This window comes from Vibrio sp. 99-70-13A1, assembly GCF_013114625.1.
Lineage (GTDB): Bacteria > Pseudomonadota > Gammaproteobacteria > Enterobacterales > Vibrionaceae > Vibrio.
In genome coordinates, this window is sequence record NZ_VTXD01000039.1 from 1 (window position 1) to 43477 (window position 43477).

The following is a 43477-nucleotide window of genomic DNA, read 5'->3' on the forward strand; positions in this document are numbered from 1 at the left end:
GTTTATAATAATGTTGATTGGTTAATTTTAGACTACCTAGAAGACTTTGTAACGTTAACCGATTCTCAAGAAAATGAACTAGAGAGCCGAATCAATCTATTACAGGAGTGGCATAAACACTCCGAGTTGCCGCTTTATATTGACCAAATATCCGAAATCCAGTCTCAAAAACAATCTGAAATTGATGCTGATTTTATTTTGAAACAACGAAAACGACTTTCTCAACATTTCAAAACTATCGTCGAAAAACTCGCGCCAGATATTTACACTTTGTCTATGCAAATGACTGAGAAACAAGATAAAGAGTTTTTAGCGGGTTTACAGGAAAAACAAAAAGAGAGAGCAAAAGAGTTCTTATTACTTTCCGAAAGTGAAACAAGAGAACGATATGAAGATCGAATCAACAAAAGCGTAGAACGCTGGTTAGGGAATATTAGTGATTCACAAGAAGAAGTGATTCAGATGTGGGGCAGAGATTTAAAAAACACGAATTCAGGTTGGTTAGACTACCAAAGTGCGATTTATGATGAAGTGTTTACACTGATGAACAATAAGTCCGATAGACATAGCTTTCAACAGACGTTGATGTCTTTGTTACTTTCTCACGAGTCTTATTATTCAGCTCAGTTGAAGGCTGATATTGACTATAATGCTCAGGTTTCAGCCAATCATTTATCAGAAATTGTGTCGTTGTCATCAGAAAAGCAATGGCGTTACTTTCAATCAGAATTAACAGATTTGAAAGATCTTGTGGCAGAACTCAATTAATCCAAGAGCCATGAATATTTGGCTAAATCAATCATTGGCATTTAACTTCCGATATTTAACCTCATTGAGATCCGTTGTGTGACTGACAATTGACGACTGGCTTAACTCAATTTTTGCATTGAACAGGTTACGCATTACGAAGCAAACGTGGCACAGCTGCCTTGCTTGTTTTGCCAAGTGTTTGCATTAATTTAAAGCTTGGTTGGTGTACTTGGTAAGTTGTGCTCATTTCATGAAGCATCGCTAACCATAGCTTTGCAGTCATTTCTGAATCGGCTAACGCTCTGTGGAATACACCATCATTATCAATGTTTAAGAAACGTACGAGATCGCCTAATTTGTGGGTTGGGGATTCTTGTACTAGCCTTCGGGCAATCAGCATTGAACAAGCAAACTCACCGCTGTAACCTTTTCCAATCAAATCTAATTCAGCATCTAAAAAGCGCTTATCAAATGAAGCATTATGAGCCACTAAGCAACCGTCTTGGATGAAATCAGCAAACTCACTCATTACCTCCTCACAACTTGGCGCCGTTCTAAGCATATTATTCGTAATGCCTGTGTAGTTCTCAATAAACCCGCTCACTCTGAACCCAGGGTTCATTAACTGCTGGAAAGTGTCTGTTACTTTTCCATCCACTAGACGAACCGCACCAATTTCAATGGCTCTATCACCCATGTTTGGTGACAATCCAGTCGTTTCGAAATCGAGGACAATGACGGTGTTTGCTAAAGGTGTGGACACAAAATGCTCCTAAGCTTAGAGGTAAATATTCAGTTAAATGTGAGGCTGAGGTGATGTTAAGTAATAACAAGCTCAGTATACCCTGTGGAAGAGTCAGGTTCTCGGGAAAACGTCAGATTGTTATAGCGGTGGATGATTAACTCTGCGGTGTGAGAAACAGTGGTACCTTCCAGTAGGTGTCCACCAATAACATGACCGTGTTCGTCGGCTGCTGAAATATGAATATGTTGATGAGATGGCGTCAGCGTGCCCATCAATGAAACGATTTCAAAAGGGGCGACTAACGTCTTCGTGAATTCAGCGTTGGCGAGGCGAATATTGAGCTTTGATACGCAACCAACACAGGAAGCGATAGAGCCTGCTTGAAGCTGGTTATCCGTCACTAGGCGTTGGATCTCTGTTTTTAAATCTTGACCTTTGGTTAGGCGAACAGCAATGGGTGTGATCATATTACTACCTAAATTAAAGGCGAAGTGGTTAATCACTTCGCCTTTCTCTTTTAACTTAAGACTTATTTATTTTTAACTTAAGAGCCCTAGTCTTGTGAGCTCTGAGCATCTCTTTTGTGTTTTGGCACAAAGTTAAGTACCGAAATTGGTACCTCTTTGCGAGGTTCAAAACCTTCAATAACGCGACGTTCAATTAAGTGACCAAGGCGTTTTTCAATGATGCACAAGTTTTTGAAGTTATCTTTTGATAAGAATGAAATCGCTTCACCAGAGGCATCAGCACGGCCAGTACGACCAATTCGATGCACATAATCATCAGCAGGGAAGGGGATGTCATAGTTCACTACTCGCGTTAGGTTATCAATATCAATACCACGCGCGGCAACACCAGTTGCAACTAGGAATTTTAAACGACCTTTTTTGAAATCCGCCAGAATTTTTTCGCGAATGGCTTGGCTTCGTCCGCTGTGGAATGCTTCTGCTTGAATACCACGCTTTTCTAGCTGAGCAACAAGTTTTGCTGCGCCATGCTTGGTTTCAATGAAGATTAGCGCTTGATCCCATTCACCATCAGTGATCATGTGGCTTAACAGTGCCGATTTACGATCTTTATCGACAGTCACTAACCATTGCTCGATATTCGCTTTAGACGCGTCTGTTTTGGCAATCGAGATCTCTTCAGCTTCACTGATCGCACTTTTCGCAAGAGCGCGAACTGGTGTCGACAAGGTTGCAGAGAACAGCAGGTTTTGGATGTCTTGTGGTAAGCGAGCAATGATCTTGTTGATGTCTTCAATAAAGCCCATATCCAACATGCGGTCAGCTTCATCCAGTACTAGCACTTCCACTTCATCAAAATGCACAGCTCTTTGACCATACATGTCGATAAGACGACCTGGTGTAGCGACAAGAATATCGACACCTTCAATCAGGCGATCCTTTTGGTGCTGATAAGAAACGCCGCCATACATTGCAAGTGATGTTAGGTTTAGGAATTTCGAATACTTGTTGATGTTCTGTTCAACTTGAATCGCAAGTTCACGTGTTGGCGTTAAGATCACCGCGCGAATGCGTTTTTTACGTTGAGTTTCACCTTTGCTGAGCATTTCTAAAATAGGCAGAACAAAGCTCGCCGTTTTACCTGTACCCGTCTGCGCTGCCGCAATGAGGTTTTTACCAGATAGAACGATAGGAATGGCTTTTTCTTGAATTGAAGTCGGTTTTTCGTAGCCTTGTTTAGTAACGGCTTTAACAATAGGGGAGCTTAATCCAAGTTTGGAAAATGGCATAGGTATCTCAACGTGTTGAATAGATGGAACTGTCTTATACGATGATAAGAAGAATGGCTGCATTCTACCATGTTGCTTTGATACCGCTAGCAATACTCGGGCTGTTCAATCAAACAAATCGATTCAATGGCCATTATGCGTCTTCTTAGCTCCCTATAATCAGAAGCCTGTTACCAAGCCATTAGATTGACTAAATTTTCAGCTTAAATACTCTCTAACCCATGCAGCACGTGCTAACCTTTTGATAGGAAAGGAGTGTTATATAGAGGATTGTTCTATGGCTAAAAATAAACTGGATAAAAAGTTCTATGAAAAAGAGCTAGAACGTTTACAGGTCGAATTGGTTAAATTACAAGAATGGGTCAAGCAAGAAGGGCTCAAAGTTATCGTGATCTTTGAGGGGCGAGACGCGGCAGGCAAAGGTGGGGTAATTAAGCGAATTACAGAAAAGCTTAACCCTCGAATTTGCCGTATTTCAGCGTTACCAGCGCCAACAGAAAAAGAAAAAACGCAGTGGTACTTTCAACGCTATGTGTCTCACCTTCCTAGTGCCGGAGAAATGGTCTTATTTGATCGCAGTTGGTATAACCGAGCCGGCGTTGAAAAAGTCATGGAGTTTTGTACCCAAGAGCAATATGAAGAGTTTCTTCGTTCTTGCCCTGAGTTCGAACGTATGTTGCAGCGTTCAGGCATTATTTTATTGAAATACTGGTTTTCTGTTTCCGATGAAGAACAAGAGAAACGCTTTTTAGAGCGTATCAACACACCGATTAAACGCTGGAAGTTTAGCCCTATGGATTTAGAGTCGCGTAACCGTTGGGCGGAGTACTCTGAAGCAAAGGATAAAATGTTTGTTTATACTGATACTAAACAGTGCCCATGGTGGGTTGTGCCATCTGATGATAAGAAAAAGGCTCGTTTAAATTGTATCAGTCATCTTCTGGAGCAAATTGAGTATCAGGATATTGCTTACCCAGACATAGAGTTGCCTGAAATCAACAAAGATGGCTACATCCGAGCGCCACTTGAAGAGCAGACATTTGTTCCTGAAAAATATTAAGTATTAGGACTAAGGTTAGAGTTAGAGGTAAGTTAAAGCGTAGATAGAACTTCTCTATCTTTTAGTTTTATCAGCTAACACTTAACAAATTTCACCTAACAAAAAATCCAGAGCTTTTAGGCTCTGGATTTTGTTTTTTCTAGATACATCTTACTGAAACTGAAACTGAAACTGAAACTGAAACTGAAACTTAAGCGGTTTTTGTTTCTTCAGCTTGAGCTTGTTCAACCATTGAAATGGCTAACGCTTCCGCAGCTTTAATTCCGTCGATACCTGCAGAAAGAATTCCGCCTGCGTAACCTGCGCCTTCACCTGCTGGGTAGAAACCTTTTAGGTTGATGCTTTGGAAGTCTTTACCACGCTTGATGCAAACTGGAGATGAAGTTCGAGTCTCTACACCCGTCAGCAAACCATCTTCAGAAGAGAAACCTTTGATTTTCTTTTCAAATGCAGGGATAGCTTCACGAATAGCTTCAATCGCGAAATCAGGCAGTGCTTTAGAAATATCAGTCAGTTTGATGCCTGGAGTAAATGAAGGAGCAACACCATTTTCTTTAATATCACTCGGATCGCGACCTTTTAAGAAATCACCGATTTTCTGAGCAGGAGCGTCGTAGTTCTCACCACCAAGTACATAAGCACCCGCTTCTAATTCACGCTGTAAGCGAATACCTGCAAGTGCGTCACCTGGGTAATCACGCTCTGGGTCGATACCAACAACAATCGCACTGTTTGCATTACGCTCTGCACGAGAGTATTGGCTCATGCCATTAGTCACAACGCGTCCTTCTTCAGACGTTGCGGCTACTACCGTACCACCAGGACACATACAGAAGCTGTAAACCGTGCGACCATTCTTACAGTGGTGAACCAGCTTATAATCAGCAGCGCCAAGAATTGGGTTACCAGCATTTTTACCGAAACGAGCTTCATCAATCATGGCTTGTTTGTGCTCAATACGGAAACCTACCGAGAAAGGTTTTGCTTCCATGTAAACACCACGGTCATTCAGCATCTCAAAAGTATCACGAGCACTGTGACCAACAGCCAACACTACGTGACGAGTTTTGATTTCTTCACCGTTTGAAAGCGTTAAACCCGTAATTTGACCGTCTTCCATATGTAAGTCATCAACACGTGTGCTAAAGCGGATTTCACCGCCAAGTGCGATAATGTTTGCACGCATTTTTTCGATCATGGTCACTAGCTTAAAAGTACCAATATGCGGCTTACTTACGAATAAAATTTCTTCCGGAGCGCCAGCTGCAACGAATTCTTCAATTACTTTACGACCGTAATGTTTCGGATCTTTTACTTGGCTGTACAGTTTACCGTCTGAGAATGTACCCGCGCCACCTTCACCAAACTGAACATTAGATTCTGTGTTTAGTGTACGTTTACGCCAGAAACCAAACGTGTCTTTAGTACGTTCACGAACTTCTTTACCGCGCTCGACAATAATTGGGTTGAAACCCATTTGAGCTAAAATCAAACCTGCAAACAAACCACATGGACCGAAGCCAATAACCACTGGACGCTCTTGTTGAACGGCAGGTGCTTTAGCGACGAATTTGTACGCCATGTCTGGTGTGATTTTTACATGAGGATCGCTGATGAATTCTTCAAGTAATGCATCTTCATTCTCAATTTCCACATCAAGAGTGTAGATCAGAAGGATTTTAGACTTTTTACGAGCATCATAGCCACGTTTAAAGATGTTATAAGACAGAACTTGCTCATCGCTAATACCAAGTTTTTTGGTAATAATTGCTTGAATTGCTTCTTGTTCGTGGTCTAGAGGAAGTTTAATTTCGGTTAAACGTATCATGCAGATGTCTCGTATTAATAGGTGTCTTAGCTTTGTGATTTCTAGCGATAAACAATTCGTTCATGCTGAAAGCAGCAAGGCTCACAATGGCGCGCATTTTACGTTAAGTTGATTTGTCTGTCATACTAAATTGGGAGTCGAGGGCAATTTGAGTGGATATTCATGCCACATAATGTTGAATTTTGCTTTGGGATGAGTATTATCCCCATTCTTTAATTTCTGACTAACTTAAGAGCTTTTCATCATGGCGTTTGTCGTAGGCGATAATTGTATACAATGTAAATACACTGATTGTGTGGCGGTATGCCCTGCTGATGCGTTTCATGAAGGTCCGAATTTCATGGTTATTAATCCAATCGAATGTATTGATTGCGGTCTATGTGTACCTGAATGTGATGCGCAAGCTATTTTCCAAGAAGACGAGTTACCAGAAGATCAAAAGATTTTTATTGAGGTAAATGCCGAGCTTGCTGAAATTTGGCCAGTACAAACTGAAGTGAAGCCAGCGATGGACGATGCAGATAAATGGAATGGTGTTGCAGATAAGTTGGCAATGCTAGAGAAGTAACCGTAATAAACGGGTTTATCATCGATAAAAAAAGCGTAGTGACGAATAGTCAGTACGCTTTTTTAGTTTTTGGGACTTACCAAGCTAATATCTTAAGAAGCTAAGAAGCTAAGAAGCTAAGAAGCTAAGAAGTTAAGAAGTTAAGAAGCTAAGAAGCGACATAAGAGAAGCCAAGAAATTAAGCCATTAAGTTCTATCGGCTAGATAGGCTTCGTAGTCTGGAATTTCAATTGAGCTTTCTTCTTCAAGCAGAGTAGAGCTGAACAAAAAGTTGGCAGTAGCACGGTTCGTTGCCACTGGGATGTTCCAAACACTGGCGATTCTAAGTAGTGCTTTTACGTCTGGGTCATGAGGAACGGCATTTAGAGGATCCCAGAAGAAGATCATCATATCGATCTTACCTTCAGAAATAAGTGCACCAAGTTGTTGGTCGCCACCCATAGGTCCGCTGATCATGCTTTTAATTGCAAGCCCAGTATCTTTACTTAGCATAGAGCCTGTTGTGCCGGTTGCGTATAAGAAGTGGCGTTGCAGTTTTTCTTTATTCTCTTTTACCCATCTTAGTAATTCCGGCTTGCAGTTATCGTGTGCGACTAAGGCTATATGCTTGTGTGCCGGCAAGGTACGAGTCGTTTTTTGCATGAATGTTCCCTAAATTATTGGTGCGTTTCTTACAATTTCAAATTGTATTGTTTTTGTTTATTTCGTTTATCGATAATTGCCAAAATTATGGCTAAAAAGTAATAGCTTAGTTAGGCTGAAACGTATATCGATCTTCTATTGGTTTACACTAAATTCTGGTCTAAAGGCAGAAGGCGATAAAGAGTCTGCGATGGTTTCTTTGTTTAGCGTGTCTGGCGTTAAAGACTCAATTTTAGGTGTTTCTTTTAACTGGTAAGGCTCTGAACGCAAATACTTAACAGCTTGAATCACGGATAAGCGACCTTGTTTTACCATTTTGTCTGTTGGGGCAAATAACACCTTATTACGTAATAATCCACGATAAATCCCATGACTCAAGTAGCTGGATATTAATCCGATATCTTGCATTTTATCGGCAGCCCTCACTTCACTTATCGCGGCTTCAATCGCTACTGCGCTGCCTACAATATATTTAATATCCGGCGTATCGATGACTTGCTGTACTAAATTTCGTTGTAGCTCTTTATCATTATCAGCCCAATAGCTTACAGCAATATTAACGTCACTAAATTCGATTGCATCATAAAAACCGGCCGCGACTGGTTTTGTTCCGCCACTGGCTTTTGGCCCCAGAAGAAGCGCAATATTCGTTTGACCAGAACCTTTAGGGTGCTTTTGAGCAAGGTATTCACCGGCTTTGTAGCCCATGACATACCAGTCCACCCCCACGACACCTTTTAAAAGCTTATTTTGTTCTTTATTTAGAGAAAGCTCGTTCACGGTGGCAAAAATAGGTGTTGTGCCTACCCAAGTATTCAAGTTGTCATAAAATACGTCTGGGGATACGGTTCCAAGTATGATGGCGTCCGCTCCCCACCGGGTACATAATTCAAGTTGCTTGGCTTGTTTCGCTTTATTTGGGTAACCACCAGCTTCTAATACTCTTAATTCAATATCCAGCTTTTCAGCTTCTGAAACCATGCCATAGTTAACGGATAGCCAGTAAGAATCTTTTAAGTGTGGATAAATCGCACAGACTTTTTCTTTGTTTGTTTCTGTTGTCGTCAGTAAAGGCGCTGCAAGTTCGGGAGATGTGGTTGAGCTAACAGCCAACACTGCCGATGGGTAAAGTATGCAAAGTAGAATAGGTAGAGCAAAACGTTTGATTAGCATGAAAAGGCCGTTTATTGGCATTGAATAAGTAAACACTGCAAAATATAGCGTATTCTGCATGGGTAAAGAAGAACGATTTAAGGTTTAAGTGATATGTTGTTAGCCTCCGCGAGTATCGGGCGAAAATTGCTCGCTTCATTTTTAGTGATGGCAATGTTGGTTCTCCTTTCTGCATTGATTGGGGTTTCCGGATTCAGTTTTGTAGCAAAAACTGAGCGTAACGTTGTGGATTCCGCTTTACCCGCCATGATAGAAGCTCGTCAGGTTTCAGAGCTGAGTACCCGTATCATTTCCTCGGTACAAACGCTTTCTAATGCGAAAAATGAGCAGCAGCGTAAAGCCGCAGGTATTGAACTATTCGGACAATTGGAGCTGCTGTTAACTCACATTAAAGAATTAGGCTCTGACTCGTTTGATTCTGAATTGCTGAGTACTTTGGAAACCAATGTTCAAAATGTAATAGATACACTTGCTCAGCTTGGGCTGTCGGTAGAGCGTAAACTCTGGCTTGTAAAAGACTTGTCTGAACGCGTTTCTGAGATGCGTTTGCTGGGAGAAGAGTTAGAACAACTTACCCGCACACAAGTATTGAACACCAGTACGATAGCGGTCGCAAACGTCACTCATATTTATGCGCTTTTAGAGTCACAGAAAATTGATAAAGCTTACCAAGCGTTAGATGCCTTAGTGGAAGTAGACCTAGACCTTTCAGAACGCTTGCACGAGTTGCATTTATTGGCGTTCAAAATGCTGAATCAAATCGAAGAAACGCAAACTGTTACGAATGTGGAACGAATTCATCAAATCCAAGCCGAATTTGAATCTAACCTCAAAATTATGATGCGCCGAGTGAGAGCCGTAGAAGACCCAACTCGCTCTGCTCAAATGTCAGAATTACTTATTAAGCTTGAGAAGCGCCAAGTCGTTTTTAATATCCTGTTAGAGCAGTATGAAAATACTCAAAAATCTGAGTTTCTCATGCGCAATACTTTAGATCTTTTTTCACAGTTGAATACAACGGTGAACAAATTGGTGGACGACTCAAACTTAAGCACCACTAAAGCAGTGGAAGAGCTCACTACAACATTGAATTATGCGCAGTGGTCTCTATCGCTGATTTCTGTTGTGGGTCTGATTATTGTCGCTTTTATCGTTTGGCGAGTGGTATATATCTCCGTGGTAAAACGCTTAACCGAATATTCTTCCGCGTTGCTCTCTATTGCCCAGGGGCGTTTGAATATCGATATTACCGTGAAAGGGAATGATGAGTTGGCTCATATGGGGGAAGCCATTATTACCGCTAGAAATACTGCACAAGCATTACAGGTCGTTGCGGTAGGGGAAGCGAAAGCTAAACGTGAATTAGAAGAGCATAAAGAGCACTTAGAAGAGTTGATCACTGAGCGAACAGTACAACTGCAAGAAACCAATAAGAAGCTCAATGTCGAAGTGATTAACCATGCTAAAGCGCGATCTTCTGCAGAGCAAGCCAGCCGCGCTAAATCAGCATTTTTAGCGACCATGAGCCATGAAATTCGAACGCCTATGAATGGGGTGCTGGGTACGGCACGTTTACTTAAAGATACGGGGCTAGACAAGTTACAGTCGGGATATGCCGATATTATCAACCGCAGCGGTAAAAACTTATTAGCGATTTTGAATGATGTGTTGGATTACTCAAAGATTGAAGCGGGTCACCTTGAAGTGCGTGTGGCGTCGTTTGATTTACACCAAATGGTTCAAGATACTTATCAATTAATGGAAGGTCGAGCGGATGAAAAAGGGCTAGATTTTAGTTACTTCATAGAAAGTGATGTTCAACAATACTGGCGAGGTGATGTCACCCGAATCAGCCAAATACTCAACAACCTTGTGGGTAACGCCATTAAGTTTACTGAATCAGGGTCGGTAGATATTTTTATCAGCTTAGATTTAGATGATGACAAAAAAGTGGTCTTTGAAGTATCTGATTCTGGCGTTGGAATTAAACCAAGCGAGCAGAAATGCTTATTTGATGCATTCTCACAAACGCAAAGTGGGCGAAATACCACTGGCGGTACTGGTTTGGGTTTAGCCATCAGCCAACGGATAATGCACGCCATGCAAGGTGAAATAGGTGTGCATTCCGAAGAAGGCGAAGGGAGTCAGTTCTGGTTTACACTTCCAATGGAGCATGGAGAAGCCATAAAAACACCGAAGACGATCATTAAGGATTCCGTGCGAGCTAAAGTACTTTTGGTCGAAGATAACCCCGTAAACCTCATTGTGGCAGAGGGCTTTTTGAAAAACTTAGGTCACGAAGTTGTGGTCGCAACAACGGGCAGCGAAGCCGAGTCAATTTTTGAAGAACAGTTATTTGATATTGCATTGGTCGATATTAATTTACCGGATTGCGATGGTACGCAGTTAATTAACAAACTGAAAGCCATTAAAGGACGTGTATTGGAAGGTGGCAATACACCACCGTCTTCAGAGCAAATATCTGATCGCATAAATTCTAGCGCATTAGAGCCGATGATGACTCCTATGATTGCTGTCTCCGCACATGTTTTTAATGAAGAAGTCGAAGAGTATTTAGCGAGTGGTTTTGATGGATTCCTTCCTAAGCCCCTAGAAAAAGAAGCGTTGGAGAATCTTATTATCGCTCAGTTAGGTGGCAAAGCTTTATTGCTTCCACAAACTATTCAAGATGTTGACTCAGCACCTGGAGAAATCGATACGGCAGGAGATAACGTGACGTATTCAAAGGATTCTATGGCGATTATTAATCCAGAAGTCATTCAAGGTGATCTGGCAGTATTAGGGCAAGATCAGATCTCTCATATTATTCAGCTATTTGATCAAAGTAGCGAAGAGGTGTTAGAGAGTCTACGAACTGCCGCTCAAGGTAAAGATTCGGCAGAAATTAAATCACTGGCACATAAACTTAAAGGTTCAGCAGGCAGCTTAGGCTTACTCAGGTTGTTTTCTATTTGCCGAGATATAGAGGCAGGTGATTCGCCTTTGGAGGAATATGAGAAACAGTATAAGGAACTTGAGGCGGTAGTGGATGCTTCATCTCGTGAATTGAAAAATCACATTTAGTTTTGCTAATCCGTTATGGACCATTAACACGAGGAACCATAAACGCGAGGAATTTTTAACTCGATGAATTTATAATATGATAAATCAATAGCTCAATGAGCCAGTAACGCTATGAATTAATAAAACAATGAGCCTATAAAAAGCCCCAGCACGTATTGCTCTGGGGCTTTTTGTATATAACGACGGTGAGCTTATAGTGAGGCTGCAATATCTAAAATCACCATAACCTCTATCACTACGTATCAAACGAGTAGCAAGTATCCAGACTAGTACCACTTATCAGAAGTGAACATGGACGAGTCCGCCCCATTCGGGTCGTCATCAAAAGGGTGTTCAGCTTTTCCTCTTAATAACTCTATCTGATTTTCTAGTAAGTTAACGGTGTCGTAATCGCCTTCAGAAAAAGCGATATAAATTTGCTGTTCTAGAGCTTCGATGTGTTCTCTACTTCTCATAGGATCCTCCCGTGAGTCTATCGATTCTCAAAACGATTGTAGTCCAATAATCCGAACTCGATCGGCTGATCGTCTTGATACCAGCGATGAACACGGTCACTGAATGGCCAGAATGCTTCTGAGCTGCGGCGAATTGCAAATTTATCCAATAACTTAACGTAATCTTCTTCTGTAGAAATATTTTTTAATGAATTCACCAATATTGGTATATCCGCTTCTACAAGTGATAAGTAAGCGGCAGGGTAACTGCCCACCACACCTCGAACTAAGGTTAAGTCATCGTTCGCGTAATCTCGGTTCCCTTCTTCATCGAATAAGCTTGAGATATTACTGTGCGCGTTATTGTGTATCAGGGTGAACAGTTGATCACCGCCTTGTTTACCTTCGATCATTATCATCATGAGTTGAGGGACTTGGCGAAGGCCTTCCCCTTTGATCTCGTTGATTGACTGTAATTGCTTTTCCATTTCAGCGCTAAACCCAGTATTCACTATGTCATAACGATCAGACAGTACAGGTTCTAGTTTTTCCCTTATCATGCCGTATAGCTCTGATTTGTGATCATCTGTCGAGTACTTAACACTGGTCGGTTGATCGAAAGGAGCGATATTGCGTTGTAAGAAATGACTCAACTGAGGGCTTTGATCTTTGTACCAACTTGAATGTTCGATATGTCTAACGTCTTTAGGCAATAGGGTTAAGAAGTTACTTTCACCTTCTAATCGAAGAAAGTCCATAAACATGCGGGTGATCAGTTGGTGACCAAAGTTGCCATAAACGTCAAAGCCTGCAACCAATAAATAATGAATACGTTCCAGAAGTGCATAGTCTAGTACCCAAGCGGTTTTGGGTTGACTACCCACTAATCCTTGGACGACCGATGCACTATCGAAGTGTCGAAATACCGTTAATGCAGCATTGGCATTCGTGCCGTTACCTGTCCAAATGATATCGGTGTTTAGGCCATCTCCATCTTTAAACCATTTGTTTGAAAATTCTGATTTAGCGTCTAAATAGCGGGCTTGTTGAGCGGCGTACTTCACCCAATTGGTGGCAGGAACGGTATTACTTTCTAGCTCGCTTGGTAGCTTTAGATTCTCTATTTGATTGGCATAAAATTCATTGATTTCAGGTAAATCGGCTTTTTCAGGATCAACAAATACTACCCAGAATCGGTCATTAATGACGTTCAACGCAAGTTGCCCACGACATACTGGCCCTTTAATGAATGCCATTATTGTGTTTTGCGCATTATCCAGCATAAAGTTGAAGCGAGATTTAACTGGAATAGCTTCAAAGGATGTCATCGGGTTTGCGGATACATCAATGTTGTAGCTAGGTAATTGATCGACGCTGTAGGAAGCATCAATAAACCATTTTTTCCAGTTGTCTATACGTAATGAATTAAGGGCGAAAGGCATATGGGTTTTATCAACAATCGTGCCTTGCTCTGGAATTATTCGGTAATAGACACGCTCAACTTTCGGGTCATCATAAGGACGTCGTGTTGAGATTCGTTCTACTGGTTCACCCGGTGGAGTCGCTGATCTCACTAGGCTAAAGAAACGGGTTGGTGTATTAAGCTCAGAGAAGTACAGGTGTGAAAGAAACAGGTGTTCGTAGATGTAGCGAGCAGCCAGTTGGTTTTTATTGTCGTTGTGGTTAAGCCATTGCTCGTATTTGGCAATGCCTTGCAGCTCACTTGTATTTAATGGCATTGGATCATTCATGGTTGCACCATTTTCCAACCAAGCCATTAAGGTATCGTATTCAGAATGTTCTAAGTTAGGCATACCGTAAGGCATGCCCCAGGTTGGGTAGTTCTTCTCGTATTGGGCAAACTCTTCAATGGTTGGGCACTGCTGCTGCCTATCTGTTGCGAAATCAAATCCTTCAAGTTGTGTTTCATCTGGCAGTGGGTGATTTTCTTTTTGAACCAACATACGCGCAACTAATCCTGCATCTAAGTTAGCAGAGGCAATTTGTGCGCGTTCATTCAAAATTGGGTGGAAATCGGCATCGCGCCATTCTTGTGTTGAAGTTGCATCTTCAAACAATCGTGATGGTGTCGACGCGCTTAAACGTGTCCCTTGATAAACCAGTGTTTTGCTTGCTCCACGGTCAATTCCTTCAACAGATGACATTTTTAACTGACAAGGCGCGTCATAGCAGGCGTGGCAAACCACACATCGTTTATCAATAATAGGTTTCACTTCATTGATAAAGTGCTGTGCTTGTACTGAAACGAAAGGCGCGGTGCGCTCGCGGACTTCTGGCTTACCGAAAAGCTCATTAAAATTAAGCCCAGTGTAAACAGCACAACCAGAGAAAAGGCTGATAACCGTAAGTAAGAGGATTTTTTGTAGATTCATACGAGATATTTATAGATTTAATTTTATCTAAGTATATCTCAAATCACTGATAATTCTCGAATCGTAAATATGAGTGGGTAACAAAGTGACGTGATTTTGTTTTTTAGTGTAGTAGTCAGCCTACTTTAAATCAGACCTTGTATTGGTTAGTGATGGGATTTTGCTTTGCCAGTCTATTAGGGTTTGGTCTGATAGTAATAGGGCGCTGGCTGGTTTGAAATGAAAAAGAACAGCTTAACTGTTAGAAAAGCTGTTCTTTATTTTTAGACTCACACAGACGTTAAACTAGAATGCGTAGCTAACGTTGAAGCGGAAATCTCGACCTGCGTTTGCGTATCCTTTCGCGACTTCACTGCCGATAAATTGGCTGTATGATGCGTGATCATAGTAGTACTTATCGAATACGTTTTTGACTGTTAGTGTAAGAATCAGCTCTTCATCACTGATTGGTAGCCACTGTGCGTATAGATCATGTACGCCATAACCTGGTTTTTCAGGGTTGACTGCTGGGTCAGCAACATCCGTTAAACGTTCAACAAATTTAGCATTCCAACCAAACTCTAGGTCATGCGTTGGTGTATAGGCTATGTCCGCTACCCAAGTGTCTCCGACAGACGTACCAATATTCATATCATTATCTGAAAGTGGAACATCATTTAACTCTGGACGAGACTGGCTGTAGCTTAAGCGTGCGGATATATCTTCAAGTGAATAGCCTAGATAAGCTGTTGCACCTTTGTTTTCTAAGTCACCGATATTGGTGATGGTGCTCCCTTCATTTCCGACTACATCTTCAATTTTGCTGTAGAAGAATGTTACGCCAGCGACGAAGTTCTGGTACTGGTATTTTGCCCCTAGCTCGGTGTTGTGAGCCGTTTCTTCTTTACGGTTTGGATCATTGACTTTGTAGTCTACAACGTACAGTTCTTTGATTTGTGGACCTCGAATCGCCTGTGCGTAGCTAGCAAAAAGACTTAGGTCATTTGTGGCTTTGAAATCAAGACCAACGTTCGGGCTGAAACCGCTAGCATCTAGTTCTAGAGCATGGCTGTCTTTCAGTTCATACCAGTCATAGCGGGCACCTGCAGTAAGCGTTAGAGCTTGAGTTAAATGCCAATCATCTTGAATGAATAGTCCAAACACTGTGCCTTTATCTTCTGCTTTGCCTGTACCAGAGCCAGTTGAGAGCTCCGCTACGTCTTGTTTGTAGTCAGCACCGAAGATAAGTGTGTTGCTTGAAAAGTTAGCCGTATTGCTGATTTTAGCTCCATAAGTATTTATTGAGCCATCTGTCGTGCCCCAGCGAGGGTGATCTTTATGAGCCAGTCGGTTATCAGTTTTGTAAAGCGTTGAATCGATATTGATTTTTTCTCCACCGCGGTAACTGTGGTTGAGCGTAATGGTTTGACGGTCAGCTTCTTGGTTTAACGATTCATTTTTAAAGCTCGGTTGGAAGTGAGGTCTGTTTAGGCGGCGACCATTGTCTTCGCGGTAGTCATAGCTGATTGAAGCGTATTGGGTATCTGTTAACTGACCAGACAGTTTCAACAATGCAATTTTTTGTTCAAGTGCCGTGTAGGGCTGCTCGTATCCTTTACCGTCTTCAATATCTTCGCCGTCAACGTAACTGAATGAAGCAAGTAAACCAATGTCTTCCGCTACTTCACCAAATAGGCTGGCTGTGCCTTTATAGCCGTTGTTGTTTGTGTAGTAACCTGCTTTAACTTGTGCTCCGAATTTGTCACCAGGGTGAAGTAAATCATGTGCATCTTTTGTTTCAAAGCGTATCGCACCACCTAACGCTCCCGGTCCATTGGTTGCTCTGCCTGCACCTGCGGCAACTTCTACTTGTTTAAGAAGTTCAGGTTCAATAGAAAGTCGACCTTGGTGGTGGAATAAGCTACCTGATTGTTCTGCACCATCAATGGAAATATTCAGCATGGTGTCTTCAAGACCACGCACATAAATCTTTTGAGAAACACCAGAAGAACCACCCACGCTGATCTCAGATTCTTGGCGGAAAATGTCATTGAGATCTTGAGCTTGTCGCTTATCTAAATCATCAATCGAAATATTGATTTCAGAAGAACGGGAGCGTTGTCCTAGGACTTCGACTACTTCAACGTCTTGCGAGTTAGCTGTTTGTTCATAGCTTGATGCATGTTCATGACCAGCAGTTTGTTCGTTCGCTGTAGATTGGGCAGCAACACTGAATTGAGGGGCAAGTAATAAAGCACTTGCGATAGGGCTTAGTTTAAATACGGTTTGAAAATTCACCGCAACCTCCGATGTTAATGAGAATTATTATCGGTGGATTTTGGTGATTTATAGGTATCGAGTAAATCAATTTTACAAATGTTACATATGCGCGAAGCTTATGATTGAAAAAGGCTCAGCAAGAGCGAGCTGAGCCTTATATTATGAGATATGAGATATGAGATATGAGATATGAGATATGAGATATGAGATATGAGATAGCCAGTAGTGACCTTTGGTTATTTCTATTATCGGTTAGCCGTTTTATTAACTTGGAAGTACTACGGTGATACACAGCCCTTTATTTGGGGCATTTTTAGCGGTGACAGTGCCATGTACCGCTTCTATGTGCCGTTTAGCAAGCGCTAAGCCTACACCAAACCCTTTTCTGGTTCCTACTTGGGTAGGCGTTTTAAAGAAAGGCGTAAAGATCTTTTCATAGAAAATAGGCTCAATACCAGGTCCACTGTCAGTGAAAGTAACTTGTGCTTTTTTCCCTACTTTTTGGATGTTGACAGTCAATACTTCACCTTCAGGAGTATAACGTAAGCCATTACGCAGGATGTTTTCAAATGCTTGCCCTAATGCTCTCTGATTTGAATAGGAAAGGTGGAGGTGGTCTGCAGACTGAACATCAATGGTTCTATCTGGGTATTCAAATGAAGCATCATCAATAATTGCATCGATGAGCTCAGTTAGGTCAAATGAGTCTTGCCTTAAGTCGGGTCGCTCGTTTTCAATCCACGCTAAAGTGAGCGTATCTTCAGCAAGCATTCGCATATTTTGAGTTTCGTTTTTTATACGCTCAAGCATAAGATCGGGCTTGATGCTTTGATCGATGCAATCCAGTGCCATTTCAACTCTTGCGATTGGCGTTCGAATCTCATGAGACATATCCGATAGCAGGTTTCGATTATGTTCAATGATATTAGAAGTTCGCTCTGCCATATGATCAAATGTCTTTGCAACTAGGCTGATCTCATCTGATCCTAAAACGAGGTGATCACTAATTCGTGCATTAAAGTTACCTTTACTGAACTCCTGTGTTGCACGGTGGAAGTGCTGCAAAGGGCGCATAACATAGCGATATAAATAGATGGTTAATGCAAGAAGGGCTGTAAAGGGAATAATGATGCGAAACAGCCAGAAAGCGTGTGACATATAAGTGCCAGGGCGCATTCTGTCAGGTAGTAGGATGAGGAAGTGGTGATCTCGAGGGGTGAGGGCGATTTCCATTATGGGGTTATTGGGGAAGTTTAAGTGTATTTTCCATTCCACATTACGGCCAATGCCATAGCCTTCCCAAAACCGTTCGCTGAGAGGGTTCCCAGCAAGAACTTGAATATCCGATTGAACAACCGTGACCCAGGTATTCTCGGTTTCAGAGAGTTGGTTGACCCAAGTATCTAGTTCCCCTAATTGTCTCTTTTCAATATATTGCTGAGCGGTGTCTCCCCAACTTAGTAGTTCTTGCTGGTGGGATTCCTTTAGGTAGCTCATTTTCTCATTTGAGAGAATAGCAGCGCTATGCAGTAAAGAAAAAAAGATCACTACTCCAAAAGATAAAACGATAAACAAACGCCAAAACAGTAGCTTCTTCATTTCAGGATGTACCCTTTACCGTGAACGGTTTGAATGCGATCTGTTGCCATCCCCTCTGCGATTAGACGCTTGCGAACACGGCTTAAATGCATATCTAGGCTACGGTCGTATTGGCTGAAATTTCTTTCGAGTACCGCTTGATATAAATAGGGTTTGGTTTGAACCGAGCCAGCATTTTGCATAAGTACCCATAACAATTTGAATTGTATAGGGGTAAATTGAATCGGCTTGTCAGGTGCATTAACTTGAGCACTATTGATTTCGACAGTTTGCTCTAGCCTGTTTAATTCCAGTTCTTGGTAACGCAAAATATTTAGGGAACTTGGTTGAGGTGTTGGTTGGGTTCTTCTCAATACCGCTTCAATTCTTAAGCTGATTTCAGTAAAGCTACAAGGTTTAGAAATATAATCATCAGCTCCGGATTGAAAGCCTCTTATACGATGTTCTTCAGCACCATGTGCAGTCAGGATAATGACCGGGGTTTTAGCATTTGCATTGATAAAATTTAATAAACTGAAACCATCAATATTAGGCACATCCACATCAAGTAAAACTAAATCGTACTGGGAGTGCTGCAGATGTTCTAGGGCTTGTGAACCACAGGTAACGCTCGTCACTTTGTATTGTTTTGCCCTAAGTAAATCTGTGAGTTGCTCATTTAGTGTGATGTCATCTTCAACCACAAGTAATGATAGGGGATTGGCAGTAGAAGCGATTTGAGCAGAAATTTCGGATGAGGCAAAACCATTAGTGAGGAACATGTATTCTTTGAATTTATTGATAATGGTTTTCATTATCAATAAAAGTGATGAAAAATGCAATCAAGGATAAAATAGAAACAACAAGAAAGGTGACCGTATCACTTTTGGTTGGCTAACTTGTATATCAGATAAAAATTGATGAAAGCGATTGAGTTAGCTCTCATTAAGAGAAAGTATTGTAAGGAATGTTCGGTGAATAGTTCTTTATGAATAAAGGATTAGATAAGTTGTCTAGCTTATTAAGTACATTAATAGGCTAGACAAATGTGGTAAATCGTCGATTTATTCAATAGCCGGCAATCAACTAATTAACGATATGACGAATTATTAGCTATTCAACTATGAGTTATGCTGGCGACGAATATTATCTAAGATGATGCCAGTTGCCATTGCTACATTTAAAGACTCAGCGCCACCAAATGCAGGTATCGTAATTTTGTCGGTGACAAATTTAGCGGCTTCTTCACGAATGCCATGGGACTCACTGCCCATTAGTAAAATACCTTCAGCAGAGAACTCCGTTTGGTGGGTGCTCACACCCTCAAGAAACGCGCCGTAAATAGGTAAGTTAGCTTGGCTTAAGTAGTTTGGTAAATCCGTTTGGCTAACATGAACACGCCCAAAACTGCCCATCGTCGCGCTGATCGTTTTAGGATTATAAGGATCAGCACAGTCACTACTTGCGACAATGTGCTTAATGCCATACCAATCGGCGACACGGATAATCGTCCCTAGGTTGCCTGGGTCTGAAACGCCATCTAAAGCAATCATTAAGTCTTGCGCCTTAGGAAGATCAAATGATGGGATTTCAACCACTGCGATAGCTGCATTGTTGCTGACTAACGTGCTTGCTTTCGTCAGGTCATCTAAAGATGCTTCGACACAATTAAAACCTTGTAATGCTATAGGGTTATCAGTCAAAAATTCGCTTGTAGCAAAGACATTTTGTACCGATAGGTTGCTATTCGTTAGCTCAAGAACATTTTTTTCCCCTTGAACGAGAAATAGACCATGAGCTTTACGCTGTTTCTTTTGACCGAGAGCACGAAGGAGTTTTAATTGGTTTTTTGAGATCATCTTTTTATCCTAAATATAAGCTCGCGCATTATAGAGTATGGGTTGTGAGACTCAAAGCTCTCCTTTGAAAAAGATCAGAAGTCGTTATTGTTTAAACGAGTATTTAGAATGGTTGCGGGATACTTAACTTGCATTGAAGAAGACCTTAGCTTTAACGGGCTAAGGTCTGTTGGTTTTGGTGTTAAATAAGCTTGAAGTAGTTTATATGAACGTTCTGAAAAAAATTAATAAGGAACAGGATAGCGCTTAAAAACGGTATTGATGTCTGATAGAACGCCTTCTGATAAAGGCTTACTGAAAGCTGCGATATTTTCACGTAGTTGATCCATCGTTGTAGCCCCGATGATTGTAGAAGTGACGCCATCAACTTGATCACACCAAGCAAGAGCTAACTGGCTTGGTGTAAAACCATGGGCATTCGCCACTTCAACATAGCCTTTTACTGCTTCATTTGCCGCTTTAGTATCTCTGAAAATTCCTTTTCGCTGCATGTAGGTCCATCGGCTTCCTTCTGGTCGTGCGCCATCAATATATTTACCGCTTAGCATGCCAGCAGCTAAAGGAGACCAAGGAAGGTAGGCAATATCTTCATGGACACAGTTCTCAATTAGGTAAGGCCAATCTTTAGTGTGTAATAGGCTGAACTCATTTTGTATTGAAACCATGCGTGGTAAGTCGTGTTTATCACTGAGTTTCAAATACGTATTAATGCCCCACGTTGAATCATCTGATAAACCACAGTGACGAATTTTCCCAGCTTTCATGCAAACTGAAAGTGCCTGAAGGATCTCTAGCATTTGAGCTTCATGTACGTGTCGGTCGATGTCAGAAAATGAGATTTGGTTTGGAGCATGCTTACCAAAATGCGCAGTGGTTCGATTTGGCCAGTGGAGTTGATATAAATCGATGTAGTCGGTCTGTAATCGTTTTAAAGAAGCATCCACAGCTGCGATCACGGCTTCGCCTGTAATAGGGCCACCATTTCTTACCCAAGGAAGGCCAGGGCCTGCAATCTTAGACGCAATGATCACTTCACTTCTGCGCTGTGGGTTTCTTGAAAGCCAGTCACCAATAATGGCTTCCGTTTTACCATAAGTATCGGGTGAGGGCGGGACAGCATACATTTCGGCAGTATCAATAAAGTTGATACCTTGGCTTAAAGCAAATTCGATCTGTTGATCAGCTTCTTGCTGAGTATTTTGAAGACCCCACGTCATGCTGCCTAGACAAATTCGAGAGACAGAAAGCTGACTACTTCCTAAAGGTGAATAATCCATTTTATTTGATTCCCATAAACGATATACATCCAGTATTTTCTAATTCATCACTTGAGAGTGGAACTGGCGTGTAAAAATGCAGATACAAATAATTAACACAAAACGAGGAGGTAGGGTATGGAATTTTGGGGCAGGCGTTATATTTTTGGATAAGCGCAATAGTTTGGGTGGGCTCTATAACTTGGAGTCAGCGCTATAAAAGTAACCCTCTCATCGCGTCATGCAATGAGAGGGTTTAAGAAGTATTTACGCGTGCATGCTTAAAACATTAAGCATCGCTTGAAGAGTCAAATCCACCTTGGATTTGTGCCTGCTTCAAAGCTTCTTGGCGTTGGATCTCTTTATCTGTATCAGTACCGGTTAGTTGAACCGAATCCTCAGAATGTTGAGGAACTAAAACATAGTATTTATTGATAGTCATAACGAACCCTCATGTAACGGTATACGAATCATGCAGGAGTTAAAAAATGTGATCATCATCCACTTTGTATTTTTTTTAGGCTGAGATAGAGGGCGTAGATACTTTCATGATCATCCTGAATTATTCATATGTTGTTGTATTACTGACGTTCACCTCTTTATTGATTATAGGTATAGCGAGAGAATCAGCAAAAAACTGATTTAGAGCAAAAACTTAAGGCTTTAGGGGCGTAAGATAAATTTTCTTTTTCGCTGGTAGTACATAAATAAAATTAATAACCAGTGAATGTTATTTCTATATTCCAAAGTGAGATTAATCATGGAAAAGCTTGTTGAACGTTTCCTTCGCTACGTTACTTTTGATACTCAATCGGATCCCGCTAATCAACATTGTCCGAGTTCATCTGGACAATTGGTCTTCGCAGATGCACTTAAATTAGAGCTAGAAACGCTAGGTTTATCGAATGTATCTCTAGATGCTAACGGTTATTTAATGGCAAGTTTGCCTTCTAATGTCGAGCATCCCGTACCGGCAATCGGTTTTATTGCTCACATGGATACTGCGCCTGATGCATCGGGTAAAAATGTTTCACCGCAAGTGATTAAAGATTACCAAGGTGGCGAAATTACACTCGGTACTAGTGGTGAGAAACTGACTCCTGAGCAGTACCCTGATCTTAACGCATTGCATGGTCATGACTTAATCACAACAGACGGCACTACGTTGCTTGGGGCTGATAATAAAGCGGGTATTGCTGAAATCCTTTCTGCTGTTGCCTACTTGATTGCTCATCCTGAACTTAAGCACGGCGAGATCTGTATTGGCTTTACTCCAGATGAAGAAATCGGCCGTGGTGCAAACTTCTTCGATGTTGAAAAATTTGGCGCGAAATGGGCTTACACGATTGATGGTGGACCGGTTGGCGAGTTGGAATTTGAAAACTTTAATGCAACCAGCGCTGATGTTATCTGCCATGGTGTGAATGTTCACCCAGGTACTGCAAAAGATAAAATGGTTAACGCCATGAATATTGCGGCTCAATTTCAATTGATGATGCCAGTGGAAGAAACGCCTGAATGTACCGAGGGCTACGAAGGCTTTTATCACCTGAAATCCGCTGAAATGGGCGTTGCACGATCTGAACTAGGTTATATTATTCGTGATTTTGAACGTGAAGGTGTAGAAGCGCGTAAAGTATTTATGCAAAGCAAAGTGGATGAGTTAAATACTCGCTTGGAAAAAGGTCGAGTTGAGCTGGTGTTATCCGATAGCTACTTCAACATGAAAGAGATGGTTGAACCTCACCAACATATTATCTACCTTGCTAAACAAGCAATGATTGAATGCGATGTTGAACCTATGATTAAGCCAATTCGTGGTGGTACAGACGGAGCAAGATTGTCTTTCATGGGGTTACCTTGCCCAAATATCTTCACTGGCGGGTATAACTTCCACGGCATACATGAATTCATTACTATTCAAGGCATGGAGCAAGCGGTAAAAGTCATCGTTGCTTTATCGCAAAAAACGGCTTTGAGCTATAAAGCATAAAATTGAAAGACGGTATTTAGGTATGAGTATTTAGGCATAAATAGTTTAAGTGCTGATAATCAATTGATATAAAACGCTTTCCCTTTTGAATTTTATTCAGTAATCAATAATACTGAATAAAAGCATTAAGGGAGTAAGCGATGAAAAAGTTATTTTTACTTTGCACCCACTTAGCTGTGGGTGCTTTTGGTTTTGGGCTAGGTGTTTATGCTTTGCCAATATTGATAGAGCCAGACTCTCCGTCTTCGGATTCCGTTCAAAGTATAAGTCAGCATGCCATCTATACTGGAGAGTTCAGTAAAAACAGGCAAGACAGCGATTTTCTACACTGGGGAGAGGGGATAGTCTCTATCAGTGACAGTGCGATTGCCTTTGAAGGTGAGTTGGCACCTGGTCCTGATTATAGGCTGTACCTATCACCCGTATTCATAGAAACAGAACAAGCTTTCAATGCCAGTAAAAAAGAAATGCTCCAAGTTGGAGAGGTGAAAACCTTTGATCGCTTTATGGTTGGGTTACCTGAAGACTTAGATCTTAATGCGTACAACACGGTTGTGATTTGGTGTGAAACTTTTGGGCAATTTATTACTTCCGCAAAGATAAAATGATAGCCTTGGCATAGCTATTTTTGTCATTAAAAATCGGTGTCATTAAAAACTGTGTCATTAAAAAATAGGCGCTTATTTCTTGAGCGCTTTTTTATTGTGCCACTGTGTTGTAGAGCCAAACGGAGTTAATAATGGAAAAGTTGTGGCAAGTGATTGATTTCTTACTCGCTCATAAGTTTATTTTTAGTGCGCTTATTATTGTTTTAATTTTGATAGTGCGAAGAGTGACCTTGTCTAAAATTCGAGGTGACGTTGCTTTTTTATCTGAAGATCAACGTAACTGGATGTCACGTACTAAAAACGGTACGTTTGCGATCATTGTGGTGACGCTTTTCGTTTTATGGAAGTCAGAAATCAGTGAGTTTGCGTTATCTGTTACTGCGATTGCTGTTGCGATTGTTGTGGCTTCTAAAGAAATTATCCTGTGCTTTACTGGTTCAATTCAACGAGCAAGCTCACGTTCTTTTCGCATTGGCGATTGGATTGAAGTAGGGAAAATTAGTGGTGAGGTGATTGAACATAACTTGATGGCAACGGTCATTCAGGAAATTGATCTTTACCATGGGCAATATCATTTCACGGGTAAAACCGCGACCTTGCCTAACAGCATGTTCTTTACCTACCCAGTAAAAAACCTCAATTTCATGAAGCGTTATGTTTACCATGACTTTTCTATTGTGGTGAATAAGTTTGTAAACCTTTACCCGATGATCCCAAATCTGATTGAAAAAATTGAAGTACACAGTGAAGAGTTTATTGAGGTTGCACGACGTTATAATAGCGTTATTGAAAGGCACGCCGGCGTTGATTTACCGGGCTCAGAGCCGCATATTCATATTACCAGCGGTGCAACGGGTGAGCAGGTAATACACTTTATGATTTTCTGTCCAACGGAACAGGCTTCCCACTTAGAGCAAGATATTCGGAAAGACTTCATGGAAGCATATTCTTTGGCATTCCCTGAAAAAGATAGCTGATTAAAACGTACAAAAAAGCCGAGTATTGATATTTCAATGCTCGGCTTTTTTAATGAGTCTATTTTCGTAAATCGTCGCTTTATATCAAAACGCTTAATCTAGAAACGCGTTATCTAAACAAAATCTAAATTGAATCAATCTAGTTCATTTAGAGGCAGCCAATCGACAGTTACACCTGCTTGCTCAAACATATCTTGGCTGACTTTGATTTTATCTCCCCAACGAGATAAGAAATCTTCACTCTGTTCTGGGCAATGTACAGCAGATATGCCCGTTTGAATGATTTTTGCGGCGCAGTTTGGACAAGGGAAATGAGTCACCCAAATTTCACAGCTGTCCAAATCTCTTTTAGCAAATAGGATCGCATTTTCTTCAGCGTGAAGTGTTTTTAAATACTTCATTTCACGATCATCAGTATCAGCACTGTCTGATACACCATGTGGGTAGCCATTGAAGCCGACTGAAACAATACGGTTATGCTTAGTGATGACAGCACCAACCTGAGTGGATGGGTCTTTACTCCATGAGCCTACAAGCTCGGCCATCTGGTAAAATCGCTTAGCCCATTTAGAAATCATTGGTGTTCCCTCAATACTGAATTTAAATTATTTATTAGCTGCATGTTCAATCATACCTTAAGGAAAATGATTACGTTAGTTAATTGGCGGTAACCACCTTGTTATTATTCATCTTTGTTAATAGTTAGAAACACTTTTAAGAACGACTTCTGATATTACTCGGACATTTATACGCAATACGTTAATTAAATTAAGTGATTATTCCTGTTCCTTATTTTTATCGGTATTCATATGCGTAAAAAGATCCTACTCACCGTCATTGCAAGCTCGTTAATCCTTGCTGGTTGTGGAGATAACTCCGCACAAAATATGCAAGCGCCTTTACCTCTGGTGGTCACGCAAGATGTTAACGTTATTTCTCATCAACAAAGTAAGTCATATGTTGGGCGTATTGAAGCAGTTGAAGATACCGCAATTACCGCCCAAGTTTCTGGATATCTGAAAGGTCGCCATTTCCAAGAAGGTCAAATGGTCGAGAAAGGACAGTTACTTTATACGATTGAGCCGTCTTCATTTGAAGCTCAAGTAGCCAGTGCGAAAGCCTCTGTAGCACAAGCGAAAGCTTCATTAAAAAAAGCCGAGTTAGATTACAAACGCGGGGAAAACTTGCTGCCGAAAGGAAGTATTTCCCAGTCTGAATTTGATTCTCTAACTGCCGGACTGCTTGGTGCTCAAGCTCAATTAGAATCAGGTCAAGCCCAGTTAAATTTAGCTAATGTTAACCTTTCACATACTAAAATCACGGCTCCATTCTCAGGCCGAATTAGTGACACTAAAGTGAGCCAAGGTGATTTACTTTCTCCTTCTTCTGGCACATTAACGACATTAGTTAGCTTAGACCCTATTCATGCGTCTTTTAGCATCAGTGAGAGAGAACGTCTTAATCTTGGGCTTGATCAGATAGAAGGGAATGGCTCATCAGAATCTAGTGGCGTTGAGGTTGAGATCATTCTAGAAAATGGCACCGCTTATAAAAATCTAGGTCAATTAGATTTCTTAGGTAACCGAATTGATTTGAATACAGGCACATTGGCAATGCGTGCTATTACTCAAAACCCGAATCAACAGCTATTACCTGGTCAACACGTTCGCGTGAACTTACGTGATAAGCAGCCAATTGAAGCGATGACTGTACCGCGCAGAGCCGTTCAAACTGACCTTGAGGGGGATTTTGTGATGGTGATTATTGAAGGCGAGTCTGGGTTAATCGCTGAACGCCGCAATATTGAAATGGGTCATCAAGTTGAAAGTGGCGTCATTGCTTCTGGTTTAACTCCAGACGATGTTGTGATCACACAAGGCCTTCAACGAGTGCGTAATGGTATGCCTGTTCGAGAGCAACAGCCAGTTTCAGACAAATAAGAGTAGGCTGAATTATGTTAAGTCGTTTCTTTATCCAAAGACCTAAATTTGCTCTAGTTATTTCAATTATATTGACTTTAGCGGGTGCAATTTCGTTGGCAATTTTACCGGTTGCCGAATATCCCAAGATTAGCCCACCTTCGGTTAGTGTGTCAGCGTACTATACGGGAGCCAGTGCTGAAGTTGTTGAGCAAGCCATCGCGGACCCCATAGAAACATCAGTAAATGGCGTGGAAGATATGATCTATATGTCTTCTAAAAGTGCTAATGATGGTTCTTATAATTTGAACGTAACGTTTGATGTGGGTACCGACCCAGATATGGCACAGGTGAACGTTCAAAACCGGGTTGCTCAGATCGAATCCAAGCTACCGCAAGAAGTGCGTATGGTTGGTGTGACAGTGAAAAAGCGCTCGCCCGACTTATTGATGGTTCTAAACTTCTATTCACCTAACGGTGAGTACGATGACCAGTTCTTGATCAACTACGTTAACTTGAATATTAAAGACCAACTTGCTCGTGTCACCGGCATCAGCGAAGTGAATGTTTTGGGTGGCGGTGAATACGCAATGCGTGTTTGGCTAGATCCTGAAAAAATGGCAAATCTTAAGCTCACGACTTCAGATGTCTATGCAGCTTTAGCTGAGCAAAACGTACAGGTTGCGGCAGGTCGAATTGGTGCTGCTCCTTATAGCAACCCACAAGAAGTGCAATTTAACCTTGTAACTAAAGGTCGATTAGAAAGTGCGAGTGAGTTTGAAAACGTAGTACTTCGTGCCGATCATGGTGGTTCTACCGTTTACCTAAAAGATGTTGCTAGAGTAGAGTTGGGCAAGAAGTTTTATGATGGTAATGGTAAATACCGTGGACAAGATGCGTCAATCGTAACCTTATCACTTCAATCAGATGCAAATGCGCTGGAAAGTGGTAAAGCGGTAATGGAGACCCTGGAAAGGTTAGGGCAAAACTTCCCTGAAGGTGTGGCTTATGAATCGAGCTACGATACAACTTTGTTCGTTGCGGAGTCGATTAAAGGGGTTGTTAAGACTCTTATAGAAGCGATTTTACTGGTAATTGCGGTCACTTACCTTTTCTTAGGCAGTGCTCGCGCTACTCTCATTCCGGTTGTTGCGATACCTGTATCCTTAATTGGTACATTTGCCATTATGCAAATGACAGGCTTCACCATAAATACCGTTACTCTATTCGGTTTAATCTTAGCGATCGGTATTGTGGTTGATGATGCTATTTTGGTTATTGAGAACGTTGATACCACAATGGCGAAAGATCCGACTATTTCACCACGCAAAGCAACTCTGATTGCGATGAAAGAAGTAACGGGTCCGATTGTTACATCAACCCTAGTACTATTGGCTGTCTTCATACCGGTTGCCATGCTTCCTGGCATTACCGGCATTATGTACCGACAATTCGCATTAACGATTTGTATCGCGGTTGTGATTTCTTCGATTAACGCATTGACGCTATCTCCAGCGCTATGTTCGCTAGTATTAAAACAAGGTGGTGGAAACACCTCAAGATGGTACGCCATATTCAACCGCGGGCTAGATAAAGTCACGACTAAGTATGGACAAGTCGCGGGTTTCTTGGTTAAGAAGAGTGTCCTACTTGTGACTTTCTTCTTCGTTGCTCTGTTCGCGGTAACTTACTTTGCGGAGACCACTTCTACAGCATTTGTACCGCAAGAAGACAAAGGTATCTTACTGGTTAACGTTCAGTTGCCTGATGCCGCTTCTTTATCTCGTACCGAGGAAGTGACAGAGCAATTGCTTGAAATGGTGGAAGATGAGCCAGGCGTTGATGGTGTAACGCTTGTTAATGGTTATGCTTTCATGACAGGCGCTTCAGCGTCTAACGGTGCGTCACTATTCATTAAGTTACATGATTGGGAAACGAGAAACGGTTTAGATGGCGAGCATGCCGCTCAAGCTATCTCGTCAAGAATCAATAGACGAGCTGCAACAGAACTTCCAGAAGCTATTGTCTTTGCCATGGGGCCTCCAGCTGTTCCTGGTATGGGCGCAGCCTCGGGATTTGAGTTTGTATTAGAAGATACGCTTGGAAGAAGCCGCAGCGATTTGGCGATGGTGATGGGCGATGTGATTCAGGAAGCGAACAAGCAGCCTGAAATCGCCCAAACATTTAGTACATTCCGTGCCAATGTACCTCATTACTATGTTGATATTGACCGAGAGAAAGCACAGCAGTTAGGCATTCCGTTGTCGTCTATCTTCCAAACACTTCAAGGAAACTTAGGTTCATTGTATGTGAATGACTTTACCATGTTCGGTAAAAACTTCCGTGTGACAATGCAAGCCGACAGTGATCACCGAAGCAGCATGGATGATTTACAACGTTTCCATGTACGTTCTTCAGGTGGTGAGATGATCCCACTGAGCACATTGGTTACTTATGACCAAATCTTTGAACCTGATGTCGCATGGCGATATAACATGTATCGCAGTACTGTCATCCAAGGGCAACCAGCAGAAGGTTACTCCAGTGGTGATGCCATTGCTGCAATGGAACGAGTAGCAGCAGAAGTGCTCCCACAAGGTTACCAGTATGAGTGGACTGGTATGGCTTATCAGGAAGTACTAGCGGGTAACCAAGCGATTTTTGCTTTTGCTTTGGCGCTAATATTTATCTACTTGTTTATGGTTGCTCAATATGAAAGTTGGACGATTCCACTTGCGATAATATTAGTGGTGCCTGTAGCGACGCTTGGTTCATTCCTGGCGCTTAACTTAACAGGAACACCTCTAAACCTTTATGCTCAAATCGGTCTCGTCTTGTTGATAGCCTTGGCGGCGAAAAACGCGATTCTTATTGTTGAGTTTGCAAAAGTTGAACGTGAAGAAAAAGACATTCCGATTGATGACGCTGCCGTAAAAGGAGGCACATTGCGTTTCCGAGCTGTGAACATGACGTCGTGGTCGTTTATTCTAGGTATCTTCCCGCTGATTTTTGCATCTGGTGCCGGTCATGTGAGTCAAAACTCCCTGGGTATTTCACTTATCGGTGGTTTACTTTGTGTGTTGCTTGCCGGGACATGTTTAATTCCAGGCTTCTACGCTTTTGTGCAACGTAAGCGAGAAAAAGCACATGGCGGCAATACTAAGTTAGTTGCTCTAGACGATGAGTAATCATTTGTAGGGAAATAAATAAAAGGCTTAACGTAATGTTAAGCCTTTATTATTCGTTTAAAGAATAAAAAGCCTTGAATAAATAATTTATTGCTCTTAAAAAGTAGAGCTAAAACTTTAATGATAGCATTGTAATAAAATGGTGTTTTATTGTTATCTTATTGATTTTTATTTATTAAATAGGTTTGAGCTAACAAGTGTAGGCTCGAAAGTGTTTGCAGATTAGTGTGAAGTGCTTCAAAATTACAGCGTTATATTAGAGTATATTTTTCTACTGAGGTTCTTATGAAGGTCATTGATTTATTTAAACATAGAGGCGACAGTTTTTCTGCACAGCACTCAGAGTTTATGCAATGGATGTCTCCAGCTCTAAAAGAGTATTGGGGTGACTTCATGAACCGCACGCAAAATAGTCACTTCTTTGCTTGGGTACGTGATCATCATAAGCCAGCAGTGAATGAACCTGATATTCAAATTGAAGTACCAGTAGAAAAACCGATCGTACTCAAACCAGAAGCGCAGGCTGTGTTTAACGAGTTAAGCGAGCAAATTGGTGAAGTTATCCATACTGGTGACTGGATGAACGTTAGCCAAGAGCGCATCGATCAGTTTGGACAAGTAACAGAAGATATGCAGTGGATCCACACTGATCCAAGCAAAGCTGAAACTGATTCCCCTTTTAAGACGACTATCGCACACGGTTTTTTAACGTTATCTTTGCTTCCAAAATTGACAGATAGCGTTGACCCTGAGAACTCTCAATTCCCGACAGCTAAAATGGTGGTAAATCTTGGTTTGAACCAAGTTCGTTTTCCTTACCCTGTGAAATCAGGTAATAACGTACGCGCAAAGAGTACGTTATTGAAAGTGACACCAGTTAAGAAAGGTTTAGAGATTGAACGTGAGATTAAGGTGGAAATTGAAGGTATTCGACGTCCTGGTTGTGTTGTCGTTTCAGTGATTCAATTGCACTTTTAAATTTATGCTGTAACACATGATGAAAATGAAAATGAAAAGGGAAAGCAAATTGCTCTCCCTTTTTTATTCACTCAAAGTTTACCGTTCGAACTGATAAGAATTTACAGCGAGTGTCATTTAACTTTCGTATAGCCATATTCTTCAATCAAACTTTGACCTTCAGCTGAAGTTACATAGTTAATAAAACTTAAACTCTCTTTTGATAACGCTTCTTTACGATGCAACATTAAAAACGGGCGTGCGAGTTCGTAAGTGTGATTGGCTATGTTTTTAGAACTTGGAGTGACACCTTCAAAAGTGATGGCTTTAATTGAATGGTCTAGTGAACCAACAGAAACGAAGCCAATGGCGTGAGGGTTATGGTTAACAATGGTTTTCACCATGCTGTTACCGTTAACGACAAGGTTATTTGGGTTGATGTCTGATACTAAACGATCGTTAATAATCCTTGTGAGCCCCAATAAGCTTTCAAAACTGTAACGAGATCCTGAAGATGCTTCACGTGTCACCACTGCAATAGCTTGGTCTGCACCACCAACTTGCTTCCAGTTCGTTATATTACCTTTGTATATATCGAACAGCTGCTTTCTTGAAATGTTGCTTACGCTGTTTGAACGGTTAACTACCACCGCTAGTCCATCAAAAGCAATTGGAAAAACATCAAGTTTCTCACCTTGTTCTCGCTCAGTTAAATAACGCGAGCTCATCCCTAAATCTGATACACCCTTTGTCACCATAGTAATACCAGCGGTCGAGCCGATACCTTGCACTGCGATGTAATTATCTGGGTGAGTTTTATTGTACTCTTCCGCTAGCACGTCCATAACTCTAGCAACAGAGGTTGAACCTGAGATATTGGTTTCTTGAGCAAGAACGACCTGAGAAGACAGGGCAAGGGTTAAGAGAGAAGCAATTGCAACTCGTAACATAAACAACTCCTAGTAATAGTATTTTCGACTATCATAGGGGGCTTATATGACACTTTTGTGAAGCAGTAAAACTGCCATTGTTGATGGATTGCTGCGAGGGAAGTCGTAGTAATAATGTAAGGATGGTTCTAAACTGAACAAAGTTGCCTTGCTCGTTTTCGTTACGGGAACAAGCCATCTCTATAGGTTAGCTATAGTAAAATCATAGGTGCGAGGTCTTTATGTCTGTAGTTAAAATGGAAATAGGTCGGTTACTCGCTGGTGCTGAGCGAGTTTGCCACGCGAGGAATACTAGCTTACCCGTTGCGCTCGGGAAGTCTCTTTTTGAGCCTTGTTTGAATGGTGCAATTTTTTTAAAAGCACATTATTTATTAGATTCTTCACACAGCGATTACACCGACGAAGTGGTTAAAGTCGTTTTTGAAGAAGCTAACCAGATATGGCTACTCTTCATGCCTATGGAGCAGGGGCAAATGGAATCAAAGTGGGGACCTTATCCATTCCTACCTCAATGCCAAGACATAGAAGTTATTCTCCAAGAAATAGAAAAAGATCCTCATGCCTACTTTTGGGGTTGATCATTCCTACCTTCTGGCTGCATAACTTTTGACTACGTGAACTTATAGCTATGTGAAGTTATAGCAGCGTTAAGTCGATAGCTACGGTTATACTCACAGCAACGTTAAATTCATGGTTAAGTTAAACTGATCGCAACATTAAACTGATCGCTAAATAAACAACTGTGTTCACCATCCTAGTTGTCTCATTCTGACAAAGGCTTTTTGTTAGGTATTAAAGTTATTCTCTACTTTAACCCGAAAATCTTTTGGGGTTTGTCCGTGGAAGTTTTTAAATGCTGTACTAAAGTGAGCCGCACTTTTGAAGCCGGATTCATAAGCAATCTGAGTAATGGACTTATTTGTAGTTCTCAAATGAGTGGCAGCATGACTGATTCTTTTTACTTTTAATAAACTCGAAAATGATAAGTTCTCTGCTGCTAAACGTCGCTTAAGGGTGGCAGGTGACATGCCCATGTAGCCGGCTAATGAGTCGAGAGTAATGTCGTTATCTATATTTTGTTCGATGTAACGAATGACTTTTTGTGTAACAGTTAATTGAGCAGCGCTTGCTATGATGGCAAGTGATGCTGGTTGTTCTTCAACGATTAACGAAAGTAAGGCTTTTGCGAGTTTCGCTAAGGCAAAATCATTGGGCTGTTCCAATTCTGCTAGCGTTAGCATCAGTTCTTTCAGCTGGTGAATGTTGACGTTGTTTTTATTAAATTTGATGTATTCTTTTGAGGGTCTTGGTATTTCAATGCCGGAATATTGATTAAGGAAGCTTTGAAATATCGCTAAATCAAAATCTAAGCACATTCCTGAGAACTCACCTCGTTCAGTATTAATAACGATATCTTGAATCTCACCTGAAGTGTATAGAGCAAAATCACCCGAGTTAAGGTTTCCTTTTACTCCATGTGCAAGAGAAAAAGAGATACTGCCTTTAGTGACAAGGAATAGTCCATTCTTAGATGCGGGATAGCGCTCTTTCCTTCGGTGAATGAAATTGGTAAATCGACTGATTGTGATAGATGGCATATAGGTACTTCTTTTACAGTTGAAAGCGACAATATGACGATTTATTTTTTATAATAAAAAAGGCGCTAAAAAGCGCCTTTTTAAAGTGTTTCTCAGTTAGCTCTCGCTGGATTCTTGACTTGGCTTTTCAGCAAAAACTTGCGTTGGTTTTGCTACCAAGTTGCGATTCTCTAGGTTCACATCTGAGAGAACAATTTCTAATACGTCTCCCAGTCTGTATACCATCTCTTTATCAATAGATACAGTACCCATGTCACTATTGCATTCAATTCTTTCTTTATTATCAATAATGAGAGAACCAGGAATAAATGCAGCCGCACCATTCTCTAGCAAACGCACACGCATACCCGCACGATTAATATCGAAGATTTCAGCTTGGAAACGAGTTTCTTCTTTTGGTGCATTAACCAAAGTTCGTGCGTATAACCAATCACCGACGTTACGCTCTGCCATTCCGTGGTAACGGCGATGAAGTGCAAGTTCGTCACCAATCGTTTCGTCTGGTGTTTGAATTGGGTCTTTACCTAAGATGTGCGCTTTAAGCATACGGTGGTTGATCATGTCGCCATATTTACGAATTGGTGATGTCCAAGTTGCGTAGATATCTAAGCCCATAGCAAAGTGCGGTAAAGGCTCATTGCTGATTTCACTGTACGCTTGGAATTTGCGAATACGATTATCGTAGTAGTTAGTGTCTAGAGTGCCTAACCATCGGCGAAGTGAAGCAAAGCCTTCAAGAGAGACAATTTCTTCAGCAGTAAATGGAGTTTCTGCTTCTGGGTTAACCAGTTCTAGTACATCCGCAACTTTTTCTGATTTAAAACCAGAGTGGCAGTTAAACACGCCTTGTCCGAAGCTTTCTTTTAGTACACGACCAGCACAGATGTTCGCGCTGATCATTGCTTCTTCTACTAACTTATTCGCACTACGGCGCATATCCGCGTGAATAGCGATAACGTCATTGTCTTCGCTCAATTCAAAACGGTAATCTGGGCGGTCTGGGAAAACAACGGCATTGGCTTGTCGCCATGCTGAACGAGCTTGGGCGAACTCATGCAAATCCTTAACGATTACTGCAATCTCTTCACCTGGCTGCCATTTTTCAGAAGTCCCACTCTCTAACCAATCTGATACATGGCTGTATGCGAGGCGGGCATGAGATTTGATATTTGCAGCAAAGAAATTAATGTCGTCGCCAATCACGCCGTCTTTTGAAACGGTAACAGTACAGCAAAGAGCAGGGCGCTCTTCGTTTTCAATCAGTGAGCACAAGTTATCGGCAAGATCACGAGGCAGCATCGGTATGTTTCGACCTGGAAGGTAAATAGTAAAACCACGCTTGCGGGCGACCTTATCCATTTCATCATCAGGAGAGATGTAAGCCGTAGGATCGGCAATCGCGATGGTTAATTCAAAGTCGCCGTTATCTTTCTTCTTCGCATATAAGGCGTCATCCATATCTTTGGTGCTTTCACCATCAATGGTCACAAACGGAATATGAGTCATGTCTACGCGTTGTAGGTCGACATCGTCGTTGACTTGCCAGTTATCAATACCTTCAGGTTCACTGTTAGGCAGATCGTTTTGCGCAAGTGTTACCCACCATGGAGCAATCTTGTCATCGGCGTCGGTAATTTTCTCAGAAATCTGCGCTAAGAAGCCATCATCACCTTTTAATGGGTGGTTTACGATATGAGCTACAACCCAATCGCCTTCTTTAAGAAGTTCAGGGTTTAAGCCTTTTTTAGCTTTAGCCTTTAATTGAAGTTTTTTCAGTTGCGGGTGATCCGGAACTACATTTAAACGACCTTTAAATAGCTTTACTCGAGCGATGAAGCGAGTCAAACCTTGCTCAATCAAAACTTCTGGCTCAGCAATCTCACGTTCCTTTTCCGTACGTATGATCGCGACTACTTTATCGCCGTGTACACACTTCTTCATATACGGTGGTGGGATGAAGTAGCTAGTTTTGCTGTCGACTTCTAGAAAACCAAAGCCTTTTTCAGTAGCTTTAATTGTGCCTTCCTTTTTAGGAAGTGTTTCTTGGATTTGCTGTTTAAGTTGAGCGAGTAGAGGATTATCTTGAAACATTTGACTTTTATCTTACGAGAATAATTCTGCACACTATAATCATTGCGAGAGCCGATTACTACTTAAAGCCAATAAAGGTCTTTGAATAAAATGCATGCTGAATCATATAGTCGAGTATTTGTAAAATTGACGTTTCAAATCTTTAAATAGAGGAGGTGACGCGATATTCATCAAAATTTGACGATATGATAGACAGTTTATCGAGGAAACAGAAAAATATGTGATGTATTTCAATTTTTTCTGGATTTTTTTATGCATTTAGGGAATAATCCGCCTCCCTTAGACGTCCCTAATGGCTTGAAGTGTTTTATTACTGCTTCGTAACTCTGAATGGAATCAGTATCTGATTGGATCAGTATTGGAATTGATAGAGCTCCCGGGACCTTTTGTTTACTTATATATAGTGGGATCCCAATGTCCGAATCTGTAATTCAATTTAATGAATTAGCCCTTAACGAAAACATCCTTTCAGCTCTTGATAGCATGGGTTTCGTCTCTCCAACTCCAATCCAAGCGGCAGCTATTCCTCTTCTTCTAGAAGGCCGTGATGCTTTAGGTAAAGCACAAACAGGTACTGGTAAAACAGCAGCGTTCTCTCTACCGCTACTGAACAAAATCAACCTAAACCAACACAAACCACAAGCAATCATCATGGCTCCTACTCGTGAGCTAGCGATTCAAGTTGCTGCAGAAATCAAAAACTTAGGTCGTGATATTAAAGGCCTTAAAGTTCTTGAAATCTACGGTGGCGCTTCAATTGTTGACCAAATGCGTGCTCTAAGCCGCGGTGCTCACATTGTTGTTGGTACTCCAGGTCGTGTTAAAGACTTACTAACTCGTGACCGTCTACACCTAGATGAAGCACACACATTTGTTCTTGATGAAGCAGATGAAATGCTAAAAATGGGTTTCGTAGATGACGTTACTTGGATCCTTGAGCAAGCCCCAGAATCTGCACAACGTGTACTTTTCTCTGCAACTATGCCTCCAATGGTTAAGACTATTGTTGACCGTTACCTACGTAACCCTGCACGAGTTGACGTTGCTGGTACTAACCACACAGTTGACAAAGTAGCGCAGAACTTCTGGGTTGTTAAAGGCGTAGAAAAAGACGAAGCAATGTCTCGTCTTCTAGAAACTGAAGAAACTGACGCGTCAATCGTATTCGTACGTACTCGTCAAGACACTGAGCGCCTAGCTGATTGGCTATCTGCACGTGGCTTTAAAGCTGCTGCACTTCACGGTGATATTCCTCAGTCCCTACGTGAGCGTACTGTTGATCACATCAAACAAGGTGTTATCGACATCCTAGTTGCAACTGACGTTGTAGCTCGTGGTCTTGATGTTCCACGTATTACTCACGTATTCAACTACGACATCCCATTCGATGTTGAATCTTACATCCACCGTATTGGTCGTACTGGCCGTGCTGGACGTAAAGGTAAAGCGATCCTACTAGTTCGCACTAACCAAATTCGTATGCTTCGCACTATCGAGCGCGTAACTAAGTCTCAAATGGAAGAAATTCAACTTCCTCTACGTGATCAAGTTGCTGCAGCACGTGTTGCTAAGCTTGGCGCTGAACTTGAAACTGAGAAAGAAAGCAAAGCTCTAGAAAACTTTGCAGGTCTTATCTCTACTCTTCAAGAGTCTCTAGAAGTAGACGCTGCTACTCTTGCTGCAATGCTTCTTAAGCGTCAGCAAGGTAAGAGCCCACTATTCTACGTTGGCGAAGACCCAATGATCGCTGCTATTGAGCGTGATAAGAACCGTCGCAAAGAGCGTCGTGAAGATCGTGACAATGGCCGTGACGGTGGTGGTCGTAACTTCAATACTCAAGATTGGGATACGTACCAACTACAAGTTGGCCGTGAGCAAGGCGTTCAGGTTAAAGATATCGTTGGCGCACTAGCAAACGAATTAGGCCTAACTAAAGGTTCTATCGGTGCTATCAAGCTAGACCAAGGTTCTACTTACGTTCAACTGCCAAAAGCAATGAACTCTGAAACTGCTGGTAAGCTAAGCAAACTTCGCATTCGTCAAAAAGAAGCTGGCGCTGTAGTTGTTGATTTCAACGACTTCCGTGAGCCTCGTCGTGGCGGCGGCGGTCGTGATGGCAACCGTGGTGGTCGTGATGGCGGTCGTGGCGGTCGTGATGGCGGCGGCTACCGTGGTAACCGTGAAGGCGGTAATCGCGAAGGTGGTAACCGTGAAGGTGGCAATGGCGGTCGTGGTGGCTACCGTGGCAACCGTGATGGCGCACGTGATGGAAACTCTGCTGGTGGTCGTGATGGCGAACGTCGCTTTGACCGTAACCGTGGTGGCGATCACCGTGGTAACCACCGTGGCGAACGTGGCCATGGCAACGCAGCAGGCAATGGCGGCAACCGCGGTCGTCGTCCAGAGCGCAGCGAAGGTTAATCAACCTGTAGTTTTAAGTTGAAGCTTCCAAGCCAAGTATTTATAAACTAAGTGTTTGTAAGCGAATAGCTTAAACAGTGAATTTAAAAGCCGAGCGATTGCTCGGCTTTTTTGTATCTGTAGGTAATTGATCGGCAATCACACCGGTACAAGCTATTCTTTTCAAGAGTAATACTGAGTTGGTTTATTGGTTGTACTAATGGGTGCCTCTTCTAAAATAAATTTTAAAAGTGATATCCCTTTTTAAAAACTCTAATAAATTATTCAACTATTTTTTAATTCTCGGCTCGAATAAATGCAATTTATGACTTAGATCAAGTAAATTGCGGGATAAATGGATTTTAAGTAAAACAAAAGTTGAAACATTCAAAAATTATTGAATAATGAACATAACTAAAATTGAAGTGAAAACTTCATTAAATTCGTACTGAAACAGGATCCATATCCAATGTCTAATTCGTTCGTTCTGGTTATCAACTCTGGTAGTTCTTCTCTTAAATTTGCAGTTATCGATTCTGTTAGTGGCGATGCAATTGTCAGTGGTCTTGGGGAGTGTTTTGGCTTACCAGAAGCGGTAATTAGCTGGAAGCATAACGGTGAAAAAGTTGAGGAGTCGATTGACCAACCTGACAACCACCACCAGCATGCAATTAATCGAATTGTAGCGTTAATGGATTCACTAGGCTTTACTGCCGACCTAGTGGCTATTGGTCACCGAATTGTTCACGGTGGCGAGAAATTCACTTCAACTGTTCGTATTACTGAAACAGTAACGGCTGAAATTGAAAAGTTAGCCGATCTTGCGCCACTGCATAACCCTGCAGGAGCGATTGGCATTCGTGCTGCTATGGCGGCTTTCCCGTCTTTACCTCAGTTTGCTGTATTTGATACTGCTTTCCACCAAACAATGCCAGAAAAAGCATTTACAGGTGCAATCTCTAATGAGCTTTACACTGAGTACGGTATTCGTCGTTACGGTTTCCATGGTACAAGTCACTACTTTGTAAGCCGTGAAGCTGCAAAAATGCTTAATAAGCCAATTGAAGAATCGAGCTTCATTTCTGTTCACTTAGGTAACGGTGCTTCAGTATGTGCTATTAGCAACGGTGAAAGTGTCGATACCTCTATGGGCTTCACGCCTTTATCTGGTTTGATGATGGGAACTCGATGCGGTGACTTAGATCCAGGCATCATCGAATTTTTGATGAAGAAAGGCTGGAGCCAAGAGAAAGTATTTGATGCTTTGAATAAGAAGTCGGGCTTCCTGGGTGTGTCTGGTATCACTTCTGACGCTCGTGGCGTGCTAGAAGCGATGGAAGAAGGTCATGAAGGTGCTAAGCTTGCTTTTGAAGTCTTCACCTACCGTGTGGCTAAATACATCGGCTCTTACATGATTCCATTAGATCACCTTGATGCGGTTATCTTTACTGGTGGTATCGGAGAAAACTCTTTACCGATTCGTAGTGAAATTCTGCGTAACCTTAAGTTACTTGGCTTTGTTGAAGATGAAAAAGCCAATGCAGACGCACGATTTGGCGCATCTGGCATTGTAGCTAAATCAGGGCTTCTAGGTGCTGTGGCAATGGTTATTCCAACCAATGAAGAGTTAGTTATCGTACGTCAGTCGATTGAAGTGATGAATCGCACTAAATAGTTTTAACTACACTAGATATTAAGCCGCTGATTTACAGCGGCTTTTTTTTGGTTTTAACAAAAGAGGAAGGTGGAGAATTAAGAAGATGAAACCTATTTACTGAGTTAGAAATACAAGATTAATTTGCATGAATATTCAAGTTTTGTATATTAAAAATCTGGTTTTCAATATATATAACTTTTGTATATTATTGTTTTTTATGGGTTTTTTTCTGAATTTATCGTATTTGCTCGTTGACTCGTCATGTGTTATTTGTTGAAATGTATTCAAATTGACAGAGAAACAATATGAAGAATGAAAGTAAAATTACAAATCAGAACACTGCTCGACTAGCGTATATCTACTCAAGAGTAAGTAAATCGATACAAGCTCAGAATGGACAAGGTATTAGTAGACAAATTGAACGTGGAAAGAAGTTTGTTGAAGATTTGAATGCGAGAGCAGGTAATTCTGGACAAAAGTATACGTACGAAGTTGCGAACGAGATGATAGTTGATGAGGGGTTATCAGCGTATTTGGGAAGAAACACTGACGAAAATGCTGGTTTAGGGGCATTTTTGCAAGCAGCCAAAGAAGGTGAAATTCCACCTCATTCTTTACTCGTAGTTGAAGCTGTTGACCGAATCAGTCGCTTAGACCCTAACCAATCAAGAATGATCTTCCTTGAACTTGCAAAACATAAAATTGATGTCGCAATTCAACGGTTCAATTTAGTCGTTTATCACGACCGAAAAGCGGATTTAGGTAGTGATTTGCTTCTAACTGTAGGTTTTCATCTTGCATACATGGAAAGTCAGCAAAAATCAGAGCGTATAAGGGCTACATTTGATAAAAAGAGAGAGAAAGAGAGAGCAGGGGGAGCAAGGCGAACTTCAATTTGCCCTCCTTGGATGAAGCTTTCCACGTGTAAAACAAGGTTTGAACTGATACCAGCAAGAGCTGAATTACTAAAACGTATTTTTAAAATGCGCATTAATGAGAAACGAGGTTCAACTTCTGTTGCAAAGCAACTTAATAGAGAAGGATTATTAAACTTCAATGGTCGACCATGGAGTTCTAAACTTGTCGAAAAATATTGGAAAATGCAGCAATGCTTAGGTGTTTTTCAACCGCAAACAGATGATTATAGTACAGGTAAACGCCGTAAAATCCCCTTAGGTAACCCAATAGCTGATTATTATCCGTGTGTGATTAGCAAAAGTGAATTCTCGCAAGTTCAGGCAAGTTTCGCTATGTATGAAAAAGGGGCTAAATCGCACAATTGCAAAAATTTGTTTGCTGGAATCTTAAAGTGCTCGGTATGCGGTGGAACATTGAGCTTTGCGCAGTCGAACAGAGGTCAACCTAAATTACGTTGTCGAAACTACTTAGACGAAAGAGGATGCACACAAGGGCAAAAAGGATCATTGAATTACCGTCCTGTAGAGTTGTTGCTAATAGATAGTTTTGAGTGTATCGACTATACAAAGCTTTATGGTAGCAGAAGTACAAATAGTGACGCTAAAACGCTAGCAGGCATAGAGTTTGAAATTAATGAACGCACGAAAAAAATTGGCGAGTTGAGAAAACAACTAAAGAAAATGAATAATACTGATGCCATCGCTATGATAGCAACAGGACTCGATAGCACTTGTATTGAAGTTGAAAGCTTAAAACAACAACAAGCTATATTGTTAAAAGCACAGTCAACACCAGACATGTCGCAAGTTACAGGATTAGATTTCAGTAAAGAAGTCGACAGACGTAAATACAACAGTTTTATTAGTAGCTTTGTAGAGTACGTGGTTGTGTCAGAGAATGACTGTATTGTGACATTCAAAGGAAACCTAGGTTCTGTTCAATTGTATCTTGATGATCGCTTAGAGAGACTAAGAGAGCGCGGGTATAAGTTTGGGAAGGATATTATTGAATCAAAGTTCCAAAAACATCAGGAACATGACATGAAAAAAGTGATTCAAGTTGATTTAAAAGAGCTTGCTGATAAAACAAATCAGTTGTTTTCACAACTCACAAGGGCAGCAATTCCAACTGATTCAGATTACTTATCTAGTGTGAAGTTTTCGTTTAATGCACAGTTAAATGCAGGTCTTTGTCCCAGTAAAAAGAATATTACAAGTATTATGCTTAGAAATGGATTGTTAGATAAAAGTGCATAAACTTCCCAATATGTAGTTTCTACTTAATATTAGTTATATATAAATGAATTTCTAATTTATATATAACTATTTTATTGGTTGTAATTCCTTCGGATGTGTCTATGTATTCGTTAATAAGCGTGCAATCTTCTTTGACTATAAGCTTTATATTTGTATTATATTAATTTGAATTTTGTTTTTTATTGCGTGACAACGACTAAAAACCACTATAAGTGGCATGTTGTTTTTTACATATTTCAAGTTTGATTTGTGTGATTTTTACTATTTTTGTTGCATGTTTTTATTTTGTAAGATAAATCAAATATTAAATAATTTAGGAACTCAATATGCGAATGTTCTCTAGACTCTCCAATATCATCTGGTGTTACTTTTTCCAGATTATATAGTTTGCTTTTTTTGTACTCTAGGAACTTTTTTTGAATGCCTGAAATGTGGTAGGCACGTATTCTATTATACTTTCTCCAAGCAATGACCCGTTCCGTTTTTTTTGTATCACGTGTAGTTCCAAGTATAAAACAGTGCTTTAATATATAGTTAGATATGTAAGATAAGTTATGTGTTCTTTTTCTTTTTAACTTACTTGATGTGAACCTTTTTATATCCAAATTAGCGAAGTCATTTTTGAAGTACTTTTTATATGACTGAATATATTTATTAGTTAGTGAACTATCACAAAATAAAACGATATGGTAATGCGGACAACCAGAGTTAGTTGGTTCTACAGTCTTAATACTAGCGCTTTTTTCTAGATTAATACTTAACTTGTGACGATATAAATAGTTCCGATGAAGTTTAAATTGATAGTTAAATTTTTCGTGTGTCACTCTGACGCTTTCACCATTCCATTGGTGGTACATAGTGTTGTGTAGAGTGTTAGAGTGATGCTCTGGTGTTGCAGAGATCGTTATGAACAGGAAATCGTAGTCTCGTGCAATAGCAATATCTTCAAGTGTTTTTACTTGTTGATATAAAACACTACTTCTAAGCTTATCTTGCTTTTCTAAGAATGATTCAACGCAAGTTTTATCACCAAGCACACTTGTTAAAAACTTATTATTCGCACTGTCTTGTTCTTGAACTCTACGCAGTGCTTTGTCTGAAATATAAGGTTTATTTTTACCGCCGACAAGTCTATTCCTCATATCGAATAATTGCTCTTCTTCTTTTACATATTCGAGAAATTTACGAGACAAATATTTATTAGATTTAAGCTGTTTTAATGCAGATTGTCTTATTCGATTAGAGCGCACTAAATCACGGAGGGGGAGTTGTTTTATTAAATTGGCAGGAAATGTCTTACTTATATCATCAATTAGCTTTAATACATTCGATTTACTGTCTAATGTGTTTTCTAATAGTGTTGAATGGTTTATTAATATGTTTTGCATTTGTTGGTGAAAATAAGAATACCCAAATCTCTTTATGGAAGAATTTGAGGAATTAATGAATTTGTGAGCAAGAAGTTCTTTGTTTAATATATTTGTCATTTTATTTTTATACTACCATTTATTTAAAATGACTGGCAATAATATGTTGATATTATTTTAAAATTAATGGTAGTACTGTCTCTTATACACATC

At 41.0% G+C, this 43477-nt stretch carries 33 protein-coding genes; 14 read left to right on the forward strand and 19 right to left on the reverse strand.

Annotated features, from left to right (window positions below):
* Positions 1 to 768 (forward strand): DUF6279 family lipoprotein (locus F0226_RS19120; protein ID WP_171737133.1); only part of this gene is annotated, 768 nt, incomplete at its 5' end.
* 127 nt (positions 769 to 895) lie between these two features.
* Here the strand turns inward: F0226_RS19120 and F0226_RS19125 are convergent.
* The 3 genes from F0226_RS19125 to F0226_RS19135 form a co-directional block, all read right to left on the reverse strand.
* Positions 896 to 1513, reverse strand: coding sequence for an exonuclease domain-containing protein (locus F0226_RS19125; RefSeq protein ID WP_171737134.1), 618 nt, complete (start codon positions 1511 to 1513; stop codon positions 896 to 898).
* 56 nt (positions 1514 to 1569) lie between these two features.
* On the reverse strand, positions 1570 to 1962 hold the full coding sequence (locus F0226_RS19130; RefSeq protein ID WP_171737135.1) for a PPC domain-containing DNA-binding protein: 393 nt from the start codon (positions 1960 to 1962) through the stop codon (positions 1570 to 1572).
* Positions 1963 to 2048: 86 nt separating this feature from the next.
* Entirely contained in the window at positions 2049 to 3251 is a 1203-nt protein-coding gene (locus F0226_RS19135; protein ID WP_171737136.1) for a DEAD/DEAH box helicase, read from the reverse strand.
* 277 nt (positions 3252 to 3528) lie between these two features.
* Here F0226_RS19135 and ppk2 point away from each other — a divergent pair, with 277 nt between their 5' ends.
* On the forward strand, positions 3529 to 4311 hold the full coding sequence (ppk2, locus tag F0226_RS19140) for a polyphosphate kinase 2 (protein ID WP_171737137.1): 783 nt from the start codon (positions 3529 to 3531) through the stop codon (positions 4309 to 4311).
* Between the two features lie 190 nt (positions 4312 to 4501).
* On the opposite strand, the gene F0226_RS19145 is transcribed toward ppk2, so the two are convergent.
* Positions 4502 to 6139 carry an NAD(P)/FAD-dependent oxidoreductase gene (locus tag F0226_RS19145; protein WP_171737138.1) on the reverse strand — a complete coding sequence of 546 codons (1638 nt, stop codon included), beginning with the start codon at positions 6137 to 6139 and terminating at the stop codon, positions 4502 to 4504.
* 244 nt (positions 6140 to 6383) lie between these two features.
* On the opposite strand from F0226_RS19145, the gene fdxA reads away from it, so the two are divergent.
* Positions 6384 to 6707 (forward strand): ferredoxin FdxA, encoded by a 324-nt coding sequence (fdxA, locus tag F0226_RS19150; RefSeq protein WP_171737139.1) that lies wholly within the window; start codon positions 6384 to 6386, stop codon positions 6705 to 6707.
* Positions 6708 to 6893: 186 nt separating this feature from the next.
* On the opposite strand, the gene F0226_RS19155 is transcribed toward fdxA, so the two are convergent.
* Both F0226_RS19155 and torT read right to left on the reverse strand, forming a co-directional pair.
* On the reverse strand, positions 6894 to 7349 hold the full coding sequence (locus F0226_RS19155) for a methylglyoxal synthase (RefSeq protein ID WP_171737140.1): 456 nt from the start codon (positions 7347 to 7349) through the stop codon (positions 6894 to 6896).
* Positions 7350 to 7484: 135 nt separating this feature from the next.
* Positions 7485 to 8522 carry a TMAO reductase system periplasmic protein TorT gene (gene torT / locus F0226_RS19160; protein ID WP_171737141.1) on the reverse strand — a complete coding sequence of 346 codons (1038 nt, stop codon included), beginning with the start codon at positions 8520 to 8522 and terminating at the stop codon, positions 7485 to 7487.
* A gap of 93 nt (positions 8523 to 8615) precedes the next feature.
* Here torT and torS point away from each other — a divergent pair, with 93 nt between their 5' ends.
* Entirely contained in the window at positions 8616 to 11606 is a 2991-nt protein-coding gene (gene torS, locus F0226_RS19165) for a TMAO reductase system sensor histidine kinase/response regulator TorS (protein WP_171737142.1), read from the forward strand.
* A 266-nt stretch (positions 11607 to 11872) separates the two neighbouring features.
* On the opposite strand, the gene F0226_RS19170 is transcribed toward torS, so the two are convergent.
* The 8 genes from F0226_RS19170 to F0226_RS19205 all read right to left on the reverse strand — a co-directional run bounded on the left by F0226_RS19170 (position 11873) and on the right by F0226_RS19205 (position 21827).
* Positions 11873 to 12061 carry a hypothetical protein gene (locus F0226_RS19170; RefSeq protein WP_171737143.1) on the reverse strand — a complete coding sequence of 63 codons (189 nt, stop codon included), beginning with the start codon at positions 12059 to 12061 and terminating at the stop codon, positions 11873 to 11875.
* A gap of 17 nt (positions 12062 to 12078) precedes the next feature.
* Positions 12079 to 14433 (reverse strand): fatty acid cis/trans isomerase, encoded by a 2355-nt coding sequence (locus tag F0226_RS19175; RefSeq protein WP_171737144.1) that lies wholly within the window; start codon positions 14431 to 14433, stop codon positions 12079 to 12081.
* Positions 14434 to 14718: 285 nt separating this feature from the next.
* Positions 14719 to 16710 carry a TonB-dependent receptor gene (locus F0226_RS22775; protein WP_171737145.1) on the reverse strand — a complete coding sequence of 664 codons (1992 nt, stop codon included), beginning with the start codon at positions 16708 to 16710 and terminating at the stop codon, positions 14719 to 14721.
* A 246-nt stretch (positions 16711 to 16956) separates the two neighbouring features.
* On the reverse strand, positions 16957 to 18291 hold the full coding sequence (locus F0226_RS19185) for a sensor histidine kinase (RefSeq protein WP_171737146.1): 1335 nt from the start codon (positions 18289 to 18291) through the stop codon (positions 16957 to 16959).
* Positions 18288 to 19052, reverse strand: coding sequence for a response regulator transcription factor (locus F0226_RS19190; protein WP_171737164.1), 765 nt, complete (start codon positions 19050 to 19052; stop codon positions 18288 to 18290). Before F0226_RS19190 ends, F0226_RS19185 begins: the two co-directional genes overlap by 4 nt.
* A gap of 339 nt (positions 19053 to 19391) precedes the next feature.
* Positions 19392 to 20129: an RNA methyltransferase gene (locus F0226_RS19195; protein ID WP_171737147.1), complete on the reverse strand. Its 738-nt coding sequence runs from the start codon at positions 20127 to 20129 to the stop codon at positions 19392 to 19394.
* A 224-nt stretch (positions 20130 to 20353) separates the two neighbouring features.
* Positions 20354 to 21406: an aldo/keto reductase gene (locus F0226_RS19200; RefSeq protein WP_171737148.1), complete on the reverse strand. Its 1053-nt coding sequence runs from the start codon at positions 21404 to 21406 to the stop codon at positions 20354 to 20356.
* A 268-nt stretch (positions 21407 to 21674) separates the two neighbouring features.
* Complete coding sequence (locus F0226_RS19205; protein WP_171737149.1) at positions 21675 to 21827, reverse strand: hypothetical protein; 153 nt, start codon at positions 21825 to 21827, stop codon at positions 21675 to 21677.
* A 318-nt stretch (positions 21828 to 22145) separates the two neighbouring features.
* Here F0226_RS19205 and pepT point away from each other — a divergent pair, with 318 nt between their 5' ends.
* The 3 genes from pepT (at position 22146) to F0226_RS19220 (ending at position 24963) form a co-directional block, all read left to right on the forward strand.
* Positions 22146 to 23378, forward strand: a complete 1233-nt coding sequence (pepT, locus tag F0226_RS19210; protein WP_171737150.1) for a peptidase T — start codon at positions 22146 to 22148, stop codon at positions 23376 to 23378.
* A gap of 140 nt (positions 23379 to 23518) precedes the next feature.
* Positions 23519 to 23986, forward strand: a complete 468-nt coding sequence (locus tag F0226_RS19215; RefSeq protein ID WP_171737151.1) for a DM13 domain-containing protein — start codon at positions 23519 to 23521, stop codon at positions 23984 to 23986.
* A 131-nt stretch (positions 23987 to 24117) separates the two neighbouring features.
* The gene (locus F0226_RS19220) at positions 24118 to 24963 is read left to right on the forward strand and encodes a mechanosensitive ion channel family protein (protein ID WP_171737152.1); all 846 of its coding nucleotides are present in this window, start codon (positions 24118 to 24120) and stop codon (positions 24961 to 24963) included.
* 134 nt (positions 24964 to 25097) lie between these two features.
* On the opposite strand, the gene F0226_RS19225 is transcribed toward F0226_RS19220, so the two are convergent.
* A complete protein-coding gene (locus F0226_RS19225; protein ID WP_137373782.1) occupies positions 25098 to 25541 on the reverse strand; it encodes a cytidine/deoxycytidylate deaminase family protein in 444 nt (147 codons plus the stop codon).
* Positions 25542 to 25772: 231 nt separating this feature from the next.
* Here F0226_RS19225 and F0226_RS19230 point away from each other — a divergent pair, with 231 nt between their 5' ends.
* From F0226_RS19230 to F0226_RS19240, 3 genes are all read left to right on the forward strand, one after another.
* On the forward strand, positions 25773 to 26903 hold the full coding sequence (locus F0226_RS19230) for an efflux RND transporter periplasmic adaptor subunit (protein ID WP_171737153.1): 1131 nt from the start codon (positions 25773 to 25775) through the stop codon (positions 26901 to 26903).
* Between the two features lie 14 nt (positions 26904 to 26917).
* On the forward strand, positions 26918 to 30070 hold the full coding sequence (locus F0226_RS19235) for a multidrug efflux RND transporter permease subunit (RefSeq protein ID WP_171737154.1): 3153 nt from the start codon (positions 26918 to 26920) through the stop codon (positions 30068 to 30070).
* A gap of 285 nt (positions 30071 to 30355) precedes the next feature.
* Positions 30356 to 31048 (forward strand): MaoC family dehydratase, encoded by a 693-nt coding sequence (locus tag F0226_RS19240; protein ID WP_171737155.1) that lies wholly within the window; start codon positions 30356 to 30358, stop codon positions 31046 to 31048.
* Between the two features lie 113 nt (positions 31049 to 31161).
* Here the strand turns inward: F0226_RS19240 and F0226_RS19245 are convergent, their stop codons facing one another.
* Entirely contained in the window at positions 31162 to 31977 is an 816-nt protein-coding gene (locus F0226_RS19245) for a phosphate ABC transporter substrate-binding protein (RefSeq protein WP_171737156.1), read from the reverse strand.
* Between the two features lie 221 nt (positions 31978 to 32198).
* Between F0226_RS19245 and F0226_RS19250 the strand changes: the two genes are divergently transcribed.
* The gene (locus F0226_RS19250) at positions 32199 to 32555 is read left to right on the forward strand and encodes a DUF3024 domain-containing protein (RefSeq protein WP_171737157.1); all 357 of its coding nucleotides are present in this window, start codon (positions 32199 to 32201) and stop codon (positions 32553 to 32555) included.
* A gap of 207 nt (positions 32556 to 32762) precedes the next feature.
* Here the strand turns inward: F0226_RS19250 and F0226_RS19255 are convergent, their stop codons facing one another.
* Positions 32763 to 33575: an AraC family transcriptional regulator gene (locus F0226_RS19255; protein WP_171737158.1), complete on the reverse strand. Its 813-nt coding sequence runs from the start codon at positions 33573 to 33575 to the stop codon at positions 32763 to 32765.
* Between the two features lie 96 nt (positions 33576 to 33671).
* Entirely contained in the window at positions 33672 to 35666 is a 1995-nt protein-coding gene (gene rnb / locus F0226_RS19260) for an exoribonuclease II (RefSeq protein ID WP_171737159.1), read from the reverse strand.
* 330 nt (positions 35667 to 35996) lie between these two features.
* Here rnb and F0226_RS19265 point away from each other — a divergent pair, with 330 nt between their 5' ends.
* The 3 genes from F0226_RS19265 to F0226_RS19275 all read left to right on the forward strand — a co-directional run bounded on the left by F0226_RS19265 (position 35997) and on the right by F0226_RS19275 (position 41897).
* On the forward strand, positions 35997 to 38087 hold the full coding sequence (locus tag F0226_RS19265; protein ID WP_171737160.1) for a DEAD/DEAH box helicase: 2091 nt from the start codon (positions 35997 to 35999) through the stop codon (positions 38085 to 38087).
* A gap of 448 nt (positions 38088 to 38535) precedes the next feature.
* Complete coding sequence (locus F0226_RS19270) at positions 38536 to 39741, forward strand: acetate/propionate family kinase (RefSeq protein ID WP_171737161.1); 1206 nt, start codon at positions 38536 to 38538, stop codon at positions 39739 to 39741.
* A 287-nt stretch (positions 39742 to 40028) separates the two neighbouring features.
* The gene (locus F0226_RS19275; RefSeq protein ID WP_171737162.1) at positions 40029 to 41897 is read left to right on the forward strand and encodes a recombinase family protein; all 1869 of its coding nucleotides are present in this window, start codon (positions 40029 to 40031) and stop codon (positions 41895 to 41897) included.
* Positions 41898 to 42133: 236 nt separating this feature from the next.
* On the opposite strand, the gene F0226_RS19280 is transcribed toward F0226_RS19275, so the two are convergent.
* The gene (locus tag F0226_RS19280; RefSeq protein WP_171737163.1) at positions 42134 to 43384 is read right to left on the reverse strand and encodes a replication endonuclease; all 1251 of its coding nucleotides are present in this window, start codon (positions 43382 to 43384) and stop codon (positions 42134 to 42136) included.
* Positions 43385 to 43477 lie beyond the last annotated feature (93 nt).

Bases quoted from the DNA above. Each gene is read 5' to 3' on its own strand.
- pepT (WP_171737150.1), top strand. From the start codon at position 22,146: ATGGAAAAGCTTGTTGAACGTTTCCTTCGCTACGTTACTTTTGATACT.
- F0226_RS19200 (WP_171737148.1), bottom strand. From the start codon at position 21,406: ATGGATTATTCACCTTTAGGAAGTAGTCAGCTTTCTGTCTCTCGAATT.
- F0226_RS19145 (WP_171737138.1), bottom strand. From the start codon at position 6,139: ATGATACGTTTAACCGAAATTAAACTTCCTCTAGACCACGAACAAGAA.
- F0226_RS19175 (WP_171737144.1), bottom strand. From the start codon at position 14,433: ATGAATCTACAAAAAATCCTCTTACTTACGGTTATCAGCCTTTTCTCT.
- F0226_RS19240 (WP_171737155.1), top strand. From the start codon at position 30,356: ATGAAGGTCATTGATTTATTTAAACATAGAGGCGACAGTTTTTCTGCA.
- F0226_RS19185 (WP_171737146.1), bottom strand. From the start codon at position 18,291: ATGAAGAAGCTACTGTTTTGGCGTTTGTTTATCGTTTTATCTTTTGGA.
- F0226_RS19220 (WP_171737152.1), top strand. From the start codon at position 24,118: ATGGAAAAGTTGTGGCAAGTGATTGATTTCTTACTCGCTCATAAGTTT.
- F0226_RS19190 (WP_171737164.1), bottom strand. From the start codon at position 19,052: ATGTTCCTCACTAATGGTTTTGCCTCATCCGAAATTTCTGCTCAAATC.
- F0226_RS19205 (WP_171737149.1), bottom strand. From the start codon at position 21,827: ATGACTATCAATAAATACTATGTTTTAGTTCCTCAACATTCTGAGGAT.
- F0226_RS19130 (WP_171737135.1), bottom strand. From the start codon at position 1,962: ATGATCACACCCATTGCTGTTCGCCTAACCAAAGGTCAAGATTTAAAA.
- F0226_RS19235 (WP_171737154.1), top strand. From the start codon at position 26,918: ATGTTAAGTCGTTTCTTTATCCAAAGACCTAAATTTGCTCTAGTTATT.
- ppk2 (WP_171737137.1), top strand. From the start codon at position 3,529: ATGGCTAAAAATAAACTGGATAAAAAGTTCTATGAAAAAGAGCTAGAA.
- F0226_RS19135 (WP_171737136.1), bottom strand. From the start codon at position 3,251: ATGCCATTTTCCAAACTTGGATTAAGCTCCCCTATTGTTAAAGCCGTT.
- F0226_RS19275 (WP_171737162.1), top strand. From the start codon at position 40,029: ATGAAGAATGAAAGTAAAATTACAAATCAGAACACTGCTCGACTAGCG.
- F0226_RS19280 (WP_171737163.1), bottom strand. From the start codon at position 43,384: ATGACAAATATATTAAACAAAGAACTTCTTGCTCACAAATTCATTAAT.
- F0226_RS19250 (WP_171737157.1), top strand. From the start codon at position 32,199: ATGTCTGTAGTTAAAATGGAAATAGGTCGGTTACTCGCTGGTGCTGAG.
- F0226_RS19215 (WP_171737151.1), top strand. From the start codon at position 23,519: ATGAAAAAGTTATTTTTACTTTGCACCCACTTAGCTGTGGGTGCTTTT.
- F0226_RS19230 (WP_171737153.1), top strand. From the start codon at position 25,773: ATGCGTAAAAAGATCCTACTCACCGTCATTGCAAGCTCGTTAATCCTT.
- F0226_RS19155 (WP_171737140.1), bottom strand. From the start codon at position 7,349: ATGCAAAAAACGACTCGTACCTTGCCGGCACACAAGCATATAGCCTTA.
- torT (WP_171737141.1), bottom strand. From the start codon at position 8,522: ATGCTAATCAAACGTTTTGCTCTACCTATTCTACTTTGCATACTTTAC.
- F0226_RS19270 (WP_171737161.1), top strand. From the start codon at position 38,536: ATGTCTAATTCGTTCGTTCTGGTTATCAACTCTGGTAGTTCTTCTCTT.
- F0226_RS19245 (WP_171737156.1), bottom strand. From the start codon at position 31,977: ATGTTACGAGTTGCAATTGCTTCTCTCTTAACCCTTGCCCTGTCTTCT.
- fdxA (WP_171737139.1), top strand. From the start codon at position 6,384: ATGGCGTTTGTCGTAGGCGATAATTGTATACAATGTAAATACACTGAT.
- F0226_RS19195 (WP_171737147.1), bottom strand. From the start codon at position 20,129: ATGATCTCAAAAAACCAATTAAAACTCCTTCGTGCTCTCGGTCAAAAG.
- rnb (WP_171737159.1), bottom strand. From the start codon at position 35,666: ATGTTTCAAGATAATCCTCTACTCGCTCAACTTAAACAGCAAATCCAA.
- torS (WP_171737142.1), top strand. From the start codon at position 8,616: ATGTTGTTAGCCTCCGCGAGTATCGGGCGAAAATTGCTCGCTTCATTT.
- F0226_RS19265 (WP_171737160.1), top strand. From the start codon at position 35,997: ATGGAATCAGTATCTGATTGGATCAGTATTGGAATTGATAGAGCTCCC.
- F0226_RS19170 (WP_171737143.1), bottom strand. From the start codon at position 12,061: ATGAGAAGTAGAGAACACATCGAAGCTCTAGAACAGCAAATTTATATC.
- F0226_RS19255 (WP_171737158.1), bottom strand. From the start codon at position 33,575: ATGCCATCTATCACAATCAGTCGATTTACCAATTTCATTCACCGAAGG.
- F0226_RS19225 (WP_137373782.1), bottom strand. From the start codon at position 25,541: ATGATTTCTAAATGGGCTAAGCGATTTTACCAGATGGCCGAGCTTGTA.